This window comes from Paenibacillus roseus (assembly GCF_016424485.1).
GTDB lineage: Bacteria > Bacillota > Bacilli > Paenibacillales > Paenibacillaceae > Paenibacillus_D > Paenibacillus_D roseus.
On the sequence record NZ_JAELUP010000113.1, the window covers coordinates 57672 to 100544 of the forward strand.

Annotated in this window: 38 protein-coding genes, 1 pseudogene and 1 riboswitch (1 of these 40 cut by a window edge); of the genes and pseudogenes, 21 read left to right on the plus strand and 18 right to left on the minus strand. The window is 47.7% G+C overall.

Features of this window, described 5'->3' with window-relative positions; translation table 11 throughout:
- A protein-coding gene (locus JFN88_RS22595) for a choice-of-anchor I family protein (RefSeq protein ID WP_199021616.1) crosses the window boundary here: on the minus strand, nt 1–376 show its start. The gene continues 3842 nt to the left of window position 1, outside the view; the window shows 376 of its 4218 coding nt (coding positions 1–376); its start codon is at nt 374–376; its stop codon lies off the left edge, out of view.
- 241 nt (nt 377–617) lie between these two features.
- Here JFN88_RS22595 and JFN88_RS22600 point away from each other — a divergent pair, with 241 nt between their 5' ends.
- Nucleotides 618–758, plus strand: coding sequence for a hypothetical protein (locus tag JFN88_RS22600; RefSeq protein WP_199021617.1), 141 nt, complete (start codon nt 618–620; stop codon nt 756–758).
- Here the strand turns inward: JFN88_RS22600 and JFN88_RS22605 are convergent.
- Both JFN88_RS22605 and JFN88_RS22610 read right to left on the minus strand, forming a co-directional pair.
- Nucleotides 755–2992, minus strand: a complete 2238-nt coding sequence (locus JFN88_RS22605) for a UvrD-helicase domain-containing protein (RefSeq protein ID WP_199021653.1) — start codon at nt 2990–2992, stop codon at nt 755–757. The two genes, JFN88_RS22600 and JFN88_RS22605, sit on opposite strands and share 4 nt — an antisense overlap.
- A gap of 163 nt (nt 2993–3155) precedes the next feature.
- Nucleotides 3156–4247, minus strand: a complete 1092-nt coding sequence (locus JFN88_RS22610; RefSeq protein WP_199021618.1) for a branched-chain amino acid aminotransferase — start codon at nt 4245–4247, stop codon at nt 3156–3158.
- A 125-nt stretch (nt 4248–4372) separates the two neighbouring features.
- Between JFN88_RS22610 and JFN88_RS22615 the strand changes: the two genes are divergently transcribed.
- From JFN88_RS22615 to JFN88_RS22625, 3 genes are all read left to right on the plus strand, one after another.
- Nucleotides 4373–5263, plus strand: coding sequence for a LysR family transcriptional regulator (locus JFN88_RS22615; RefSeq protein ID WP_199021619.1), 891 nt, complete (start codon nt 4373–4375; stop codon nt 5261–5263).
- Between the two features lie 306 nt (nt 5264–5569).
- Nucleotides 5570–5893, plus strand: a complete 324-nt coding sequence (locus JFN88_RS22620) for a hypothetical protein (protein ID WP_199021620.1) — start codon at nt 5570–5572, stop codon at nt 5891–5893.
- Nucleotides 5894–6080: 187 nt separating this feature from the next.
- On the plus strand, nt 6081–7097 hold the full coding sequence (locus tag JFN88_RS22625; protein WP_199021621.1) for a MerR family transcriptional regulator: 1017 nt from the start codon (nt 6081–6083) through the stop codon (nt 7095–7097).
- A 20-nt stretch (nt 7098–7117) separates the two neighbouring features.
- Here the strand turns inward: JFN88_RS22625 and JFN88_RS22630 are convergent, their stop codons facing one another.
- The gene (locus JFN88_RS22630) at nt 7118–8407 is read right to left on the minus strand and encodes an amidohydrolase (protein ID WP_199021622.1); all 1290 of its coding nucleotides are present in this window, start codon (nt 8405–8407) and stop codon (nt 7118–7120) included.
- 234 nt (nt 8408–8641) lie between these two features.
- On the opposite strand from JFN88_RS22630, the gene JFN88_RS22635 reads away from it, so the two are divergent.
- Nucleotides 8642–9226 carry an NAD(P)H-dependent oxidoreductase gene (locus tag JFN88_RS22635; protein WP_199021623.1) on the plus strand — a complete coding sequence of 195 codons (585 nt, stop codon included), beginning with the start codon at nt 8642–8644 and terminating at the stop codon, nt 9224–9226.
- A gap of 157 nt (nt 9227–9383) precedes the next feature.
- On the opposite strand, the pseudogene JFN88_RS22640 reads toward JFN88_RS22635, so the two are convergent.
- Nucleotides 9384–11027, minus strand: a pseudogene (locus JFN88_RS22640) (endonuclease); the annotation flags it as partial.
- A 236-nt stretch (nt 11028–11263) separates the two neighbouring features.
- Here JFN88_RS22640 and JFN88_RS22645 point away from each other — a divergent pair.
- The gene (locus JFN88_RS22645; RefSeq protein ID WP_199021624.1) at nt 11264–12913 is read left to right on the plus strand and encodes an RNA polymerase sigma factor; all 1650 of its coding nucleotides are present in this window, start codon (nt 11264–11266) and stop codon (nt 12911–12913) included.
- Between the two features lie 71 nt (nt 12914–12984).
- Here the strand turns inward: JFN88_RS22645 and uraA are convergent, their stop codons facing one another.
- The gene (gene uraA, locus JFN88_RS22650; RefSeq protein WP_199021625.1) at nt 12985–14286 is read right to left on the minus strand and encodes a uracil permease; all 1302 of its coding nucleotides are present in this window, start codon (nt 14284–14286) and stop codon (nt 12985–12987) included.
- A 328-nt stretch (nt 14287–14614) separates the two neighbouring features.
- On the opposite strand from uraA, the gene thrC reads away from it, so the two are divergent.
- Nucleotides 14615–16009: a threonine synthase gene (gene thrC, locus JFN88_RS22655; protein WP_199021626.1), complete on the plus strand. Its 1395-nt coding sequence runs from the start codon at nt 14615–14617 to the stop codon at nt 16007–16009.
- Nucleotides 16010–16256: 247 nt separating this feature from the next.
- On the opposite strand, the gene JFN88_RS22660 is transcribed toward thrC, so the two are convergent.
- Both JFN88_RS22660 and JFN88_RS22665 read right to left on the minus strand, forming a co-directional pair.
- Nucleotides 16257–19136, minus strand: coding sequence for a sensor histidine kinase (locus JFN88_RS22660; protein ID WP_199021627.1), 2880 nt, complete (start codon nt 19134–19136; stop codon nt 16257–16259).
- A complete protein-coding gene (locus tag JFN88_RS22665; RefSeq protein ID WP_199021628.1) occupies nt 19108–20688 on the minus strand; it encodes a response regulator in 1581 nt (526 codons plus the stop codon). The genes JFN88_RS22660 and JFN88_RS22665 overlap by 29 nt, the downstream gene beginning before the upstream one ends.
- Nucleotides 20689–20852: 164 nt before the next feature.
- Between JFN88_RS22665 and JFN88_RS22670 the strand changes: the two genes are divergently transcribed.
- From JFN88_RS22670 to pepT, 7 genes are all read left to right on the plus strand, one after another.
- Nucleotides 20853–21773: a carbohydrate ABC transporter permease gene (locus tag JFN88_RS22670; RefSeq protein WP_199021629.1), complete on the plus strand. Its 921-nt coding sequence runs from the start codon at nt 20853–20855 to the stop codon at nt 21771–21773.
- Nucleotides 21758–22597, plus strand: coding sequence for a carbohydrate ABC transporter permease (locus JFN88_RS22675; protein WP_199021630.1), 840 nt, complete (start codon nt 21758–21760; stop codon nt 22595–22597). The genes JFN88_RS22670 and JFN88_RS22675 overlap by 16 nt, the downstream gene beginning before the upstream one ends.
- Nucleotides 22598–22704: 107 nt before the next feature.
- On the plus strand, nt 22705–24066 hold the full coding sequence (locus JFN88_RS22680; protein ID WP_199021631.1) for an ABC transporter substrate-binding protein: 1362 nt from the start codon (nt 22705–22707) through the stop codon (nt 24064–24066).
- A gap of 83 nt (nt 24067–24149) precedes the next feature.
- Nucleotides 24150–25133 carry a glycoside hydrolase family 43 protein gene (locus tag JFN88_RS22685; protein ID WP_199021632.1) on the plus strand — a complete coding sequence of 328 codons (984 nt, stop codon included), beginning with the start codon at nt 24150–24152 and terminating at the stop codon, nt 25131–25133.
- A 41-nt stretch (nt 25134–25174) separates the two neighbouring features.
- A complete protein-coding gene (locus tag JFN88_RS22690) occupies nt 25175–27289 on the plus strand; it encodes a right-handed parallel beta-helix repeat-containing protein (protein ID WP_199021633.1) in 2115 nt (704 codons plus the stop codon).
- A 105-nt stretch (nt 27290–27394) separates the two neighbouring features.
- The gene (locus JFN88_RS22695; protein ID WP_199021634.1) at nt 27395–28354 is read left to right on the plus strand and encodes a peroxiredoxin family protein; all 960 of its coding nucleotides are present in this window, start codon (nt 27395–27397) and stop codon (nt 28352–28354) included.
- A gap of 304 nt (nt 28355–28658) precedes the next feature.
- Entirely contained in the window at nt 28659–29897 is a 1239-nt protein-coding gene (pepT, locus tag JFN88_RS22700; RefSeq protein ID WP_199021635.1) for a peptidase T, read from the plus strand.
- 57 nt (nt 29898–29954) lie between these two features.
- On the opposite strand, the gene JFN88_RS22705 is transcribed toward pepT, so the two are convergent.
- Nucleotides 29955–30932: a ferredoxin family protein gene (locus JFN88_RS22705; protein ID WP_199021636.1), complete on the minus strand. Its 978-nt coding sequence runs from the start codon at nt 30930–30932 to the stop codon at nt 29955–29957.
- 76 nt (nt 30933–31008) lie between these two features.
- Here JFN88_RS22705 and JFN88_RS22710 point away from each other — a divergent pair, with 76 nt between their 5' ends.
- Entirely contained in the window at nt 31009–31311 is a 303-nt protein-coding gene (locus JFN88_RS22710; RefSeq protein WP_199021637.1) for a hypothetical protein, read from the plus strand.
- A gap of 29 nt (nt 31312–31340) precedes the next feature.
- Here JFN88_RS22710 and JFN88_RS22715 read toward each other — a convergent pair whose 3' ends face one another.
- Both JFN88_RS22715 and JFN88_RS22720 read right to left on the minus strand, forming a co-directional pair.
- Nucleotides 31341–31982, minus strand: a complete 642-nt coding sequence (locus tag JFN88_RS22715) for a nitroreductase family protein (RefSeq protein WP_199021638.1) — start codon at nt 31980–31982, stop codon at nt 31341–31343.
- A 143-nt stretch (nt 31983–32125) separates the two neighbouring features.
- A complete protein-coding gene (locus tag JFN88_RS22720; RefSeq protein ID WP_199021639.1) occupies nt 32126–32599 on the minus strand; it encodes a MarR family winged helix-turn-helix transcriptional regulator in 474 nt (157 codons plus the stop codon).
- A 200-nt stretch (nt 32600–32799) separates the two neighbouring features.
- Between JFN88_RS22720 and JFN88_RS22725 the strand changes: the two genes are divergently transcribed.
- On the plus strand, nt 32800–33249 hold the full coding sequence (locus JFN88_RS22725) for a universal stress protein (RefSeq protein WP_199021640.1): 450 nt from the start codon (nt 32800–32802) through the stop codon (nt 33247–33249).
- A 126-nt stretch (nt 33250–33375) separates the two neighbouring features.
- On the opposite strand, the gene JFN88_RS22730 is transcribed toward JFN88_RS22725, so the two are convergent.
- Together JFN88_RS22730 and JFN88_RS22735 are read right to left on the minus strand one after the other, a co-directional pair.
- Nucleotides 33376–33654 (minus strand): hypothetical protein, encoded by a 279-nt coding sequence (locus JFN88_RS22730; protein WP_199021641.1) that lies wholly within the window; start codon nt 33652–33654, stop codon nt 33376–33378.
- A gap of 18 nt (nt 33655–33672) precedes the next feature.
- Nucleotides 33673–34479, minus strand: coding sequence for an AraC family transcriptional regulator (locus JFN88_RS22735; protein WP_199021642.1), 807 nt, complete (start codon nt 34477–34479; stop codon nt 33673–33675).
- A 144-nt stretch (nt 34480–34623) separates the two neighbouring features.
- Here JFN88_RS22735 and JFN88_RS22740 point away from each other — a divergent pair, with 144 nt between their 5' ends.
- Nucleotides 34624–35856: an MFS transporter gene (locus JFN88_RS22740; RefSeq protein ID WP_199021643.1), complete on the plus strand. Its 1233-nt coding sequence runs from the start codon at nt 34624–34626 to the stop codon at nt 35854–35856.
- 162 nt (nt 35857–36018) lie between these two features.
- Here the strand turns inward: JFN88_RS22740 and JFN88_RS22745 are convergent, their stop codons facing one another.
- Nucleotides 36019–36726, minus strand: a complete 708-nt coding sequence (locus JFN88_RS22745; RefSeq protein ID WP_199021654.1) for a DNA alkylation repair protein — start codon at nt 36724–36726, stop codon at nt 36019–36021.
- A gap of 231 nt (nt 36727–36957) precedes the next feature.
- Nucleotides 36958–37752 carry a helix-turn-helix domain-containing protein gene (locus JFN88_RS22750; protein WP_199021644.1) on the minus strand — a complete coding sequence of 265 codons (795 nt, stop codon included), beginning with the start codon at nt 37750–37752 and terminating at the stop codon, nt 36958–36960.
- A gap of 172 nt (nt 37753–37924) precedes the next feature.
- Here JFN88_RS22750 and JFN88_RS22755 point away from each other — a divergent pair, with 172 nt between their 5' ends.
- The 4 genes from JFN88_RS22755 to JFN88_RS22770 all read left to right on the plus strand — a co-directional run bounded on the left by JFN88_RS22755 (nt 37925) and on the right by JFN88_RS22770 (nt 39585).
- Nucleotides 37925–38242, plus strand: coding sequence for a hypothetical protein (locus JFN88_RS22755; RefSeq protein ID WP_199021645.1), 318 nt, complete (start codon nt 37925–37927; stop codon nt 38240–38242).
- 197 nt (nt 38243–38439) lie between these two features.
- Complete coding sequence (locus JFN88_RS22760) at nt 38440–38748, plus strand: hypothetical protein (protein WP_199021646.1); 309 nt, start codon at nt 38440–38442, stop codon at nt 38746–38748.
- Between the two features lie 243 nt (nt 38749–38991).
- Nucleotides 38992–39321: a hypothetical protein gene (locus JFN88_RS22765; RefSeq protein ID WP_199021647.1), complete on the plus strand. Its 330-nt coding sequence runs from the start codon at nt 38992–38994 to the stop codon at nt 39319–39321.
- An 81-nt stretch (nt 39322–39402) separates the two neighbouring features.
- Nucleotides 39403–39585 carry a hypothetical protein gene (locus JFN88_RS22770; RefSeq protein ID WP_199021648.1) on the plus strand — a complete coding sequence of 61 codons (183 nt, stop codon included), beginning with the start codon at nt 39403–39405 and terminating at the stop codon, nt 39583–39585.
- 203 nt (nt 39586–39788) lie between these two features.
- On the opposite strand, the gene JFN88_RS22775 is transcribed toward JFN88_RS22770, so the two are convergent.
- The 3 genes from JFN88_RS22775 to JFN88_RS22785 all read right to left on the minus strand — a co-directional run bounded on the left by JFN88_RS22775 (nt 39789) and on the right by JFN88_RS22785 (nt 42636).
- Nucleotides 39789–41084, minus strand: a complete 1296-nt coding sequence (locus JFN88_RS22775) for a nucleobase:cation symporter-2 family protein (RefSeq protein WP_199021649.1) — start codon at nt 41082–41084, stop codon at nt 39789–39791.
- Between the two features lie 173 nt (nt 41085–41257).
- On the minus strand, nt 41258–41845 hold the full coding sequence (locus JFN88_RS22780; protein ID WP_199021650.1) for a xanthine phosphoribosyltransferase: 588 nt from the start codon (nt 41843–41845) through the stop codon (nt 41258–41260).
- Nucleotides 41846–42008: 163 nt separating this feature from the next.
- Nucleotides 42009–42112: riboswitch (purine riboswitch) on the minus strand.
- Between the two features lie 107 nt (nt 42113–42219).
- Entirely contained in the window at nt 42220–42636 is a 417-nt protein-coding gene (locus JFN88_RS22785; protein ID WP_199021651.1) for a DUF1284 domain-containing protein, read from the minus strand.
- Between the last annotated feature and the right edge of the window lie 237 nt (nt 42637–42873).

Here is a 42873-nt window from a genome sequence, read left to right on the forward strand (position 1 = left end):
CAGCAATGGTGCCGGTCAGGTCTAGTTTTTTCCAGTCTGTGGTTGGACCGTTCTTGGCATTCGAGCCTCGATCGGCATATTGAAGAGACCAGCCTTGCAAGTCGATTGCCTGATCTGCCGGATTGTATAATTCAATAAAGCCATGGGATATCCGAATTTCAGAATCGCCTTCCAGCCCTCCGCCGTAAACCTGATTGATGATGATATGCGGAACCGTTGCATCGTAGTGACCATTCGTATCATACGGTGTTCCGGCCACTGTAAGATTTGCCCCATAAACCAGTGACGCCGGACCAACAGTTGCGAGCAGGCTGGACGCGGTAATTTGACCGGCCAAGAGGATCGCCGTTATTGCTTTGAGCTTCTTTTTTCCCATATCGCTCAGGTTCACTCCCATTCATTAGTAATGTCTCAACTAAGAATTATAAAAGAGAAGTATTATCCCAAGCACATAGTAAAATTAAGACAGTGTAAATGCTTTCGTGATTCGTGAACATTTGCTATTTTGAATTTATATTATTTGATAAAATGGAGAGGCGTTGCAGTCGAAGGATTGCAAGCTACAGACGACGCTATGGGAAATCCGATTGACGGACTAATGAAAGCAGGGGAATGAAATGATCATGTTTTATGTTTTATTCGCAATTATTGTGCTGGGCATTGTCAGTGTGGATGTCCATCTGCGGGCGATCCGCAAAAGCAACGAGGAAATCGTGGAGCTGCTCAGGGCGCAGAGCAAATCCCGGGAATCTCACTAAACCGGGACCTCTCTGCTGCCCTTCGCCATCGGCGCTTGACACAATGGACATTCCTTCGCCTCCAGAGCGTGTTCAACTTCACTTATTCTTGTCCAGGCCTTGCACGGTTTGCCCGTACAGAACCAGGCGGGTACGGCAACCATTGTCTTGCCTCTCTGCACTTCCCCGCTCTCGAACGGAGCCAGCACAAACCGCGATACCGCCGCCTTCCTGCCACGGTACAGGGAAGGCGAACTGATCAGCAGCTCTTCGCGGGCTCGCGTTACGGCTACATAAGCAAGGCGTCGTTCCTCCTCCAGCGCGATTTGCAGCTTCTGCATACCGCTTTCCTTCGTGTAAATATCCTTCATTCGGTCGGCCTCCAGCGCCGAGCTGTGCGGCAGGCTCCCTTCGCAGGCACCAATAAGCAGCACAACAGGGAACTCTAGCCCCTTCGCGCGGTGAATTGTCATCAGGGCGATCCGGTCCCCCTGCTCCTGGCTTTTGCCCGCAGCATCTGTGCTGCTTTTCAGCTTCACCTGATCGATAAAGGCTAGCAGCTCTGAAATCGTTCCGAAGCGCTTCGCGGACGTCTCCAGTTCATCCAGCAGTTCCTTTTGCAGTTCCTTGTGCTGGGTCATCTTGTGATTTTCGTTCGCTTCAATATAGGCGTCATAGAACTGCCTGCGTATGTATGCAATGGCCTGCTCAGGCTTCATGATCTTGAGCGAGCGGATCAGCGCAAGCCGCTCCTTGATTTTCTCCCGCTGGAAATCCCGCAAGCCCGGCAGCGACCTCAGATAGATGAGCGGCCCCTTCTTCGGTCGAATCTGATCATGGGCGCGTATATGCGCCATCGCTCGTTCCCTGTTCAGGTAAAGGGACGGCATAATACTCTCCATGGCCTGAAAATTCCGCCGATCCTGTGACAAGCGCAAGTAGTCAACGATCGGCTTCACCAGTCCGTGGTCATAAAGCAATATGCCATCCCCATATTCAATGTGCGGAATATCCTGGAGCATCAGTTGCTCCAGCATGGCTCGGCTGTTGCTGGCAGCGCGGTATAGAATGGCAAAGTCCCCATAAGAGCGCCTTCCATCGTCTACCTCCCGCTTGATATAACCGACGATATGCTGGGCTTCCTCATCCGAAGTAGCCGGACGAATATACTGCGGTTGCCCCGTTCCCTGACGGGTGGCTTGCAGCGTTTTTGTGCGTCTTCTCACGTTATGACGGATAATTTCATTGCCTAGCCCGACAATGACCGCGGTCGAACGGTAATTAATATCCAGGGTCACGACCGCCGCGTCGGGATACAACTGTTCGAATTCCAAGAGAAATTCGCTCTTGGCTCCGTTAAACGAGTAGATCGTCTGGTCATCATCGCCGACGACCATCAGATTGCGCCGCGGCGCTGCCAGCATCCGGACCAGTTCATACTGAAGCTCATTCGTATCCTGAAACTCGTCCACCATCACATAGTGGAATCTGTCTTGCAAGGACCTCAGCAGCCCGGGATCATCCTTAAGCATACGGTGAGCAACCAGCAATACATCGTCAAAATCCATTTGCCCGTTATCCTGTTTCCACTGCTCATAACGGAGCAAAATCTGTTTCATATCCTTCTCGCCTGCCGTATTCCCCGGCATAGCGGCAACAGTCAGCATATTCAGCTTATAAGAAGAAAGCAAGGAAAGCAGCGTCTCAGGCTGGTAGGGTCCCTGAATGCCAAGCTCCCGCATGATTTGCTTGAGCACTATATGCTGGCGTTGTGTACTGCTGAAAATATCCTGTTCCACCCCTTGGCGGCGAATCAACTGCAGGAAGAAGGAATGAAATGTTCGGGCGTACAACTGGGCAGTCTCGCGCCCGGTCATCCCCGGCAGCGCAGCAATTCGCTCGCGCATCTCCGCCGCAGCCTTGCTGGAGAAGGTCAGCAGCAGCATGCGGCCAGGAGGAATACGCCGGACAGAAAGCATATACCCTGTCCGGCAGACCAGCATCGTCGTCTTGCCTGCCCCCGCCCCGGCCAATGTCAGCAGCGGTCCGTCGCCATGCCGCACCGCTTGAAGCTGAGGCTCATTCAGCTCAATGCCAATTCGCTCCAGACTGCGGAAGTAGCCTGAATCCGGCGCGTCTTCACCGACCAGTTGTCTGGTGGTGGCAAGCGAAGCCAACTTGGCCTCCGGAATATCCTTCTTCGCCGCCCCGGCTGGAGTCGGAGAGGTTGTTATCAATAAAGTCACTTCACTCATCATTCATCACCTTTCCCTGCATCGGCTGCAGATACTCCCGAATTGCCCCCGCCCAGCACGCCAGAGTCGTTATCCTTCCTGCTTCTGAGCGAATCAACGCAAGAAGCCCCGCCTGTAACCGGGCGGGGCCGTCTATCGAGTTCATTCATACTTCGGGTTAACATCAGGAAGTTGCGGATACAGTCCCTTTCAACTCCAGCACCCAGCCGAACGGATCAGCCAGCTCGCCGCGCTGTATGCCGGTCAGTTCATTATACAGTCTGGCGGACAGCTCGCCTGTGCGGCCTTCCCCGATAATAATTTTGCGATTCTCCCAGTTCAGCTCCCCTACAGGGGAAATAACCGCAGCCGTTCCTGTACCGAATGCTTCCACAAGACGGCCTTGCTCCTGCGCCTCGAACAGCTCTTCAATGGAAAGGCGTCTTTGCTCGACCTCCACGCCCCAGCTTCCGAGCATCTGGATAACGGAATCTCTCGTAATCCCTGCAAGGATGCTGCCGTTCAGCTCTGGAGTCACCACCTTGTCGCCAATACGGAAGAAGACGTTCATGCTGCCAACCTCTTCAATATATTTGCGGTGCACGCCATCAAGCCACAACACTTGCGAGTAACCCTGTTCCGAAGCTTTCTCCTGAGCCTTCAGTCCGGCCGCATAGTTGCCCGCTGTCTTCGCCTGGCCTACACCGCCTGCAACCGCACGCACATACTCCGACTCCACATGAATGCGAACAGGATGAATACCTTCCGCATAGTAGGAGCCAACAGGAGACATGATGATCATGAATTTGTACTGACGGGACGGCGCAACCCCGAGCAACGGCTCGGTAGCGAATACATAAGGACGGATGTACAGGGAAGTTCCTTCCTCGCGCGGAATCCAGTCCTGATCGACCAGCACAAGTTGTCTAAGCGCCTCAAGGGCCAGCTCTTCGTCTACATCTGGAATGCTCATGCGCTCGTTGGAGCGGTTCAGACGCTTCAAATTCTGCTGAGGACGGAACAGCAGAATGCGGCCATCCGCGGTGCGGTACGCCTTCAAGCCTTCAAAGATTGTCTGTCCGTAATGGAATACCTTCGCCGCCGGGTCCATCATAATCGGCTGGTAAGGAAGAATTTGCGGGCTGTGCCAGCCTTTATCCGCGTCGTAGTCCATCATGAACATATGATCGGTAAAGCAACTGCCGAAGCCAATTTTACTAACATCCGGCTTGGGCCGTTTAGTCGTCGCAAGCTCGACTGATATTCTATGTGTCATTTGTCGCAACATTCCCCTATCGATAGATTTGTTAGTTGAATGATATCAATTCTTTTCGTATATTGAAAATATCTGTTTTATAGATCTATTATACCTTAAAGGTATGATGGATGGGGAGGAAATTCATGGACCTGCGTCAGCTTCGCTATTTTCTAGCCATCGCCCAGGAGGGGCAAGTCACGGCAGCGGCCAAGCTGCTGAATATGGAACAGCCGCCGCTCAGCCGCCAGCTCAAGATGATCGAGGATGAACTCGGCGTAACGTTGTTCGACCGCAGCGGCAGGCGCCTCAAGCTAACCCCTGCCGGTGAACTGCTCCGTCAGCGGGCCGAACGGCTGCTCCAGCAATATAATGAAACGATTAAAGAAGTCCAGGAGTTGGATGAAGGCGTGCAGGGCGTTCTATCAATCGGAGCGGTTGTGTCCTGTGTGTCTTTGCTTCCCCCCGCCATTAAGAAATTCAGGGAGAACTACCCGCAAGTTATGTTCAAAATTCATGAAGGAGATCACTTCCTGCTAGGCGATCAGCTTGAGAAGCGCAATATAGAGCTAGTCGTAGCTCGCCTGCCTTTTGAGGCTAACTTTGACACTCAGCACTATTCCATACTGCCGCTCCCTTCCGACCCCTTCGTGGCTATCGTTCCCTCCCATTGGGAGCAGTATGCCGGGGAAACGTTCATCACGCCGGAAGAACTGGCACGCCATCCCTTCCTGACATTGAAGACCGATCAGACAACAGGCATGCATGAGCGGGTCATGAGCGAATTCCGGTCTCATGGCGTTCTCCCCTCCATTATCTGCGAATGTTCCAGTGTAGTCATCATTATTGCTTTGGTAGCTTCCGGCCTCGGCGCAACCATACTGCCCAAATCGGTCATGGCCTCATCGCTGTTCAATAACGTGCGAATGCTGGATATGGAGCAGGCAAATTTTCAGTCCGATGTCGGCATTGTGTGGCTCAAGGAGCGCTACCTGTCGCGCAGCGCACGGAATTTTATCGATAGTTTCACCGAGTAGTTCGAAAAGAATGCAACTTTTCCATGCTGAATCGCATGAAACAATAACATCATGACCCACACAAAATGCATGAAACGTGTAATTTAATGATGGAGGATGCCGTGATGTTAAAAAACAAAATGAGTCTACTTGTCATTCTTTATTTGTTCTTCGTCACTATTGTTGGTCGCCTGGTATTTATTTTCCCCAACGCTAAATTTCTAAATATGTTGAATGTAAATAACTTTTATATCATTTTCTGTGTATTGGCTATCTTATTTATGTTATTGATTTTTGCTGTTTTAAAAGTAGAAAAGACAAAAAAAAATGCTCATTACGATTATATTAACATCAATACTATTAATACCAGTCGGTCTTATCTATTATGTTAATCTTCCAAAATTCACTTATGAAGAAGCTGCAAATAAAGTTAAAGATTACGAAGCTCAATCAGGAAAATCTGTCCAATTGCATCTGCCAACACACAGAGAGGATAAACTGGGACTAGGGGAAAAATCTTTCTTTAAAACTACCAATCATACGTATTACATTTATTTAAAAGTTGAAAATGATACTGTTGTCTACAAATTCAACCCATTAGATGGTTCGTTTGAAAAGCATTCTGGTGACAGAACACTGAATAGTGATTAAATCTTTGCTTGCTTGATCGAACGATCTGGAGCAGAGGCTGCGAGACTCGGGGGTTCAGTTGATATCATCATATTTGAAAATCAAACAATTAAACAGTTTTTGGCTATGGTTTAACAGCTAAACTGAATAAGACTTTACCTGTACGCCGCGTAAAGGTTTACACTGGCAGAAGGGGGGGGGATTAGAGATGAAGATCAGAGAGGCGGCGCGCAAACTGGGGATATCTGTAAGAGCCATCCGCTACTATGAGGAAAGAGAACTGCTGACTCCGGTCAAGGAGCGGCAGAGCGGCTACCGCGTGTTCTCGGGCGAGGACATCTGGAGGCTGCAAACCATTATCGCATTGCGGGAGACTGGCATGAACACGCCGGATATTAAGCAGGCACTGGAGAATACGGCAACGGGCTCTCCGGACGGCCTGCGTCGCTACCTGGAGCTGCACCGGTCAGTCATCATCAAGGAGTGGCTGGAGCTAAGACAGATGATCGATACAACGGAACATATGCTGTCGCAGCTAGCAAAACAGCAAACCGTCCCTGTAGAGCAACTGTTCGAGCTGGCGATACGATCCCGCGCCTTGCAGCAGCAACGGCGGAGCTGGGAGGACCGCTGGAATTACGACCAGCTTGCCCCGAATCATGATCAGACGGTTGAGCGCAGCGAAGGCGTCTACAGCGATTATGAACAGGCAATGGATTGTATCTTGTCGCATCTCTCGCCACAGCCCGGCGAAGCCGGACTCGATCTCGGAACCGGGACAGGCAATCTCGCCGGAAAGCTGCTGGCTCGGGGCGCCATCATGTGCGGGGTCGACCAGTCACAAGCTATGCTTACGCAGGCGCAGCAGAAATATCCGCAGCTGGAGACTAGAATCGGCAACATGCTCGCGATCCCGTTCGTGGAAGGGAAATTCGATTTTGCAGCGTCCAGCTTTGCCTTCCGTCATTTAACGCCGGAGCAGCAGCTTCTCGCCCTGCAGGAGATCCACCGCGTGCTGAGGCCCGGGGGCCGAATATGTATCGCGGACTTGATGTTTACAAGCCAGGAGGCGCAGCGGCAATACGGCGGGATGCTGCAGGAAGGAAGCAGCCATGCCGTCCTGCTGCCGCATCTGACCGATTGGCTCAAGGAGGTCGGTTATGAGGTGCAGACCAGGCGGATCAATGATCTGCTGCACATTGTGCACGCCGTGCAACAAGTGTGAGCCTGCCCGGTCCGACGCGCTTATATCCCCTCTGTAATCCGCTTTGCACGGGCAGACACCTGCTTGAACAATTCCTCTTCTTCAATTGTGAGCAATTGTCTGCCGCGCATCAGAACTTTGCCGTTTACAATGGTCGTGTCCACATCTGCCCCATTCGCGCTATAAGCCAAAAGCGATTCGAGGTTGTGAGCAGGCTGCAGATGCGGCTTTTTCAAATCGATCAGTATCAAGTCCGCTTTTTTCCCGACTTCCAGCGTTCCGATCACATCCCGGAGGTTCAGTAATTTCGCGCTTTCCCGGGTAGCCATCTGCAGCGCCTGCAAAGCTGGCAGCCGGGTCGGATCGCCATAATCGAGCTTTTGCAGCCAGGTCGCCGCTTTGATTTCCTCGAACATGTCCACTGTCGTGGCACTGCCCGCCCCATCTGTTCCTAATCCGACAGTGATGCCTTGCTCCATCATGCCCAGCACCGGAGCAATTCCGCAGCCGAGCTTCAGGTTGCTGACCGGATTATGGGAAACTCCGCCCTTCATCCCCTTTAGCAGGCCGATATCTTTGCGAGTCAAATGTACGCTGTGAGCAAGCAAGACATGTGTCCGCTCGAAGAGGCCGAGGTTATACAGATATTCCGCCGGAGTCTGATTATATCTCTCCCTGATTGTGACCACTTCTTCTTTCGTCTCGGCCAAATGCGTATGAACCGGCAGGTTCAGCTTTTCCGCCAATGCAATGACTTCCTTGAATGGCTCTGGCGGGCAGGTGTACGGTGAATGCGGCCCCAACATCGTCGTGATCCGCCCCTCCGCTTGTCCGTTCCAGCGGGCAACCAAATCCAGCGCCTCGTTCATCCGACGGCCGCCATCATCCTCCAGAAATACCATACCGCGAGTTAAGGATGCGCGCATGCCAACCTCTTCGACCGCGCATGCCACTTCGTTCATATGGATGTACATATCCGCAAATGCGGTCGTACCGGATCGGATCATTTCCGCCATGGAGAGCTTCGCACCCCAATAAATATCCTCGGGGGTCATCCTTGCTTCCGCCGGGAGCACTTTCTTATCCAGCCAATCCATCAGCTTGAGGTCATCCGAGAAGGCTCTCAGCAAGCTCATCGCCGTATGCTGATGGGCATTGACAAATCCCGGTGCAGCGACCATGTCTGTGCCTTGAATGATTTCATCTGCGTCCGCATCCGGAATATCCGGGCGAATATCGGCAATCCGGTCGTCTTCAATTAATATATCTCCCCTGAACGGCGCTTCACTATTCATAGTTAAAACAGTTGTGTCTTTGATTAAAATCTTCATTTCATGTCCCTCCAAATCCTTGTCCTGCCATCAGGATAAACGTTGACGCCGCGTAAAGGTCAAGACGAAGCGCCAAAATGAGGGAGCATCCAAATTTCAAAGTATGCAGAGGAGCATTCTTAATGATTTGTTGCAAGACATGTGATATCTTATTCATAACAATGAAAGAATAACAACTATGGCTATCTTAACTTCAAGGGATAGCGTTCATTAAAAATCGATGGAGGCGTTCGAATGAATCATCTAATTGTGTACGCACACTCTGAGGAAGGCAGCTTCAACAATGCCATACTGGATACCGTAGTCAAGGCTTTGGAAGCCAAAGGTCACGATGTGCATGTCCGCGACCTTTACAAGCTGGGCTTTGACCCGATCTTCTCCAAGGCGGACTCAGCCGCACTGCGGGCAGGGAATCCTCCGGCAGATATTAAAACCGAGCAAGAGTACTTGGCTCAGGCAGATTTTATCACGTTCATCTATCCGATCTGGTGGACGGGACTGCCCGCGATTATTAAAGGCTATGTGGACCGCACTTTCTCCTATGGTTTTGCTTACCAGTATAATCAGGAAGGCGGCATTGACAAGCTATTTGCAGGTAAAAAGGGAGCGATCATCAACACTCACGGCACGCCAAGTGAAATATACGACGCTATCGGGATGACAGCCGCTTTGAAGCAAACGTCCGGCAACGGAATTTATGAATTTTGCGGGATTGAGGTGGCAGAGCATCTCCTGTTCGGCGGGATTCCCGCTTCCACTACTGCTGAGGAGCGCAGCGAAATCCTCAATCAGATTGAGAAACGCTTCAGCTCGTTTTAAACCTGTACAAGACAAACAAGCCGCGGTATCCGCGGCTTGTTTGCTTTTTCATGCCTGACTTTCCCTCTGTATCTAGAATTATCGGGAACCGTTGCTGTGGGGTCCGCCGTCAGCTCGCAATAAAACCCCACTCGCGCTGCCGCCTTTCCCCTACAGTAGACGCTGGACGTTCTGCCGGAATGCGGATGATGGCAGAAGCCGCACTTGCTGCAGCAGGCAGAGGCACTGCAGGCACATTGGCTATCGTCACGCTTGTAGTCAGAAGGTTATTGCCATTTTGCCTTAATCTGAGGTTGGCGGAACCCGTTGTACCCGGCTTGATACTTACAGTCAAATCTTTATAGGCTCGTCCTTGACTATTCGAAGTTACGCTGAATGCCTCCCCATAACCATAAGAAGTCGGCCACGACCCGTTTGCGTTCTGAATCTTGGCTACCTGCGTCCCCCCTGTCAAATAAATGCCCAGGCTGAAACCGGACACCGTCGTATTGGCTGGCAAATTCTCAACGACAACCCGAATTTGGAAATTCTGCGCATTCGGGAGCTGATTCTGATGCACGAAGCTGTAAGCTACACTTTGAGGAGCTGGCGGGCCGCCGTAAGAACCCGGCTTGAAGGTTGAAGAATCCCACCATTTATAGCCTGCGGCCGGAGCAGACCATGGTTCAGGCTGCGGCTCTGTAGATAGGGCAGGGTCTTCAAATGAGAACAGGGTGGTCGGCTGGTCCAACTGCAAGTTGGGCACCTGAGTCAGACTTGTGTAGTTCTCCTGCTTAGCCAGCCAATTGATCAGATTGACCAGCAAAGTTGCATCATCCTGCTCCTTAAAGCCGTCATACGTCGTTTTGGACGTCCCTGTCTCTTCGCGTAAGTATTTTGGAGTCGCATCTTCTACAGGCGACGAATCCCCTATAAAAGCCGCTTTGCCCAAGCCTACTTTGGCGACTGCAACATAGGGTCCCTCGGCAACTCCCCCGCCATTATAAACGCCCTGATCAACCGCAGGACCCCAAGCTGCATTCGTCTGCGGGAGATACACAATTCCCTTGGCCTTCGTCGGATCAATAATTGCCAGTGTTGAGCCAGCATGCATCGCAACCGTTGATACCCCTGTCGTAATGCCAAAGGCTTGTCCTGGAGATACGATTCCATTGGCGGTCACATCGCCCAAGGCATTATAGCGGAACCTTACGCCAAAATTATTCGCAAGCCAGTCCGAGCTGACAACACCCTGCATCGCAGCAGAATTGCGCTCATCCAGACTCATTCCCTGGGCAGGATCGGTCCAGGCTCCACGACGGTAGCCGTTGATTACCTCGGAACCGTCCCAACGATTTTTATTGCGATCGGCATTGTAATGGTCCCCGATGAAGAAAATGCTGCCGCCATTATCAACATACTGCTTCATGGCTGTCTGTTCACTTTGCTTGAATGGAATGTTAGGTTCTGCAATAACAAATACATGGTAACCGGCCAAATCACTGTAGGTAATTGGTGTTGATTTGCGAAGTTCTCTTACTTCAAAACCATCAGTTGCAAGCGTATTGCCAAAATCAGAAAAACCTCCGTCAATGACCCAATCGGCTGCTCCGGTCGTCGACCCGTGCGTGTTATCGAACAGGATTTTCTTGCCGGCATTCTGGTTGACGACTTTAGGTAAAATGTACGGCGCAGGATCACTTGGCCCTTCAGCATGTGCTGCCGGAAGTATGGGCACAGCCCCCAGTTGCAGCGATAGCGCAATAGTGAGTGCAATACCCGCTTTTAACCACTTGACTCCGATTTTGCCAAACTTCATCATCCAATCCCTCCATTGATTACTTAATTTGGTGAGGCAACTTCATTTTTCCATACAAGTATTTGTGGAAAATAAAGATGATGTAAACTATTATTTCTATTTTTATAAAAAAGGAGCTAAGGAACGAATCACGAAAATAGAAGCGATACGAAAAATGTTCAAAAAAATCCCAACCTTTTTGCAGCATTCCACACTATTTAATTAACAGGAACTTTCAAGGGCACATGCAGGAGGCGAAAATGAAGGCGAATTTACAAAGTGAGATTTTAACGCCAGAAAGAATACGAGGCTATATCAAACCCATCTTCGGATTTGCTCTGAACCGGGTCAAGCAGCGGGCGGAAGCAGAAGATCTGGCACAGGAAATCCTGCTGCAATTGATCAAATCCGCCGCATCTGATGCCAGTATCCATAACTTTGAAGCCTATGTCTGGACGGTTGCCAGATATACCTGGGTCAATTGGTTGAAAAAGCGTGCGCACGCGCCCAGAACAGTCGAAGTTAACGGAATGGCCGAGCTTCTCCAAGATCGTGAACCGGAGCCTTTGGAACAACTGATTGAGACAGAGGCCTACCAGACGCTCCGCCGGGAAATCTCCTTTCTCTCCGACATTCATCGCCGCATTGTGGTTCTTCATTATTATGACGGGCTGAAGCAGCTTGAAATTGCCAACATCCTTGGCATTCCTGCAGGTACAGTGAAGTGGCATCTGTCCGATGCCAGGAAGGAATTGAAAAAGGGGATGAATCGTATGCGAAAAAACGGGATTTTAAGCGTGAATCCAATCCGGCTGACGGGCACAGGACATTCCGGCACACCGGGAAAAATGGGAGAAACCAGTGATTTTCTTGGACGATCGCTGGCTCAAAATGTGGTGTATGCAGCTTACCATCAAGCATTGACCGTTCATGAGGTCGCTCAGGAACTGAGCATGCCGCCCGCGCTGCTGGAGGGCGAAATCCAGCATTTGACTGATTACGGCTTCCTCATAGAACGTTCACCTGGGAAATATCAGAGCAATACGATTATTTGGGATTCATCAGCCGAGCACATGGAAGTCAGTCATCGGCATTACCAGAGATGCGCCGCCCAAATTGCGGACGCGCACTTTGATGCGCTTATGGAGATTCAAAAACAGGTTGAGGACAGCGGTATTTATTACCCGGACCAGGACTACAACTTTCTGCTCTGGACCTTGCTCGCTAAAAATATAGAGGAGCAAGCCAGGTGTTATCAGCCTGAAGGACTAAGCTTTGAAGCAGTTGCGCCGATAAGGAAGGACGGCAGCCGCTATATTGCTTACGCTTTGCTGGAGACATTGAATCCGCCTGTAGTTAGCTATGATCCGCAGCATTACTACATTTGCGGTACCATGCACCGCTATCAGGAGGGCAGCCCCCTGTATTTGTGGCAGCTCAATACATTTTGGAGCCAGCGGCAAGATTGGCGCTTCCTGGACTTCCAGGATGTTGAGATATGCAGCAGATTTTGGACCAACGTACTGTCCGACGATGAGCAGCACCGCGAAGACTATGCCTTTCTGCTTGAAAAGGGATATATCGTTAAGCAGGATGGGGACTATCAATTCAATACTGTCTGGATCGATTCTCCCGATACCTTGAGCCGGTTAAATCAAGCGATGCCTGACTTGTCCGGTCTGTATAAGCCAGCGATCAGCGAATTGTACAGGTCATTGCTGGATGTATCGCTTCAAAATCAGCCCAAGCATCTCGAACGCCAAATCTCCCATATGACACTTGGCAACAGCTGTGGGGGGACGTTAACGGCTTATGTATTCAAGCATCTGGTAGACCGCGGCAAGCTACAGGCGCCCAAGCCTCACCAAGCGAAGACGGTCACAACGTGGATGGGGCCGGTACGTTCTTAATAATTTCAAAAGGTCCTGATTGGGCGAAAAAATTCGCCTTATCAGGACCTTTGCTACTATTATGGATCAGCCTAGTGGCCGCTTTTCTCCGCAGTTTCATCCGAAAGGTTCAACTTCTCGATAGCCTTGAAGAACAGGCTGAGCACGATCGACAGAACCGTTGCCAGCGCCATCCCTCTCAGGCTGAAGCTTCCGATGTTAAGCGTAAAGCCGCTTAGTCCGACCACAAGTACAATACTCGTCAGCAACAGGTTCGTTGTTTTAGAATAGTCTACTTTCGTCTCCACCAGCATCCGGATACCGGAAACTGCGATGACCCCGAACAGCAGCAGCGATACGCCGCCTTTGACCGGATCAGGAATCGTATTAATAAGAGCAGCCAGCTTGCCCAGGAAGGACAGTACAACTGCGATAACCGCCGCGCCGCCGATAACCCAGACCGAGTAGACACGAGTAATGGTCAGAACCCCGATATTCTCTCCATATGTGGTGTTCGGTGTTGAGCCGACGAACCCGGACAATACGGTAGACACCCCATTCCCCATCAGAGAACGGTCAAGTCCAGGGTCCTTGGAGAGGTCTTTGTTGACAATTTTGCTCGTGACAATCAAGTGTCCGATATGTTCTGCAATGACAACGAGCGCAGCCGGCGCAATAATCGCGATAACGGACAGCTCAAACTTCGGCGCATAGAAAGTAGGCACGGAAAACAAAGATGCATTCTGGACAGGAGTAAAGTCCACATAGCCCAGAACGTACGCCAGCACATATCCGACCACAAGACCGATCAGAATCGCGATGATTTTCAAAAAACCGCGCAGCATTACGTTCGAAATAACGATCGTAAACAAAGTCACGCAAGCAATGAGCACTGCTGTCGGGTCCATCACCCATGCGGCAGCAGCTCCAGGGTCCTCGGGAGCTATAAAACCGCTCATTCTTGCTGCAACCGGCACCAGTTCGAGACCAATAACGGCGATAATGGCGCCCATTGCTGCCGGAGGGAATACGACATCCAGCCAGCCTGTACCTGCCTTGCTGATAATTAGAGCTACGATGATGAAGATTATACCGCTGGCAATGAAACCGCCAAGTACTTGTTCATAGGAATGGCCTGCGCCAAGAACAGCCAGTACCGGCGACAAGAAAGCAAAGCTTGACCCAAGGTACGCCGGAATTTTCCCCTTACAGATCAAGATATAAATCAGAGTTCCGATACCATTCATCAAGAGGATCGTGGCCGGATCGACTTTGAACAGGATCGGGACAAGCACTGTCGAACCGAACATGGCGAACAGATGCTGCAGACTGAGCGGCAAGCTCTGCAGCAGCGGCAGGCGTTCGTCGACTCGAATTTCGCGTGGCTGACCCAAACTTAAGCACTCCTTTCAATATGTAGTTCTATCCTTACAACGAGCGCGCAATACCGGTCCCCCTGTCACAAGCAATTCCAATCGTGGCGTCGTTGTCTCATAAGGGCACGGACTGGCCGCAAAAAACCCGCTATATATCATATCAGATTTCGTGGAAATTACCATGGGAATTAAAAAAAATCATCCTTTTCCAGCAGTTCGGCCGCAAACGCCCCATTGGGGTCCGATCTTCTATTCCCGCAAAATACCGCCCACTAGACAGATCGCGCGTCATCAGACAGTTTTTATGATATAATAAACAGCAAATTGCACATTTGAGGGGATGCAAATGAACTATATAAGCACACGAGGGAATGTTGGAGAGGTCGGTTTTATTGACGCCGTACTCATGGGGCTGGCGGATGATGGCGGATTGCTTATTCCAAAGCAGATTCCCCGATTATCTGAAGCTGAATTGACAAGCTGGAGCAAGCTGGACTACAAAGGCCTCGCGCTGGAAATTTTCTCCCGCTACATTAACGAAGAAATTCCCCAGGACGAACTGAAGGAGCTGATTGAAGCCAGCTACTCTACGTTCAGGGATTCCGATATAACGCCTGTCCGCAAGCTGAATGACAACTCTTATGTACTGGAGCTGTTCCACGGCCCAACCTTTGCGTTCAAGGACGTCGCACTTCAATTTCTAGGCAACCTGTACTCTTATATTGCTCGCAAGCGCAACAGTATTATTAATATTCTCGGCGCAACCTCAGGCGATACCGGTGCTTCCGCGATTGAAGGTGTGCGCGGCAAAGAAGGCATTCGCATCAGTATCCTGCACCCGCATCAGCGTGTGAGCAAGGTTCAGGAGCTGCAAATGACCACCGTAGACGATGCCAATGTGCTTAATCTGGCGGTAAAAGGCAACTTCGATGACTGTCAGACACTTATCAAAGAACTGTTTGCCGACGTCGAATTCAAGAACAAATATCATCTGCGTGCGATCAACTCGATCAACTTTGCCCGTATTTTAGCGCAAACCGTTTACTATTTCTTTGCTTACTTCCAGGTGACGGCGGACGCTCCTGGAGAGAAAGTGAATTTCAGCGTGCCGACAGGCAACTTCGGAGATATTTTCGCAGGCTATCTGGCGAAGCAAATGGGATTGCCGGTTAACAAGCTCATTCTGGCCACCAATGAAAACAACATTCTGGAGCGTTTCATCAAGGAAGGCGTATACCAGCCGGGTGAATTCCACATCACCCACAGCCCGTCGATGGATATTCAGATTGCAAGCAACTTTGAACGCTACCTGTTCTATCTCTACAACGAAGACGCTTCGCAGGTTGCCGACTTGATGCGCCAGTTCAAGACGGAGGGCAAAATTGTCATCGACAGCGAGAAGCTGAAGCAAGTTCAAGCGGATTTTGCAGCCCATGGCGTGAAAAATGACGAGTGTCTGGATGCTATTCGCACCACTTATGAGTCGACTGGCTACCTGCTCGATCCGCATACTGCTTGTGGAATTGCAGCTTCCAGCCCGTATACCGGCAGCGATGAACTTACGGTTACGCTGGCAACCGCGCATCCGGCGAAGTTCGACGAGTCGATTCAACTCGTCAACATCAAGCAGGAGTTTCCTGTACAGATCAGCCAGCTTTTCGACAAGCCGCAATACCAGACCGTAGTTGAGCATTCCAAGGCTGACGTGGTTGAACATATTGTGAAACTGTATCAGGCGTAAGAAACGAATAGCGTACATTGCATATTCGGGTTCCGATCATAAATCGCAAAAAAAGTTGGGCGGAAAAATGTTTTCCGTCCAACTTTTTTAAGCTTGTAGTCATCGGAGGACGGCAAAGCCGTTTACGCTTGCGCACTTGCTTGTACAGGAAGGCAGCGAGGCGGATGCCTGCTACCTTGCGCAGCTCCCAGCGTTCGGTGTTTTGCCGCATGACGGCGATCGGTCGTGAGATGAAAGCTTTCCGCCTTTATCTCGTATACGGGTAAGCAAAATGAACGGTTGACCCTTCGTTAATGGTACTGTGCAAGGTAAAAATAAAATTGTCAGGATAATGCAAACTTAACCGTTCGTACACATTTCGAAGCCCGACTGTTGCCCGCGGAGCGTCTTTAGACATGCGAATAACTGCCCATACATGCTCAATTTCCTCGCTTTCCATTCCTTTTCCGTTGTCAATAATCTCAAAGTGCACCATTTCATTCTGCAAGTATCCCTTTATTGTAATCAAACCGCCCTCTTCCAGGGGTTCAATTCCGTGTTGAATGGCATTTTCTACGAGAGGTTGAAGCATGAGCTTGTGTATCCGACAACTTTGTACTTCGTCGGAGATTTCCATGTTAACCTGAAAAGTGTATCGAATTTGTTGAATATATAAATAGCTATTCAACAATTCGATTTCGTTTTGTATAAGAATCATATCTTGACCTGTGGCAATAGTGCCTCGGAAGAACTTACCCAGTGCTACGGTCATATCGCATATTTCCGTTACCCGATGCTCGTAGGCAATCCAACTGATGGACTCCAGCGTGTTGTATAGGAAATGGGGATTAATTTGCTGTTGCAGGGCATTCAGATGCGCCTCCTTTTCCAGAAATCGAAGGTGGCTTTCCACCAGTTTGGATTGGTAATTTTCTTTAATCAACTCATCTAACCGATTTACCATTCTGTTAAACTGACTGGAAAGGATGCTGATTTCATCCCTACCGTAATAATTCATACTGACATCCAGGTTATTTTGCTGCACTTCTTGCATGAGTCCGTGCAATTTAATAAAAGGTCTCGTAATTGTGGAAGCAATATAAGACGAGAGCAGTAATGTAAACAAAAACAATGAGATTGCCAGGATACTGCTATATGTGATAAATGGATACAGCTTATTGATGATTGTCGATATGGGTATCATATTTATAATCTGTAGATGTAATAAATCCGTAGTTGTCATAATAATGACCCGATCATTTTGTGTTACAGTAAGCTGGCTGCCATTAAAGTTATCATTTTGAATTGCTCCCAATAAGGAGCCCGTCTCCGGTTCTATTGAACGCGTTGGGTAGAGCTTAAGATTATCAGGTGATGTGACACTATAGGTTTCTGTTTCAAGCGACGGCAGATTCGTATTCATAAAGTTAAACATATTATTATCTGCTATGATGACCAGGTATCCCAAATATTTGCCGAAGGGTTCTCCTGTACTGCGAATCGTTCTAACAAACGATACGTCAGAACTATTTATACCCTCTCTGTCAGAAAGATCGATTAGCTTCAATTTATCGTCGTCATGGGGAAGCCGGGATTTAATCGCTTCAGATAAGTTTGAAACAGGCAAATTGTCAAAGGTGGAACTAGAAAAGATGTTAGTTCCGCTTTCATCAAATAGCTGGATCATTCGAATATCATCGTTACTGATTTTAATATCAAACAGAAGCTTGTAAATATTGGACAAATGATCGGATGAAATGGATAACCCTTTTTCCTGGGTTTTCATTACACTTTGAATGTCGGAATCAGTAATCAATTTAATTGTAGCTTCGTTTAATGAATGAAGTCGATAATCCACATTTGTCTTGATTTGTGTATTATTAAAAGAAGTAAGGGTTATCAAATGATCTCTCATAAACTGGTGTTGAGCGACGGAAGCGTAGACGGTAAAGATCATAACCGGAATCTGAACTGTAATCAGGAAATAGACAATAAATTTATTCCGCAATGACAAGTTAGACATGAATCCGGCTTTGATTCGAATTTGATTTTCTTGTCCAATTCTTAACGTAGGTAATTGCCGGGCCAGTCTGTGTATCGGACGGCTAATTGTCTTTGCTATATAATAGGCAAGCACCGTATTGAGCACGATTAGCCACCCCGCAACGACAATTGCATTTTTAGAAAACGGGGAGTTTTTTATTAGCGACTTGATAGGTACAACGCTGTGCATGACCAGATGGAGAGAAGGGATCGTTTCAGTTGTGACAAGGTTGTCGTTTTTCAAGAAACTTGTCCAATCCTTACTCTGAATCGTGTCTAAGGAAGTGTTCGTCCATATCAACTCATTGTCCAGCGTAGTAACATATATATTATGATTGGCGGATGAATCCGATAAAATCGTAGGAATCAAACTATCATTCATTCTCAAAATCATAACGCCATCTACGGAGCTTCCATCAAAAGATAGCAACCGTATCATCGTTAAACTGCCTTCCATCTGACGATATAATTTTAGCATCTCAGGATCGGCTTGAGAGGCTTGGGATGAATCCATATGAAAATAAGTGACACGATTCATTTTGTCGTTGAATTGATGCAGTGGAAAACTTTTCTTCCATTGATCGAAATTGATATCTCGAGAGATGTTTACTGTATTATTCTTGTAGAGCTTGAGTGCCTGAATCGAGTAATTGTAAAAGGTGTTGTTCCTTCCAATTACATAAATGGAGTCGACGTAATTTCTGGTTGTAAAGGTGTTGTTGATAGCAGAATCAACCTGGTTGTAACGTCTTAGTGTTACGGCTTGAGGTTCAAGAGAGACCCCTGTCGTTATGCTCGTTTTAAATGTATTGCTTGTTACAATCGTATCCAGCTTGCGATCGATGTCTTCCAGGATCGTTGAAACCAATTGGTCGGCTTGGCGGAACGTACTTCGTTCAAAATCCATTTGTGTCCGTTGCAAAAGTTGCGACATAATTTCTTCTGATAGAAAGTACACGCCAATCATCGCAAAACAAACTAAGAAGGTGGAGGCAATGGTTAATTTCATTTTGACTGTAAATCGATTAAAAATCGGAATTCGCCAAGTTCTTGGGGTCACATTAATCACCCTTCGGTTACGATGATTTGTTATTTCTGTACTCATTAGGGGTCATGCCCGTTGTTGCTTTGAAGAGATCCGAAAAATACTTTGCGTTTTGATATCCAACGGTTTCTCCGATTTGTTGAATCTTCCAGTTCGTTTGTTCCAGCAGATTTTTAGCTTTCGTAATTCGAAGGTCTTTGAGAAAATCAACGAAATTAACGCCAAAGTTTTTCTTGAACTGGATGCTCACGTAGATTGGATTTAAATGAATCGTCTCGGCGACATCCTGGAGCGTTATTTTTTTATCGTAATTTGCTTCAATAAATTCGGACGCTTTCAGCATTAGCATTTGGGTGGAAGAGATGCTTGTGTAAAACATTTGAGATAGATGATCCACGGTTTTGACGATAAAATCCATATATCGCCGCTTCAAGTCTTCTAATGAAGAGGGAGTTTCCACTATAAGAGCATAATCCTCCTGACGATCCATCAGATTCGAAAGAGTCAGCTTATACCGTCCGAAATGGTGTTCGATCAAGTGAAGAACTTGCAGGAGCTTCTTGCAAATTTGGCTTGGGTTTGATTGCATGATGTAGTCCCACAATTTTTCCGTCTCCAATAAGCTGTTTGTTTTATCCCCGTTAAGAATGGATTGAATCAACTTCTGTTCTAGCTCAAAAGAGTAAATATTATTCAACGCAGACTTAAAGCGCCAACTGAAAAAGACGGCTTGTTTGTCTTCAAATTTCTTTTGCTGACAGAGGTAATCTGCCCCCTGATGGGAGGCCCAAAGCATGTCTATCTCGGTATAAATCGGCCCAACATAAATAGTAACCATTTCTGGTTGGTTAGGAACGATTGACCGGAGTACACGGTAAAGTTCAGTGAATTGCATTTCTGCGTATGCCTCTGGACTCGACGATGAACAATCATAATTAATGATAACTATTATTCGATGGGAAGCGTCTCTATAAAAATAACCCAATTCCTTGTGTGTGAGAAAGGAACGCAGTGCCGAATCCATTTCAAGATTGGGTTCTACCTCTATGATTCCACAACAAAAATTAGCTTTGGTTAATGAAAGCTCCAATAGCGAGGCCGTTTCTTCCAATTGGATGGGGTCATGGGTTCGTTCGTGAATAAGAGCGCGCAAAAAGGTATTTATAGCCAGCTGCCTGGCGGCTTTAAATTTCTCTTCGTTCTCTTCTGAAACTTGACGGTTTTGATAGGCGATATCCAGATCGGCCTTCACTTTCATCACCATGCGATCAAGCTCAGTCCGATCGACCGGTTTCAGCAAGTATCCAACAACACCAGCTTGAATTGCCGCCTTGGCATATTCAAAGTCACGGTATCCGGTTAGAATAATAACTTTACACTCCGGGTAGGCCGATTGGATCTGCTTACTTAGCTCTAAACCTTCCATATCGGGCATGCGGATGTCCGTAATGACTAAATCAAATTGATGTTCCTCAAATAATGTAAGCGCTTGCTTGCCGTTGGCGGCAACGGCGCACGCTTCAAACCCGAGCCTTTCCCAATCGTAATAGAACATTCCCCTTCGAATGACTTTTTCATCGTCAACAATGAGTAATTTGTACTGCCGATTCATGCGCCGCGCCCCCCATATCTATATTTTTTCTAATTATAGCACGAGTGTGCTTCGTCATAATAAAAAAAAGAAAATGAGAAAAAAAAGTGGGGTTTTTCAATAAAAGTCTCCTGCCTCCAGCCGGAAATGATTTTGATATGATATACGCAGGAGGTTGTTATGAAATGAAACAAATAAACGGTTCAACCAGGAGAAAGCATCTGTCCATTAAACACCAGGAATATGTGGCCGGCTACAGTTTTATATTGCTGTACATGCTGGCAACGATCATTTTCGCTAGTATTCCTATGCTGTATACTTTTTATCTAAGCTTTACGGATTTCAATTCACTAAGCAAAGCGCATAATCTATCGTTTGCATTTGTAAGCAATTACATCGATGTGCTCAACGATTCCGATGCAATGTCGTCGTTTGGCAAGTCCTTTTTATTTACGATCATAGAAATTCCTCTAATGATGATCGGGGCAATTCTTCTCGCGCTGGGGATGAACCAGAAAATATTCGCAAGAGGAACAATCCGTACGATGTTGTTAATTCCTTACGTAACGAATATTACAGCGATCGCTATTGCGTGGAAGGCGATGCTGGATCCGACCAGCGGGCCTATCAATACACTGCTTCATCTTATTGGAATTTCCAATCCGCCGCTTTGGCTAAATGATGTGAAATTGGTCATCCCTGTTATGGCGTTCATTTATGTGTATCAAAATATTGCGTATCAAGCAATTGTGCTGCTCGCAGCCCTTCAAGGCGTGCCGGCGGACCTGTATGAAGCAGCTGAGCTTGACGGGGCTTCAAAGTTCAAACGTTTCTTGAATGTAACGCTGCCTATTATTTCGCCAGCGACTTTCTTTATACTTATTGCCAGTATCATCGGCTCTACACAGACGTATTCGATTGTCGCCGCATTAACGCGAGGCGGACCGGCGGGTGCTTCGGAGATGGTTTCCTTCAACATTATCAAAAATGCCTTTCAATTTAACAAATTCAGCTTTGCGGCCGCACAGAGCGTGTTGCTATTCGCAGCTCTAGCCGCTCTGACATTAATTCAGTGGAGGTTGCAGAAAAAATGGGTCAATTATTAAATCGTCGCAACCGTTATTCCGCGATTATGCTGACTATCGTCTTGCTGCTGGTTGGACTTTTTATGGTTATTCCTTTTGCCTATATGATTGCCGGTTCGTTAAAATCGCCGGGGGAATTCGTTGAAAGTCCGATGAGCCTGATCCCTTCGCAATTGTATTTTGACAATTTCAAGCTTGTTATGACACATCCGAGTTACTTCTTGTGGTATTTGAATTCGACGAAAGTGGTTGTTCTGGTCATTATTTTTCGACTAGTCATTGTGACATCGGCAGCTTACGCATTTGCCAGATTAGAATTTCCTTTTAAAAATGTATTGTTTCTTATTGCCATCAGCACATTGTTATTCCCTTCAGATGCGACCTTGGTAGGACGATTTCTGACTTATCAATCTCTCAATCTTACGAACTCGCATTGGTCTCTTATCTTGCCTGGTATTGCTGATCCTTTAATGCTGTTTCTAATGCGGCAGTTTTTTATGGGCATACCGAAAGAAATCTCGGAAGCTGCTTTGGTGGATGGAGGTTCACATGTAACCATCTATTCTAAAATCGTTCTTCCTCTTGCTATTCCTGCCGTAATGACGTTAATATTGTTTTCCTTCATTTGGACCTGGAATGATTTTGCTAACCCTGCAGTCTTTATTACGGATAGTAATAAGCAGCTGCTTACTGTTGGTCTCTCCGATTTCCGAACACGGTCCGGACCTATTATTACAGCACAATTGGCAGGCGCATTACTCGCGTTATTTCCATCGGTGATCATTTTCGCCTTCTTACAGAAACACTTCGTTCAAGGCGTTGCTTCCTCGGCCGTAAAAGGATAAGACATTCCGTGGAAGCAGCTATTATGATCGTCTATAGAGGGGGGATGAATATCGAGATATTGGTCAATGGTATTAGAAGCTTCATTAATCCATGAGGAGGAAGAAACATGCGTAGAATGAAAAAAGCATTGCTCGTACTACTGACAGCAACACTTACCATTGCACTTTCTGCATGCGGCGGTAATGCGTCTTCTCAACCAGATGCATCAAACAAGCCATCGTCGAGCCCTGCTGGAGGTAACTCTTCAGAGGGGGCAGCGCCGGTTAACATCAAGTTTTTTGTGTCCCCGGAAACGATAAATACTTTGCAGGATGCTGGCGTTTTGGCAAAGTTTGAGCAAGAAAATAAAAATATCAAGCTGGATTTAGTTCCTCTATCTGGCGAGGTTGCCGATAAAGGCAAGAAGTTGGACATCTCCTTAATTTCCGGCGATGACACAGATCTTGTACAGTTGGAGAATTCCAACTTCCAAAGCAAGTATGCCAGTGGCGGCTTCCTGATGCATCTGGACGAACTGGCTAAAGAAAACAATTACGACCTCGAAAAGAAATTCGGTAAACACCTGGTGAAAACAAATGGGAACGTTGATTACCTGTTAACTGATATTAGCATGAACGTTCTATACTTTAACAAGAAGTTATTCGATGATGCCAAAATTCCGTATCCTGCCGGGGGAATGAGTTGGGAGCAATATGTCGATACCGCTAAGCAGCTGACCAACCCGAAACAAGGAATCTACGGCGTGCTGACACAGAAGTGGGATTATGACTTCTATATGCTGGCACAGCAAAAGAACATCTCTGCTTATAAAGAAGATGGTACTTCCAACCTTGACGATCCGGCTTTCAAAGATGCAATGAAATTTTACTACGACCTGAGCAAGGTGTACAAAGTGCAGCCGTCGATTGTGGAGATGGACTCCAAACAAATTACATGGGATTCCTTCATGAGCGGGAAGTACGGCATGCAAGTAATCGGCTCATGGTTCCTGAATACGGCTGCAGACTACAAATCATATCCAAGAGATTGGACGTTAGGCATCGCAGCACCGCCGGTGTCGCCAGACGGTAAGAATGTTTTGACGGCAGGGGGCGCTATTGGTATTAATGCGAAATCCAAGCATCCTAAAGAAGCGTTTCAAGCACTTTCGTGGCTGGTCGAAAATATAGCGATCATGACGAATGTCCTGACTCCTCGGACAGATCTTTCTCAAGAGGAATACAAGTCGCTTCTGCAAGGTATCTCAGATAGTGTGAAAGGCGAGATTAGTGCAGACGATTTGTATAAAGCGTTTTACGACAATGGATTGGGAACCGTCTCCGAGAAAATATCCGGTCCAGGAGCAGCTCAAATCAACGATTTGATTGTTAAAGAATCAGAAAAATACAACAACGACTCTCAAAGTTTGGACGATACGATGAAAGTCATCAAAGAGCAGGCTGACAAAATTATTTCATCTGCAAAATAGTTTTGGCTAATGAAGCGTCGAATGTGAGTATCTGATTCCATACGACGTTTCATAATTTTACTTCGCAAGGGTTGTGAATACGCATGGCAGATATCACGAATAAGGAATATTCTTGCTTCAATCCAGGTACACGATGGAATGATCAGGACGGACAGCCTATCCAGGCGCACGGTGGAGGGGTGCTCTTCTGGGAAGGCAAATATTACTGGTACGGGGAAAACAAAGATGCTCCGACAGAAGCTGCCGGAGCATGCGGTTACCGAACAGATGTGGTAGGTATATCTTGTTACACCTCGGATGATCTCTACAATTGGACTTATGAAGGATTAGTGCTTTCAGCAGAACCAGAAGATATTAATCACGACCTTCATCCCAGCAAGATCATGGAACGGCCCAAAGTCATATACAACTCGTCCACGCGACAGTTTGTGATGTGGATGCATATCGATAATTCGGAATATACGTTGGCTAAAGCGGGCATTTCTGTAAGCGCTTCCCCCACTGGCCCTTTCCGGTACCTGGGTAGTATATTTCCGAACGGTGCGGATAGTCGCGATTTGACTTTGTTCCAGGACGACAATGGCAAGGCTTATCTTATACATTCGTCAGATTGGAACAAAACACTTTTGATTTCAGAGTTGAATAGTGACTATACAAACGTTACCGGCAATTTCTCCAGAGCCTTTATCGATCAATACCGGGAAGCGCCTGCTGTGTTTAAGCGCGGCGGCACGTACTATATGATTACATCTGGTTGTACAGGCTGGGCACCTAACATAGCTCTTTATGCGGAAGCTACAAGCATGATGGGATTATGGGGGCTGAAGGACAACCCTTGTCAAGGACCTGATGCACGAAAGACATTCCATGCACAGAGCACTTTTGTATTGCCTCTTCAAGGAAAACAGGACGCTTTTATTTTTATGGCAGACATCTGGATACCTAACAATTTGTCGGAATCCAAATATGTCTGGCTGCCCATTAGTTTTGATGAGGACGGAATTCAAATCAACTGGTCTGATCAGTGGGATCTTTCCGTTTTTGATCATCCTGAGACGGGCACATAACGTATTTTAATCCAAAAATAAAAATAATGGAGGAATCAGCAATGAAAAAATTATTAAGTATTGTTGTATCACTCTGTATGTGCTTTAGTATTTTTGTAGTTCTTCCGCAAGTGACCCATGCAGCAGGGACAACCTACTATGTGGATTCCGTTAGTGGAAACGATAGCAATAACGGGACGAGCACATCGAGTGCGTGGAAAACCTTAAGCAAGGTAAGTAATACAACTTTCTCACCGGGAGATGAGATTCTGCTGAAGAGGGGAGCAACCTTCGCCGGGATGGCTTGGCCGAAAGGCTCCGGACAGAACCAGCAGCCGATTACGCTTGGCGCCTATGGAACAGGAAACAGGCCCATTATCAATGGAGGGACGAATGAAGCGGCCATTAAACTCCAAAATCAACAGTATTGGGTCATTAAAGACCTCGAAACAACGGGGGGCAATCCACGAGGTATCTCAATTGGAAATGATAGCGGAAACACGCTAAATTATTTCCGGATTCTGAATAGCGTTGTCCATGATGTTGGGGGAGTTGATACGACAAAGCCCGGGAATGATTTGGGGAAAAAGCAGGGACTGATCGCAGTATGGGCTCCCAACGGATCGAAGGGTTCGCACTTCAACGATGTCATCATTGATGGAAGCACGGCCTATTCCACGCAGCGCTGGTCAGGCATTATGGTATATTCCAATGCAAGCGCCGATGATACCGGAGGAAGCACCAATATTTCAATAAGAAACAGTACTGTGTATGATGTCTATGGTGATGGAATAGCTGTTTTTTCCGCAACAGACAACTCCGTAATGGAAAGTAATGTCGTGTACGATATCGGTAAAGCGCCAACGGATCTTCTCGGAACGCCTAATGGAATCTGGACATGGAGAACCAATAATGCAATCGTTCGTTACAATGAGGTTTACCAAACTCATTCGCCTGGAGTTGATGGAGGCGCATTTGATATTGATTACTATAATACGAACAACTGGGTTGAGTATAATTATGCTCATGACAATGATGCATACGGCGTGGCAGTCTTTGGCGCAACCGATGATACAGTTAACGGTACCTTTACGGGAGTAACGAATAACGCGATTGTCCGCTATAATATTTTCTCCAATAACGGACGCGAAGCTGGCAATAATGGATCGGGTCAAGGAGATTTCTATGTGTTGACCTGGGCTGGCGGTTCGATAGACGGTCTGCAGATTTATAACAATACTTCTTATTGGAATCCGGCACGAAATGATTATGCTGTGAAGATGGTAGGAGCAAATTTTGTAGGAAGCAATCCAAAAATATTCAAGAACAATCTTATTTATTCGACCGTTCCTAAGATAGTGGCTGTAAGCAACAACACGGTCAGCTTTGATCATAATCTGTATTGGTATACAGGCTCAAATGATCCTGAGTTTAATATCAACAACACATCTTACAATTCGTTTGCCAGCTATCGGGAGGCAAGTGGTCAAGATCTGAACAGTATTTATGCTGATCCGAAGCTCAATACGCCATCGTACCATTCGATAGGCAAACCAACTACTCAATTTGAGTTACAGAATCAGTCACCCGCTATAAACGCAGGCGTCGATGTGAACGGAGGGGCGCGGGACTTCCTGGGGAACAATTCGTTACAAGGCGGCGCATTTGATATCGGCGCAATCGAATCTTCGTTCAGCGACAGTTCTGCGACTAATCTGATTGACAACCCTGGATTTGAAGCGGATGGCCCTACCCCGAATCCGTCAGGATGGTCAACATGGAGCGGTTCGAATACACCGAATGCATCCTACACGGAAGGTTTTGGTGGATCACACGGCGGATCCTATCACCTGACCCATTATAACGGACAGAATGGAAGCTGGAATGTGTACACCTATAAGACCATTACGGGTTTAGCCAATGGTTATTATACCTTGACTGCATGGGCTAGAAAGAGCGGAAATGGATTTTCTGTCAGCAGAATGGAAGCCAAGGACTTTGGCTCTGGCTCAACCTTGACAGCAAACATACCAAGTTCCTCTAATTATCAGAAGTTGACGATCTCGGGTATTAAAGTTACAAATGGAACAGCCACGATCGGTTTCTATACACAGGTAGATAGTGGAAGCGGCTATCCGTTTGTTTATATTGATGATGTTCGTTTAGTTAAGAATTGATCAGCTAAAGCGAGTTCACATTAACAGGCAGTTAAACACTGAGGATTTCGATTCTCTACGTGAAATACTGCCTGTTTTACATTAAATATGAGGGATGTTTGAATCATGAACAAACGTAACTCGAGAGTTTTAAGTTATGGATTGGCTGCTGTTTTGTTTCTTGCTGTCATGATCATAATCGCAGTACCACGCGAAGATGACAGTGCTTCCGAAACCATTTCATTTCATTTAAAGAGCGTGCAAGGGGAGTCCGTTGATTCTGAAAGTTTGAAAGGTCAGCCTGTTATGCTCTCATTTGTTTATATTTCTGACGAATGGGAGAGTGAAGCTGCAATACAATCCAAAGCACAACTGAATTTCATCAAAAGCATGAAAGAACAGTATGAATCATCGGGGATCCGTTTTTTACTCGTGGATGCCAGTCCCGTATTAACCGGGAAAGCAACCTCGAAAGAGAAGTTGATTAACTTTTCATATGACATGAATATCGATATTCCCCTGTTGATGGATACTAAAAAATCCAATCTTGCGGATCGATACGGCGTAACCCAACTGCCAACCACTGTATTGATTGATTCGTCAGGCAAGATAGCACAGAGATGGGATGGGCTAGCGCTCTCCAGTCAGCTTTCATCAGCCATTCGTCAAGTGGATCAGCTGCATGAAATTCCTGCTCAATCGATATTCAGAGGATTAGACGCAGCAAGGCCATTATCGCCGAATCTATGGTTAATTGATGGCGGGAATGACTGGAACAGTGAATTTCCTAAACCTGTCCAAGTCCTCATTGCAGGCATAGATGGTAATTTTCAGCTTAAAGTATATGCGGAGAATGTGGAGTCTGGCAAACAGATCGACTTGTACCATGGACCCATAGATAAAATACCCGACGATGAAGCCAAGGAAATTCTGACTAATATGCCTTCAATGAAACCGATTGCACATCTTATTACGATCAATCAGATACACCTTGGGACAGGACGCTATAAATTGAAAGTAACAGCTGATGAGAAATCAGACACTCGGAATCGGTTGCAAGGGGAAATTTTCATAGATGTAAAATGATGCGGAAACACAAAACGATGAAAATTGATGTACCGAACAACAATAGTCCGGTTCTTTTAGCCGCCCCTTTCAATGGGGCGGTTTTTTCCTTGGAAAAAATAAGTTAGTCATTGTTGATTGGTATTGCGGATGAATCTTAACCTCAGGCCAATGGTTAGTCCACTCGATCCGGGTTCGCAATTCCCTTACCATGACATGACGCCCGCCCGCCGCTTTTACATATTCCGGTTATGTCGTGTTACAATAAGGGACATAAACGATTCAAATTCCAGTCTAATCTCAATCCAGAGGGAGCACGATTCATTTGAAACAAGAATTAATTGACCGTTTTACTTCCTATGCCCGTATCGATACACAATCTGATGATGATATCCCTACCTGTCCATCTACATCGGGACAGCTTACCCTTGCCCGGAAGCTGGTCGAGGAGTTGAAAGAAATTGGTATGCAGGAGGTGACGATGGACGAGAATGGCTATGTCATGGCGACACTGCCGGCCAACGTGGATGGCCCGGTTCCGACAATTGGCTTTCTGGCGCATCTGGACACGGCCACAGAATTGACTGGTGCGAATGTCAAGCCGCAATTGGTGGAGAATTATGATGGCGGAGACATTGTACTCCATGCCGAGCATTCTGTTATCCTTTCCCCGCGCGACTTCCCGGCCCTATCCGACTACAAGGGACATACTCTCATTACAACCGATGGAACGACCCTTCTCGGCGCTGACAATAAGGCCGGGATCGCAGAAATCATGGTCGCCATGCACTATTTGATTGACCATCCGGAGATTAAACACGGCAAGCTCAGAGTTGCCTTTACGCCTGATGAGGAAATTGGCCGCGGACCGCATAAGTTTGATGTGAAAGCCTTTGGCGCAGATTTTGCCTATACGGTAGACGGCGGTCCTCTGGGGGAATTGGAATACGAGAGCTTCAATGCCGCAGCAGCCAAGATCGTCTGCAAAGGCGTCAATGTGCATCCGGGCACAGCCAAGAACAAAATGATTCATTCCACCAAGATTGCGATGGAACTGCACAACAAGCTGCCAGCTAAAGAGGCGCCTGAGCATACGGAGGGCTACGAAGGATTTTTTCATCTGAGCTCGATGAATGGCAATGTAGAGGAAACGAAGCTCCAATACCTCATTCGCGACTTCAAGCGCGACCAGTTCGAAGCACGCAAAGAAAAGCTCTCCAGTATTGTGAAAGAGCTGCAAGCTATTTACGGTAAAGACCGGATTACGCTAGAACTGAAGGATCAGTATTACAATATGAGAGACAAGATTGAACCGGTAAAAGAAATCGTGGATACCGCTCATGAGGTTATGGTCTCTCTTGGCATTCAGCCAATCGTCAAGCCGATTCGCGGCGGCACGGACGGCTCCCAGCTATCCTATATGGGCTTGCCGACTCCGAATATTTTCACCGGCGGAGAGAACTATCACGGGAAATATGAATTCGTGTCTGTCGATAATATGGTGAAAGCATCAACAGTTGTCGTGGGAATCGCCAAACGTTTCGCGGAAATTCACAGCCGCTAATAGGCCACAAGGGGAAGCCCGCAGCCATTCGGATTGCTCCGGTTGCTGCGGGCCTAGTCAACGAACCGCCAATTGCTTGACCTCACCATCATGTCCGCAACCGCCGGTCTTGACTGTACCTTCAACATAGACTTCGAACTCGGAAGTCCCGTAATCCGACCCGTCCGGCGAACGGTACGTGATTTGAACGACAGCTCCTGTATCGCTCTGGCTTTGAATCACCATAGTCTTGGCGTATTGGAGCCATGACCAGCCTTTGCTGGCGAATAGTTCTCGCTCTGCGACCTGTCCGAATGCCCCGATGCCGCTTACGCCTCTGTAATGGCGGATAATATCGACTGTGGCACCTTCACGTCTCACAATAGCGCCCAGCACCTCACTTGTTACATGCGCCCAGAAACGCCCCTCCGGGAAGTCAATCAGTGTTGGCGCAAACCGGTGTCCGCCAATATGGCTGACACGCCATGCTCGCAATTTCGTATCCGGTGAAGATGCAAATGCCTCTCCCAGTTCTCGATAAATCGGATATCCAAACTTGCCGCAACATAGATCATGAGTGCCGTGCGTACAGACCAGGATATCTCGAATTCCCTGATCAGGTTGCTGCCACGTATGGTACTGATCTACACTGCCTGAAGCAAGCAACGCCTCGGCCAGATCGGCTACTTGTTCGGTGGGCAACAGATACTCGCGCTTGACGTACGGCACCATTTCCCCCGCTGGCTGGCGATATTCAATAACCCGTGTATACCCGGGCGGGGGACTGTTGAATTCCGACCAAATGGCCAGAAAACGAAATTGCAAGCCTTGTGCCATACATTTTTTGAGCACATCATTCATGCCATTCGGAAATTTGCTGGACTCGGTAATGTTATCTGTCCATGGCAGCGGCACTTCCACCAGCAAATAATGATGCTGCCCCCCGGCAGTTCCGATCGGATTTTCACCCATTGCTTGTGAGATCGATGCACAGTACTCATGTTTCGGCTTGTCGCCGTGGAGACCGGATACATCCGCTTGCCCACTTTTATCCACTTCATGTTCCCCTTTCATTGAGAAGCATTTTCGCTAGTATGAGTGTAACGAATAATATTGAAGGGTGCAACATCTCTTGGCGTTTGCTTGGTTCTTACACCATCAGGTACATGCCCCTTTGTCTGATTTTCTTTTCTTGAGCAACCCACGCCATAACATTATAATACTGGGTATTACAGCGATGGATACGGGAATTATTTATTTATTTTACTTCATAATGAAAACTATTGCTTTATTTGTATCGAATGACTACTTTTCACAGCTGTATATCGGTGAAATTGCTCTAATAAATAATGCCGTACCCGCTATTAAGCGAATACGGCATTATTTTCAAGCAAACAAAATCGCCCTGCTCCTACGTTCTGCAGATGATGGTTGATCCTTTAACCAAATTAGGCAAGCCCTCTCTCAAAACGAATCGTAACTGACATACTCCCCTGTTGGCTTGCGATAGCCGCGTGGCGTTTGACTGGACGTATCCTCCTTGCCAAGTGAAATCATGATTACAGGTACATGGCTGTCCGGTATGTTCAGGGAAGCGCTCAACGCCTGCGGGTCGAACCCGATCATCGGGCACGTATCCCAACCCCTGTCCTTGGCAATCAGCATGAACAGCATCGCCGACAAGCTTGCGTTGCGAATCGCTTCCTCCCGCTTGAACGATTCTCCGCGTCCTTCATAGAAACCTTCTATCATGCCGACTGTCGCTTCGTACTCCTGCTTATTCAGCACACCCAGATTCAGCAGTCCTTCATTGATGCGGGCGGCATCCTTGTAAGCCTCCGTGTTCCCGAGGACGACAAGCACTGCAGATGCCGTCTCCACTTTATACTGCTTCCCTGTCGCCTCATAAACCTTTTGCTTTGCTTCGGGGTCTCTGACAACAATATAATGTTGGTGTTGCAAGTTAAAAGCAGAAGGCGCAAACTTCACCAGACTCAGCATATCCTCCAACTCTTTCATGGAAATCTCTACGCCAGGAATAAATTTTGCAGCCGATCTGCGTTCTTTCACCAATGCCTCAAAATTCTTTTCAAATTGTGTACTCATATCTATAATCTCCCTTCGAATTTTCATAATGTATGATTATTCATAAAAAATTAATACTGTTTTAAGAATCTTTAATTTAAGATATAAGATGAAATTACATAAACCCGACTCTTCTATTGTTTTTTTAAAGCTCGAATTGCAAATCAAGTCGGATCTTCTTCGCTGCGTTTCCCCTGCTTAAAGCTTTCCTGTGCTGATTTTCCAAGTTTTTTGAGCAGGTCGGAGACAAGCTGCTGTTCCTCAGCCGTCAAACCGGAGACTGCTTGTTGAATAACAAGCGCATGGCTTGGAAAGACGTCCTCAATAAACTTCCTGCCCTGCTCCGTGGCTTCAGCGTAGATCAGGCGGCGGTCTTCGGCGCATGTTTGGCGACGTACCAGCTCCTTTTTCTCCAGCTTATCCACAACATACGTGATATTGCCGCTACTCATCAGCACCTTGCTGCCAATCTGTTGAATCGGCTGCCGTCCTTTATGATATAACAGCTCCAGTACCCCAAATTCTGTTCGGTTAAGTCCTTTGCTCCTGATATCCTTGTCTGCATGAGCAATCACCCATTGACTGGCTCTGGATAACGCAATAAACAAATCGAGTGCTTCGGTTGTGGATGGCGCCATTCCGCACACCTCTCTTTGTGTTCAAATTCTGTATAACAATTATCTTAAATTAAAGATATATCAGTCTTATGCGATTGTCAACTTTTTATATCCTCTTAATTCTACTGCTGCGAAATTGCGCCGCCAGAGCACCGCCTGAAAAATGGACTGTGGCAAAAGCGCTTCATGCGGGTAATAGGATAGAAAAGGAGTTGAGACTAATGTTTCATAAAATTGTTGTGGCCATCGACGGTTCGGAAGTTAGCTATCAAGTATTGGAAACTGCTTTTCATCTCGCAAAAGAGCAACAATCTGAGCTGAGTATCGTACATGTGGGTAAAGAGACAACTGCTGCCTCAGTCGCTTTTATCGGCATGGCTTATGTGCCGAAAGATTATTTCACTTCGATTCAGGAGAATGTCAAGCAAGAGGGTGAACAGATTCTCCATAAGGCAGCCTCACTCGCAGAGGAAGCCGGTATAATCAGCGTGCAGACGTTCTATATGACGGGTGATCCGGCAGAGGTAATTCTGGATTTCGCCGAGAAGCACGGAAGCAATCTGATTGTGGTTGGGAGTCGGGGTCTGAGCGGAATCAAGGAACTCATGCTCGGAAGCGTCAGCCATAAAATATCTCAATACTCCAAATGTCCTGTTCTGATTGTCCGATAAGTTGAAAACAACAAAAAGGGGCAGTTCCCGCGTGCGCAGGCCTTATAGCCTGGCACAGGGGGACTGCCCCTTCTCGCACTTATACGATGTGCCTTCACCCCACAGGCATTCGCATATTCGTATCAACTAATCCAGATACCCCGCAACGCCCTTCTTGATCAAATAATCCATCTCGCTTTCCAGAATCGACTCGACCGTCAACTCGTCCAGCTTCACATCAGAACGGCTCAATACATAATCCACCAGCTCATCAATATCTACATCTACTTCGCCTTTGGCATCCTCCTGCTGTGCATTGACATAAGCCTGTTCATGCTTCAATACAAGCCTGATTTCATCCGCCTGGGCTTGGGTTTGCTCCGCGATAAACTCAATTAGCTCCTGCTCATTGTACGATTCACTCATCTTTAAATCGGCTCCTTTTTAATGGCTTTGATGACGATATTGCTCCGGGGTCATCCCGGTTGATTTCATAAACATTCTATAAAACTGGCTTGTACTGGAGAATCCCAGCCCGAAGCTGATTTCTGTTATGGTCGCTGCCGAATGCCGCAATTGTCTCCTGGCTTCCTCCATTCGCAGTCGAAGTACATACTGATACGGAGTCATACTCGTCAGCGATTTGAAAGAGCGGATAAAATGAAACCGGCTTTGCAGCGCAACCGCGGCCAACTCATCGATACTCATCTGATCGGTGTAGTGGGCATGCATATAGTCCAGCACCCGAAGCAGGTGATTGTCCCTGCCTTTTCTTGCATGTGAACCCTTTTCAGCAGTCTCGATGTCTAATTGTTTTCTTCCCCAGATCAAGCGGTGCACATATTCGAGCATCTGCTCTTCCTTCTCCTCTAATGCCAGACGATCGGGAGACCCCGCAATGAAGAGGGAGGCGGTCCATTGCTGCAAAAAGCCGGACAGCTCTGACGGATTGAACCGGTACCGCTGTTCAGGATCAGGGAGGTTCAAGGCGCTTGCCGGATGGAGGCAGTGGTCATTGATTTTGAAAATAATGACTTTGTCCTTCGGCCCCAAATAGAAGGAGTGCAGGTCCTGCGGATGCAGCATCAGCCCGTCCCCGGCAGCCAGCGCCAACTCTCTGTTCTCATGCACAAAGTGGCAGCTCCCACGAAGCGGTACCGTAATCTGATAATGCTCTTCATGACAGTGAGGCATATTCGCAAAGCTGCTCTCAATGCTGTGCAGTTCTACGTGCGGCAATATAATTTGCATGTGCATTCTCTTCACCCTTCGTCCATTATAGCAAAAATTGCTCCATATCCAAGCAACATTCGCAGCGACAGCATTGCCTCCGCTCCACTAAGATAATTCCTATCCAGAACATTAGTCTAAACTTCAAGGAAAGGACGTTTAAACATGTCCCAAACAACTGTAGCTTCTGCCGTAAAGACGACACCGACAACAGCAATGACAGTACTGCTTGGCGTCAGCGCCGCTCATCTCCTGAATGATGCCATGCAGTCGGTTGTCCCGGCAGTCTTCCCGCTATTTCAGCAGAGCCTGCAATTAAGTTTCACGGAGGTCGGGTGGATTGCGTTTACGCTCAACATAACAGCCTCTGTTTTGCAGCCCCTCGTCGGCTACTGTACAGACCGCCGCCCGATGCCGTTCCTGCTGCCCGTCGGCATGCTGTTCACTCTGCTCGGGATGATCGGATTGGCAATGGCCCCTTCCTTCTCCATGCTGCTGCTCGCCTCTGCCCTGATCGGGGTCGGTTCATCGGTTCTTCATCCAGAGTCCTCGCGCGTTGCGCATCTTGCGGCAGGCAGGGGCAAAGGCTTCGCTCAATCAGTCTTTCAGGTAGGGGGCAACTTCGGGCAGGCGCTTGCGCCACTCATGGTCATCTTCATTATCATGCCGATCGGGCAGACAGGATTTCTGTGGTTTACTCTGCTGGCCCTCATCGGCATTGTGCTGCAGTTCGCTATTGGCAGATGGTACGGCAGGCAGCTTCGGGTTCGGGCCTCACAGCCTAAGAACAGGGGCGCGGCTGCGCCGGCAAGATCGTTCAGCAAACCGTTCATCGGTTATGTGCTGGCCATTCTGATCCTGATGCTCTTCTCCAAATTTGTCTATCTCGCCAGCATGACAGGCTACTACACCTTTTATTACATGGAGAAGTTCGGGCTTCCGCTCTCCAGCGCCCAGATTTGCCTGTTTGCCTTGCAATTTGCCGGCATGGTCGGCACCTTTATCGGGGGACCGCTTGCCGACCGCTTCGGAAGACAGAAAATTATCTGGTTCTCTATATTGGGAACAGCGCCGTTCTCGCTGCTGATGCCCTACGCAGGGCCTGTTGCCTCGATCCTGCTTTCTATCGCGATCGGCCTGATTCTAATGTCCGGCTTCTCCGTCATTATCGTCTACGCCCAGGAACTGCTGCCAGGCCATGTCGGCTCGGTAGCCGGACTATTCTTCGGTCTCTCATTCGGGCTTGCCGGGCTCGGCTCGGTGCTTATGGGCTGGCTCATGGACACATACGGAGTAACCTCCATGATCCAGTGGTGCTCTTTCCTGCCGCTGCTCGGACTGTTCGCCTTGCTGCTGCCCAAAGATTCAATCATTATGGGCGGGACTTCCGCCAATTAACCAAGCAGGCATTGCAGGGTCAAAATAGCAAAGAAGCCGTCTCTCGGGAGCATGTTGCTGCTGCGACGATGGCTTCTTGAATGAATGAGCAGCGTGCAGAAATCGTAAAGTCAGGCTTACTCCAGAAGCCTGCACGGAAATTCTGCCAGACAACGTTGGTGTCTAGCAAATGCAGGTTTTGCGTTTCTTGCCCACGTTGCCCCGCTGCTCCACCTTCTCGATATAATCCACGGCAAGCGGAACCTTGCAGGCTGTCTGGCCGACATCGACATGAACTTTACCGATCTGTACAGCAGTTTCCTTGGCACGTTCATTCAGCCCGCGAACGTAGGCACCAATTGAAATAACAAATCCGTTCATTGTGTAACGAACACGGTTGCGCTCCTCATGGATGGTTCGGCCCGCCTGCTCCAGCAGACGGGTTATTTCTTCATGATCCAGTTGTTCATCCGGCGTAATGGATACATAGTTGGCGTAGGTGCTCCAGCCGCATACTGCTACCATTTCCTCATCCGATTGCATCCATTCCAGCGCAAGCTCGCGGGCGTACGAACTTTCAGCCGCAGCACTGGCCACCGTGTATTCGGCCAGCATATACCAATACGCTTTGTCCGCCCAATCTTGCAACCGCTCCCTGGATATTGCCTTGGGATCAACCGCCAGACCAGCCAGATACATGGCGTCCGAATTGCCAGTATCGTAGAGATCATAGACTAGCTGCTGATTCTTCTTCACGTTGCGAACCAGCTTCTTCAAATCCCCCACCCGAACGCCAAACAGCGGCTCCTGTGCGCCATGACGGATGAAGGTCTTCTTCGTCTGCTCGTCCCCCAATTTTTCCAGTTCGTCCATTATTTCTGTCAGTTCCAAATCTGATTGCTTCATCATTATCCCTCACTCTTCTTTGACTACTCAAGGATTGTTCGATCGTATATTACTGCACGCTCTGGACAACATGATGGTACGATCCTGCAACAAACGGAAAGTAGATGTAGTAGGATCGTTTCCCATAATACGATGATTAACGTCTGCCTCCGAACGGGATAAGCGATATTGTGAGCATCTCAAAAACGATCTCCATCAGTGGACAAGAAATCGTATTCAACAGCCTACAGACTGACGGACCCGGCTCAAGAAGCGATTCATCAGGACCGGGAGTGAAATCAGAATCGGCGGATCATCGATTCGCGGCGGGTAAAGCATGATATCCATGGGAGGAACCTGTGTGTAAGGCTGCACGAAAATCGGCGTTCTTGATCGGGTACGCAGTGTAGCCTGAGGGAGCATAATTTCTGTAGCCTGAGTTCCCCATGAAATCGTAGTCGCCATCAAATAGTACGTCCCCGGCTTGACATCGGTGAATCGAAAATCTCCGAGCGAGGACAACAATGTGCCGTACAGCGGCAAACCTTCTGGAATCGGTCTGGCGAACAGACCGATCAGAATGACGCCTTGAAAAGGCGTCTCCGCACGAATCGTCCCTTCCACGGTGGAGTAGGGATGGGACAACAGCCCTGGTTCCTCCCAATTCGCAAGCTGCTGCAAGGAACTTAAATGCTGACCCGCCTGCTGTCTGTAGTTTCGAAAGCTGGCTGGAGTTAATCCAACCCTCTCTGAAAATCGTGTAGTAAAGGTCCCAAGGCTCTGCTGGCCGATCTCAAGACCAATGTCTCGAATGCTCATATTGGTATGAAGCAGCAAATCCTTGGCCTTCTGCAGTCTGAGAGCGGAAATATAATATTGAGGGGAGAGACCCATTCTCTCTTTGAAAATTCGGGTGAAATGGTACGGGCTATAGGCAGCATGCGCTGCCAGCTTGGCAAGCGGGAGAGGATCATAGATATGTTGATGAATATAGGCGATGACACCTTCTATTTCCGCATATCGGTTGCTCATGGGTTGCGCACCATCCCTACTATTAATAAGAACTTATGTTCCTGTTTATTTTATCACTATTCTGTTGAATTGGGAATACGGTGTTTGGTTCGCATAACTCCAAGGGAGGAAACGCGAAGTGCAGAACAAGGAAAGCTTCAAATTAAATTCGAATTGAAACGATGCTGTACAATTGTTTCTCCAATATTGCAAGGTCAGAAACTTCAGTAGGGCGAGCATCCGCCGTTATCGCAAAGACCTGGAAAAACTCAGCCAGCATCTCATTACAATGCAACTCCAGGATCTTTCTCCCGCCTTCTTCACGCTTAAGAGCATAAAGGGGCACGCGAATATCGAGACAATTGAAATGTATGTCGAATTGTTTGCCTGTGACTTGCAAGTTCAGCATGAGAAATTCAGCCCCATCGAACATCTGGCTGAAACTCTTAACCTGGTGCAGGAAGCGAGGTGTATGGCGGCGTCTTCACTCAAAAAAACTTCTGCTACCTAACTATGGAAAAACTGTTTCGAGCAATAGACATAAAAGCATTAAGAAGAGTAAGGCTCGACTTTATGGAGCGTCACGCACTAACTACGTGAGACCGATTATTCGACAAAATCTGCACTTTGCACTGAAATAGATTTCCGCAAATATGGTATACTATACCTAGTAAAATACCATCATCTTGAAGGAAGGATTGTAGCATTTTGACTAAAACCATCAATGAACTCGTAACACAACTCCTGGCATTAACCACGCCTGAATTTCAAGAGCTGATAGATAAGTTAAAAAAACTAGAACCTCTACAAAATATCCTTGACATCGCTAGCGAACCAGATCGTAGTAGAATACTACAAAAATTAATGACATTTGCGGAACAAGATGCCCAACCGTTTTCTTACGATCCCGTTCAACCCGATCATTTTTCCCCATCTTATAAACGCTTTGATTTTGTGGACTGTTACTTCACTGGGGTCGGATTCGAATGGGATGCCAAACATATTGCTTTAATTTAGGATATCTATCCTCAATTAGACTCAGTTATGGTCATTCCGACTACAAGCAAAACCCGTAAAGAAACTAAGAGTGTCTTCTCTGTCGGAAACATTTCTGGGCTCTATGGCAGTTCAGATACAACCCTTTTGATCAGTGACATGACCAGAGTTTCTAGAAAACGACTTTATTCCCTTACTCCCTATAGACATCCAAAGAAGGGCAATGTTCCTGCTCGGTTACCAATGTCATGGAACAGTCGAATATTGGACGGCATCGTCTCAACCTATGCCAGTACGCCAACTTTTGAGGAAGTTTTAATGTATACTACACAGACAGCTATGGTAAGTGATTTACGAATATTTAAAGATTGGCGTTTTAAGACTGGTTTCGGTAAATTTGATGATAGCAGCAATATCCTCCACTTCAACCGATGGAATGAAGACAAAAGCAATCCGCTGCAATTGATTCAACCCAATATTCAGATCAGTAAGGACATGAAAATTCAATTAATGAAAGAATTGTTTGACCAAGATCCACACGTTAGAACAAACGCTGAAGCACGGTATGCGGAGTGGTATTCAGAAAAAATATGAATTAGCCGTGACCTTGACTTTTCACAAACATATGATAAGATAAACATGTATTAAACGATTTCCCCGTTAAGGGGCGCAAGATTGGATTACATTGTGATTTACGTTATCCCTGTTAAGGGGCGCAATAAAAAGAAAACAGCGGGGAGCGCTCCCCGCTGTTTTCTTTTTACTGTATTGTTTAATATCCTTCTCTCTTCACTCTACGATGCGCTCCTGCTCAAGACGAGTCCTGCGCTCTACCATGATTTCCAGCACCGGATGTGAATTTGTACGGCAGGAATCAGATGCATAGTTGCACATTGAACGGATTACCAATATTTTATTGCCGGTGTAATTTGATAAACTTTTAGCAAATTACAAGAATGGATGGCGCGCTCTCAGCTTGCTCTCTCAAGCATCGCTACTTATGATTTTTAACCACAAATGATTTGCTATGAAACTATTCGGTTGGAAGAACCAGCCGTTACTCAGGACGCTTGCTTGATTTCAACCGGCTCGGCTTCCGCTTCCTGTCCAGACAGGAACAGGTTCAACACAATCGCCGTCAGGGACCCGGATACGATGCCATTTTGCAGCAGCATCTTCGCGAAGTCAGGAAGTTGGTCGAACATCTGCGGCAATGTAGCCGAACCAAGGCCAACTGCAATGCTGCAAGCCGCAATCATGAGATTGTTGCCTTTGCGCAGGTCAACCTCTGACAGAATGGAAATACCTGCCGCGGCTACCGATCCGAACATCACGATCATCGCGCCGCCGAGCACGGCATTTGGAATAACTGTAGTCAGGGCAGCCAGCTTGGGCAGCAGACCCAGTACAAGCATGATACCCCCCGCAGCGAAGATGACATCGCGGGTTTTGACGCGCGTCAGCGAGATCAGGCCGACGTTTTGCGAGAACGCCGTATACGGGAATGCATTGAAAATACCGCCGAGCATGATAGCCAGACCCTCGGAGCGCAGACCGCCGACGATTTGCCGCTGCTCCACCTTCTGATCCGTGGCTTTGCCAACTGCAAAGTATACGCCCGTGGACTCAACCATGCTGACAATATTGACAATGATCATGGTCAAAATCGCGGTGATGCTAATTTGCGGGATACCAAAGTAGAACGGTTGGGCTACACTTACCAAGCCCGCCTCGCTAACTGAGGAGAAGCTGACAATTCCCATCGCATACCCGGCCGTCGTCCCCGCCGCAAGGCCGATTAATACGGAAATAGCGCGAATAAAGCCTTTTGTAAAACGGTTTACCAGCAAAATAATAATCAGCGTACCCAGAGCCAGCAGCAGATTGCTGGGCGCACCGAAGTCCGACGCGCCTTGGCCGCCCGCTGCATTGTTCATAGCTACCGGAATAAGCGATAGTCCAATAATCGTGACGACGGAACCGGTAACGACCGTAGGGAAAAATTTAAGCAGTTTTCCATAAAGCGGTGCGGCTAAAATAACGAATAGACCGGCAATAATGATTGCCCCGTATGCGGTGGCCAAATTCGAGGTTGAAGCAATCGCAATGATAGGTCCCACCGCAGTAAATGTACAACCGAGCACAACTGGCAGGCCGCTGCCGAAATACTTGCTCCTGATCACCTGCAAAATAGTTGCCAGACCGCATGTAAACAAGTCTGCTGCAATCAGATACGCCATCTGTTTATCCGTCAAGCCAAGCGCTCCACCGACAATAATCGGCACGATTACAGCACCGGCGTACATCGCCATCACATGCTGAAATCCTAAAGTAATGACTTTCTTTTTGCTAAGCATTGTAGACTCTCCCCATTCTAATATATGGAATATACAATATTCCTGGTAAAGCGCGAATCAGCCTCGCTATGCCTGAGCAGTAGACGCACAAGCCATGGGAGTAACCTCGTGAGCCTTGATAACATGAAACCGTACTCCCTGCAAGTGCCTCGCCTGGCTGATGCTGGCTGCGCTTATTCCACCACTGCTTCTTCCACAAAACAAACCTCACCAGGCGACATTGACGCAATGCGAGCCAGAGAATGCACCTCTACGCCTTTGGCCTCAAGCAGACCGCGCCCTTCCTGGAAGCTCTTCTCAATGACACAGCCCACGCCAGCCAATTCTGCACCGGACGCCCTGACAATGTCCACAAGACCGACAAGCGCCGCTCCGGTAGCCAGAAAATCATCCACGATTAGCACTTTGTCTTCAGGACCCAGATATTTCTGTGAAATACTGACCTGATAGTTCTCCTGTCTGGTGAAGGAATAGACCGGCGCCGAATAGACCTTCTCCGCAAGAGTGACCGCCTTCTTCTTCTTGGCGTAAATAAACGGCACATCCAGCGCAATACCTGCCGCCATCGCGAACTGAATACCGCTGGCTTCGATTGTCAGCACCTTCGTAATCGGCCTATCGCCAAAAATACGCGCGAACTCCCGGCCAATCTCCAGTGCGAGCCGGGTATCCACCTGATGGTTGAGGAAGGAATCCACCTTCAGCACCGTATTCGACAGAATCAAACCTTCCTCGCGTATGCGTTCCTGTAATACTTTCATTGCTCGTATCGCTCCTTTTTGAAAATCAAAAAAGACAGACCCCTTGAGTGATTTCTTCTCAAGTGAAGTCTGTCCTGCCGGGCTATTGTCCCTTAAAGGTGTAACACATAGCGTGTCCGCAACGCTCGAACCATCCTCATGCCGAAATCGGCAAAAAAGGAACCCCTGTTGCGCTTTCACTCATAGTCGGATGATTAAAATGGTCATCCCGTAGAAACTTATGGGCCATATTCCCAAAAATATACGAGTTCTATGAAGTTTTTACCTTGTCTATAGTACACGCTCTAGCCTGCCGTTTCAAGAACAATTTTATGATTTTCCCTGTGCGCGACAGCCGCCTATCATAAACTGGAAGATCGTCCCTGTCTCCATGTTTAGGGGAGCTCCCGAAGAACACCTGCCTGACGGATATGGCGCACTCCCTCCCGGCAAAGGCCGAGCGGCTCCCATTCACAGTTCGAGCATAGTGTCCGGATGTCGTCCGGCTCTACTCTGGACGCCGCCTGCACAACCTCTGCCCAAGTCATGATTCGCCCCTGTTCAATGCCAACCGCCTGCAAAATTTCATTGTCCTTCTGGTACACGGATTGATTCCGGCAGTGATGGGGCTGATCGGGGGGAAAGGCGCGGCAAATGTCGTCCGGCCCTTCGATGATTTCGATTACGGTATCGGGCTTTGTACGCAACGTCTCATAAATCGCGGTCATATTGGTGCAAAAGTCATCCGAATAGCCTTTTCCCCTGTATCCAAGCAAGCACAGTACATGATGGCCCCGCAATAAAACAGCCATATCGGTCCCCTCCCATTGTTAACCTTTTGTTAACCTTTTATCTATAATAATAGTTAACAATTGTCCAGAAGTAAATGCTGCGATTGCGCCTGGCTTTTCCCTTTCCAGATGCAATCATAATTAAATAGACACAGCTGCAAAAAGTGGATGAATTTGGTGTCAAACGTCTGTGAAAATGTCACTCTAATTGTGCTATGAAAATGTCACTTGTTAAATGAAGGCCTCTGTTACCAGAAG

What these genes read in the sequence shown, in the direction of transcription:
- JFN88_RS22600 (WP_199021617.1), top strand. Translation starts at nt 618, where the DNA reads ATGATCATGTTTTATGTTTTATTCGCAATTATTGTGCTGGGCATTGTC.
- JFN88_RS22605 (WP_199021653.1), bottom strand. Translation starts at nt 2,992, where the DNA reads ATGAGTGAAGTGACTTTATTGATAACAACCTCTCCGACTCCAGCCGGG.
- JFN88_RS22610 (WP_199021618.1), bottom strand. Translation starts at nt 4,247, where the DNA reads ATGACACATAGAATATCAGTCGAGCTTGCGACGACTAAACGGCCCAAG.
- JFN88_RS22615 (WP_199021619.1), top strand. Translation starts at nt 4,373, where the DNA reads ATGGACCTGCGTCAGCTTCGCTATTTTCTAGCCATCGCCCAGGAGGGG.
- JFN88_RS22620 (WP_199021620.1), top strand. Translation starts at nt 5,570, where the DNA reads ATGCTCATTACGATTATATTAACATCAATACTATTAATACCAGTCGGT.
- JFN88_RS22625 (WP_199021621.1), top strand. Translation starts at nt 6,081, where the DNA reads ATGAAGATCAGAGAGGCGGCGCGCAAACTGGGGATATCTGTAAGAGCC.
- JFN88_RS22630 (WP_199021622.1), bottom strand. Translation starts at nt 8,407, where the DNA reads ATGAAGATTTTAATCAAAGACACAACTGTTTTAACTATGAATAGTGAA.
- JFN88_RS22635 (WP_199021623.1), top strand. Translation starts at nt 8,642, where the DNA reads ATGAATCATCTAATTGTGTACGCACACTCTGAGGAAGGCAGCTTCAAC.
- JFN88_RS22645 (WP_199021624.1), top strand. Translation starts at nt 11,264, where the DNA reads ATGAAGGCGAATTTACAAAGTGAGATTTTAACGCCAGAAAGAATACGA.
- thrC (WP_199021626.1), top strand. Translation starts at nt 14,615, where the DNA reads ATGAACTATATAAGCACACGAGGGAATGTTGGAGAGGTCGGTTTTATT.
- JFN88_RS22660 (WP_199021627.1), bottom strand. Translation starts at nt 19,136, where the DNA reads ATGAGTACAGAAATAACAAATCATCGTAACCGAAGGGTGATTAATGTG.
- JFN88_RS22665 (WP_199021628.1), bottom strand. Translation starts at nt 20,688, where the DNA reads ATGAATCGGCAGTACAAATTACTCATTGTTGACGATGAAAAAGTCATT.
- JFN88_RS22670 (WP_199021629.1), top strand. Translation starts at nt 20,853, where the DNA reads ATGAAACAAATAAACGGTTCAACCAGGAGAAAGCATCTGTCCATTAAA.
- JFN88_RS22675 (WP_199021630.1), top strand. Translation starts at nt 21,758, where the DNA reads ATGGGTCAATTATTAAATCGTCGCAACCGTTATTCCGCGATTATGCTG.
- JFN88_RS22680 (WP_199021631.1), top strand. Translation starts at nt 22,705, where the DNA reads ATGCGTAGAATGAAAAAAGCATTGCTCGTACTACTGACAGCAACACTT.
- JFN88_RS22685 (WP_199021632.1), top strand. Translation starts at nt 24,150, where the DNA reads ATGGCAGATATCACGAATAAGGAATATTCTTGCTTCAATCCAGGTACA.
- JFN88_RS22690 (WP_199021633.1), top strand. Translation starts at nt 25,175, where the DNA reads ATGAAAAAATTATTAAGTATTGTTGTATCACTCTGTATGTGCTTTAGT.
- JFN88_RS22695 (WP_199021634.1), top strand. Translation starts at nt 27,395, where the DNA reads ATGAACAAACGTAACTCGAGAGTTTTAAGTTATGGATTGGCTGCTGTT.
- JFN88_RS22715 (WP_199021638.1), bottom strand. Translation starts at nt 31,982, where the DNA reads ATGAGTACACAATTTGAAAAGAATTTTGAGGCATTGGTGAAAGAACGC.
- JFN88_RS22720 (WP_199021639.1), bottom strand. Translation starts at nt 32,599, where the DNA reads ATGGCGCCATCCACAACCGAAGCACTCGATTTGTTTATTGCGTTATCC.
- JFN88_RS22725 (WP_199021640.1), top strand. Translation starts at nt 32,800, where the DNA reads ATGTTTCATAAAATTGTTGTGGCCATCGACGGTTCGGAAGTTAGCTAT.
- JFN88_RS22730 (WP_199021641.1), bottom strand. Translation starts at nt 33,654, where the DNA reads ATGAGTGAATCGTACAATGAGCAGGAGCTAATTGAGTTTATCGCGGAG.
- JFN88_RS22735 (WP_199021642.1), bottom strand. Translation starts at nt 34,479, where the DNA reads ATGCAAATTATATTGCCGCACGTAGAACTGCACAGCATTGAGAGCAGC.
- JFN88_RS22740 (WP_199021643.1), top strand. Translation starts at nt 34,624, where the DNA reads ATGTCCCAAACAACTGTAGCTTCTGCCGTAAAGACGACACCGACAACA.
- JFN88_RS22750 (WP_199021644.1), bottom strand. Translation starts at nt 37,752, where the DNA reads ATGAGCAACCGATATGCGGAAATAGAAGGTGTCATCGCCTATATTCAT.
- JFN88_RS22775 (WP_199021649.1), bottom strand. Translation starts at nt 41,084, where the DNA reads ATGCTTAGCAAAAAGAAAGTCATTACTTTAGGATTTCAGCATGTGATG.
- JFN88_RS22780 (WP_199021650.1), bottom strand. Translation starts at nt 41,845, where the DNA reads ATGAAAGTATTACAGGAACGCATACGCGAGGAAGGTTTGATTCTGTCG.
- JFN88_RS22785 (WP_199021651.1), bottom strand. Translation starts at nt 42,636, where the DNA reads ATGGCTGTTTTATTGCGGGGCCATCATGTACTGTGCTTGCTTGGATAC.